This is a genomic window from Trichococcus sp. ES5 (genome assembly GCF_900067165.1).
GTDB lineage: Bacteria > Bacillota > Bacilli > Lactobacillales > Aerococcaceae > Trichococcus > Trichococcus flocculiformis.
In genome coordinates this window covers 1-57671 of the sequence record NZ_FJND01000005.1, presented here as the reverse complement: position 1 = coordinate 57671, position 57671 = coordinate 1, and the positions used below count along the sequence as shown (strand labels likewise).

The 57671-nt window shown below is 47.7% G+C and carries 51 protein-coding genes (1 of these 51 running past the window's edge); 40 read left to right on the top strand and 11 right to left on the bottom strand.

Going from position 1 to position 57671, the window contains the following annotated elements; translation table 11 throughout:
• From TES5_RS06000 to TES5_RS05980, 5 genes are all read left to right on the top strand, one after another.
• On the top strand, window positions 1–57 hold the final stretch of the coding sequence (locus TES5_RS06000) for an HAD-IA family hydrolase (RefSeq protein ID WP_068560944.1). Its footprint begins 594 nt before the window's first position; only the last 57 of its 651 coding nucleotides appear in the window; its start codon lies off the left edge, out of view; it ends in the stop codon at window positions 55–57.
• Window positions 58–76: 19 nt separating this feature from the next.
• Entirely contained in the window at window positions 77–1123 is a 1047-nt protein-coding gene (locus tag TES5_RS05995) for an NAD(P)H-dependent glycerol-3-phosphate dehydrogenase (RefSeq protein WP_068560942.1), read from the top strand.
• The gene (gene galU / locus TES5_RS05990; protein WP_068560940.1) at window positions 1120–2013 is read left to right on the top strand and encodes a UTP--glucose-1-phosphate uridylyltransferase GalU; all 894 of its coding nucleotides are present in this window, start codon (window positions 1120–1122) and stop codon (window positions 2011–2013) included. Before TES5_RS05995 ends, galU begins: the two co-directional genes overlap by 4 nt.
• Window positions 2014–2230: 217 nt before the next feature.
• Entirely contained in the window at window positions 2231–3202 is a 972-nt protein-coding gene (trxB, locus tag TES5_RS05985) for a thioredoxin-disulfide reductase (RefSeq protein ID WP_068560938.1), read from the top strand.
• A 168-nt stretch (window positions 3203–3370) separates the two neighbouring features.
• Window positions 3371–5098: a phospho-sugar mutase gene (locus TES5_RS05980; protein ID WP_068560937.1), complete on the top strand. Its 1728-nt coding sequence runs from the start codon at window positions 3371–3373 to the stop codon at window positions 5096–5098.
• 65 nt (window positions 5099–5163) lie between these two features.
• On the opposite strand, the gene TES5_RS05975 is transcribed toward TES5_RS05980, so the two are convergent.
• The 6 genes from TES5_RS05975 to TES5_RS05950 all read right to left on the bottom strand — a co-directional run bounded on the left by TES5_RS05975 (window position 5164) and on the right by TES5_RS05950 (window position 11705).
• The gene (locus tag TES5_RS05975; protein ID WP_068560934.1) at window positions 5164–5784 is read right to left on the bottom strand and encodes an NAD(P)H-dependent oxidoreductase; all 621 of its coding nucleotides are present in this window, start codon (window positions 5782–5784) and stop codon (window positions 5164–5166) included.
• A gap of 389 nt (window positions 5785–6173) precedes the next feature.
• Window positions 6174–8051, bottom strand: a complete 1878-nt coding sequence (gene asnB, locus TES5_RS05970; RefSeq protein ID WP_068560932.1) for an asparagine synthase (glutamine-hydrolyzing) — start codon at window positions 8049–8051, stop codon at window positions 6174–6176.
• 202 nt (window positions 8052–8253) lie between these two features.
• A complete protein-coding gene (locus tag TES5_RS05965; protein WP_304440619.1) occupies window positions 8254–8931 on the bottom strand; it encodes an ABC transporter permease in 678 nt (225 codons plus the stop codon).
• Window positions 8928–9878, bottom strand: coding sequence for an osmoprotectant ABC transporter substrate-binding protein (locus tag TES5_RS05960; protein ID WP_198143302.1), 951 nt, complete (start codon window positions 9876–9878; stop codon window positions 8928–8930). The genes TES5_RS05965 and TES5_RS05960 overlap by 4 nt, the downstream gene beginning before the upstream one ends.
• 2 nt (window positions 9879–9880) lie before the next feature.
• Window positions 9881–10519 (bottom strand): ABC transporter permease, encoded by a 639-nt coding sequence (locus tag TES5_RS05955; RefSeq protein ID WP_068560924.1) that lies wholly within the window; start codon window positions 10517–10519, stop codon window positions 9881–9883.
• Between the two features lie 4 nt (window positions 10520–10523).
• Window positions 10524–11705 carry a betaine/proline/choline family ABC transporter ATP-binding protein gene (locus TES5_RS05950; protein WP_068560922.1) on the bottom strand — a complete coding sequence of 394 codons (1182 nt, stop codon included), beginning with the start codon at window positions 11703–11705 and terminating at the stop codon, window positions 10524–10526.
• A gap of 390 nt (window positions 11706–12095) precedes the next feature.
• On the opposite strand from TES5_RS05950, the gene glpK reads away from it, so the two are divergent.
• From glpK to TES5_RS05915, 7 genes are all read left to right on the top strand, one after another.
• Entirely contained in the window at window positions 12096–13607 is a 1512-nt protein-coding gene (gene glpK / locus TES5_RS05945; protein ID WP_068560920.1) for a glycerol kinase GlpK, read from the top strand.
• 305 nt (window positions 13608–13912) lie between these two features.
• The gene (gene rapZ / locus TES5_RS05940) at window positions 13913–14803 is read left to right on the top strand and encodes an RNase adapter RapZ (RefSeq protein WP_068560919.1); all 891 of its coding nucleotides are present in this window, start codon (window positions 13913–13915) and stop codon (window positions 14801–14803) included.
• A complete protein-coding gene (gene yvcK / locus TES5_RS05935) occupies window positions 14800–15798 on the top strand; it encodes a gluconeogenesis factor YvcK family protein (RefSeq protein WP_068560917.1) in 999 nt (332 codons plus the stop codon). Before rapZ ends, yvcK begins: the two co-directional genes overlap by 4 nt.
• Window positions 15799–15840: 42 nt before the next feature.
• The gene (gene whiA / locus TES5_RS05930; RefSeq protein WP_068560915.1) at window positions 15841–16782 is read left to right on the top strand and encodes a DNA-binding protein WhiA; all 942 of its coding nucleotides are present in this window, start codon (window positions 15841–15843) and stop codon (window positions 16780–16782) included.
• Between the two features lie 120 nt (window positions 16783–16902).
• Complete coding sequence (locus TES5_RS05925) at window positions 16903–17238, top strand: single-stranded DNA-binding protein (protein WP_068560913.1); 336 nt, start codon at window positions 16903–16905, stop codon at window positions 17236–17238.
• Window positions 17239–17747: 509 nt separating this feature from the next.
• A complete protein-coding gene (locus TES5_RS05920) occupies window positions 17748–18461 on the top strand; it encodes a response regulator transcription factor (RefSeq protein ID WP_068561053.1) in 714 nt (237 codons plus the stop codon).
• Window positions 18458–19879, top strand: coding sequence for a sensor histidine kinase (locus TES5_RS05915; RefSeq protein ID WP_068560911.1), 1422 nt, complete (start codon window positions 18458–18460; stop codon window positions 19877–19879). The genes TES5_RS05920 and TES5_RS05915 overlap by 4 nt, the downstream gene beginning before the upstream one ends.
• Before the next feature lie 43 nt (window positions 19880–19922).
• Here the strand turns inward: TES5_RS05915 and TES5_RS05910 are convergent, their stop codons facing one another.
• Window positions 19923–22100 carry an LTA synthase family protein gene (locus TES5_RS05910; protein ID WP_068560909.1) on the bottom strand — a complete coding sequence of 726 codons (2178 nt, stop codon included), beginning with the start codon at window positions 22098–22100 and terminating at the stop codon, window positions 19923–19925.
• A 262-nt stretch (window positions 22101–22362) separates the two neighbouring features.
• On the opposite strand from TES5_RS05910, the gene TES5_RS05905 reads away from it, so the two are divergent.
• Both TES5_RS05905 and TES5_RS05900 read left to right on the top strand, forming a co-directional pair.
• Window positions 22363–22986, top strand: coding sequence for a VanZ family protein (locus TES5_RS05905; RefSeq protein ID WP_068560907.1), 624 nt, complete (start codon window positions 22363–22365; stop codon window positions 22984–22986).
• Between the two features lie 22 nt (window positions 22987–23008).
• On the top strand, window positions 23009–24193 hold the full coding sequence (locus tag TES5_RS05900) for a class I SAM-dependent rRNA methyltransferase (protein WP_068560906.1): 1185 nt from the start codon (window positions 23009–23011) through the stop codon (window positions 24191–24193).
• 410 nt (window positions 24194–24603) lie between these two features.
• On the opposite strand, the gene TES5_RS05895 is transcribed toward TES5_RS05900, so the two are convergent.
• Entirely contained in the window at window positions 24604–25869 is a 1266-nt protein-coding gene (locus TES5_RS05895) for a BaiN/RdsA family NAD(P)/FAD-dependent oxidoreductase (RefSeq protein WP_068560904.1), read from the bottom strand.
• A gap of 346 nt (window positions 25870–26215) precedes the next feature.
• Between TES5_RS05895 and TES5_RS05885 the strand changes: the two genes are divergently transcribed.
• The 3 genes from TES5_RS05885 to TES5_RS05875 all read left to right on the top strand — a co-directional run bounded on the left by TES5_RS05885 (window position 26216) and on the right by TES5_RS05875 (window position 31500).
• Entirely contained in the window at window positions 26216–26743 is a 528-nt protein-coding gene (locus tag TES5_RS05885) for a nitroreductase family protein (RefSeq protein WP_068560900.1), read from the top strand.
• Between the two features lie 224 nt (window positions 26744–26967).
• Window positions 26968–27669 carry an ABC transporter ATP-binding protein gene (locus TES5_RS05880; RefSeq protein ID WP_068560898.1) on the top strand — a complete coding sequence of 234 codons (702 nt, stop codon included), beginning with the start codon at window positions 26968–26970 and terminating at the stop codon, window positions 27667–27669.
• Window positions 27670–27684: 15 nt separating this feature from the next.
• Window positions 27685–31500, top strand: coding sequence for an FtsX-like permease family protein (locus TES5_RS05875; protein ID WP_068560897.1), 3816 nt, complete (start codon window positions 27685–27687; stop codon window positions 31498–31500).
• Between the two features lie 76 nt (window positions 31501–31576).
• Here TES5_RS05875 and TES5_RS05870 read toward each other — a convergent pair whose 3' ends face one another.
• Window positions 31577–32086: an FUSC family protein gene (locus tag TES5_RS05870; protein WP_068560894.1), complete on the bottom strand. Its 510-nt coding sequence runs from the start codon at window positions 32084–32086 to the stop codon at window positions 31577–31579.
• A 139-nt stretch (window positions 32087–32225) separates the two neighbouring features.
• Between TES5_RS05870 and TES5_RS15140 the strand changes: the two genes are divergently transcribed.
• The 20 genes from TES5_RS15140 (at window position 32226) to TES5_RS05775 (ending at window position 54173) form a co-directional block, all read left to right on the top strand.
• A complete protein-coding gene (locus tag TES5_RS15140) occupies window positions 32226–32372 on the top strand; it encodes a hypothetical protein (RefSeq protein WP_157080387.1) in 147 nt (48 codons plus the stop codon).
• Between the two features lie 114 nt (window positions 32373–32486).
• Entirely contained in the window at window positions 32487–33635 is a 1149-nt protein-coding gene (locus tag TES5_RS05865) for an ABC transporter substrate-binding protein (RefSeq protein WP_068560892.1), read from the top strand.
• Window positions 33636–33857: 222 nt separating this feature from the next.
• Window positions 33858–34736 (top strand): branched-chain amino acid ABC transporter permease, encoded by an 879-nt coding sequence (locus TES5_RS05860; RefSeq protein ID WP_068560890.1) that lies wholly within the window; start codon window positions 33858–33860, stop codon window positions 34734–34736.
• Window positions 34737–34745: 9 nt separating this feature from the next.
• Window positions 34746–35732, top strand: a complete 987-nt coding sequence (locus TES5_RS05855) for a branched-chain amino acid ABC transporter permease (protein ID WP_068561052.1) — start codon at window positions 34746–34748, stop codon at window positions 35730–35732.
• Complete coding sequence (locus TES5_RS05850; RefSeq protein ID WP_068560889.1) at window positions 35732–36505, top strand: ABC transporter ATP-binding protein; 774 nt, start codon at window positions 35732–35734, stop codon at window positions 36503–36505. The genes TES5_RS05855 and TES5_RS05850 overlap by 1 nt, the downstream gene beginning before the upstream one ends.
• Window positions 36506–36542: 37 nt before the next feature.
• Window positions 36543–37211, top strand: coding sequence for an ABC transporter ATP-binding protein (locus TES5_RS05845; RefSeq protein WP_068561051.1), 669 nt, complete (start codon window positions 36543–36545; stop codon window positions 37209–37211).
• Between the two features lie 3 nt (window positions 37212–37214).
• Entirely contained in the window at window positions 37215–37868 is a 654-nt protein-coding gene (locus tag TES5_RS05840; protein WP_068560887.1) for a CBS and ACT domain-containing protein, read from the top strand.
• A 699-nt stretch (window positions 37869–38567) separates the two neighbouring features.
• Complete coding sequence (locus TES5_RS05835; RefSeq protein ID WP_068560885.1) at window positions 38568–39104, top strand: hypothetical protein; 537 nt, start codon at window positions 38568–38570, stop codon at window positions 39102–39104.
• A 144-nt stretch (window positions 39105–39248) separates the two neighbouring features.
• Window positions 39249–40100 carry a M15 family metallopeptidase gene (locus TES5_RS05830; protein ID WP_083546439.1) on the top strand — a complete coding sequence of 284 codons (852 nt, stop codon included), beginning with the start codon at window positions 39249–39251 and terminating at the stop codon, window positions 40098–40100.
• Between the two features lie 36 nt (window positions 40101–40136).
• The gene (locus TES5_RS05825; protein ID WP_068560883.1) at window positions 40137–40757 is read left to right on the top strand and encodes a glycoside hydrolase family 73 protein; all 621 of its coding nucleotides are present in this window, start codon (window positions 40137–40139) and stop codon (window positions 40755–40757) included.
• Between the two features lie 216 nt (window positions 40758–40973).
• Window positions 40974–42104 (top strand): 5-(carboxyamino)imidazole ribonucleotide synthase, encoded by a 1131-nt coding sequence (gene purK / locus TES5_RS05820; RefSeq protein WP_068560881.1) that lies wholly within the window; start codon window positions 40974–40976, stop codon window positions 42102–42104.
• A gap of 43 nt (window positions 42105–42147) precedes the next feature.
• Window positions 42148–42804 carry a GntR family transcriptional regulator gene (locus TES5_RS05815; RefSeq protein WP_068560879.1) on the top strand — a complete coding sequence of 219 codons (657 nt, stop codon included), beginning with the start codon at window positions 42148–42150 and terminating at the stop codon, window positions 42802–42804.
• Between the two features lie 281 nt (window positions 42805–43085).
• Window positions 43086–45368 (top strand): DNA helicase PcrA, encoded by a 2283-nt coding sequence (gene pcrA, locus TES5_RS05810; protein ID WP_068560877.1) that lies wholly within the window; start codon window positions 43086–43088, stop codon window positions 45366–45368.
• An 18-nt stretch (window positions 45369–45386) separates the two neighbouring features.
• Window positions 45387–47417, top strand: a complete 2031-nt coding sequence (gene ligA, locus TES5_RS05805) for an NAD-dependent DNA ligase LigA (protein ID WP_068560874.1) — start codon at window positions 45387–45389, stop codon at window positions 47415–47417.
• A complete protein-coding gene (locus TES5_RS05800) occupies window positions 47410–48543 on the top strand; it encodes a CamS family sex pheromone protein (RefSeq protein WP_083546438.1) in 1134 nt (377 codons plus the stop codon). The genes ligA and TES5_RS05800 overlap by 8 nt, the downstream gene beginning before the upstream one ends.
• A gap of 128 nt (window positions 48544–48671) precedes the next feature.
• On the top strand, window positions 48672–48977 hold the full coding sequence (gene gatC / locus TES5_RS05795) for an Asp-tRNA(Asn)/Glu-tRNA(Gln) amidotransferase subunit GatC (protein ID WP_068560872.1): 306 nt from the start codon (window positions 48672–48674) through the stop codon (window positions 48975–48977).
• Window positions 48974–50428, top strand: coding sequence for an Asp-tRNA(Asn)/Glu-tRNA(Gln) amidotransferase subunit GatA (gene gatA, locus TES5_RS05790; RefSeq protein ID WP_068560871.1), 1455 nt, complete (start codon window positions 48974–48976; stop codon window positions 50426–50428). Before gatC ends, gatA begins: the two co-directional genes overlap by 4 nt.
• 12 nt (window positions 50429–50440) lie before the next feature.
• Window positions 50441–51871 (top strand): Asp-tRNA(Asn)/Glu-tRNA(Gln) amidotransferase subunit GatB, encoded by a 1431-nt coding sequence (gene gatB, locus TES5_RS05785; protein ID WP_068560868.1) that lies wholly within the window; start codon window positions 50441–50443, stop codon window positions 51869–51871.
• A gap of 755 nt (window positions 51872–52626) precedes the next feature.
• Entirely contained in the window at window positions 52627–53658 is a 1032-nt protein-coding gene (locus tag TES5_RS05780; RefSeq protein ID WP_068560866.1) for a diacylglycerol kinase, read from the top strand.
• A 110-nt stretch (window positions 53659–53768) separates the two neighbouring features.
• A complete protein-coding gene (locus TES5_RS05775; protein ID WP_068560864.1) occupies window positions 53769–54173 on the top strand; it encodes a thioredoxin family protein in 405 nt (134 codons plus the stop codon).
• Window positions 54174–54410: 237 nt separating this feature from the next.
• Here the strand turns inward: TES5_RS05775 and TES5_RS05770 are convergent, their stop codons facing one another.
• Window positions 54411–54809, bottom strand: coding sequence for a VOC family protein (locus TES5_RS05770; protein ID WP_068560863.1), 399 nt, complete (start codon window positions 54807–54809; stop codon window positions 54411–54413).
• A gap of 219 nt (window positions 54810–55028) precedes the next feature.
• Here TES5_RS05770 and rlmD point away from each other — a divergent pair, with 219 nt between their 5' ends.
• From rlmD to TES5_RS05755, 3 genes are all read left to right on the top strand, one after another.
• Window positions 55029–56414: a 23S rRNA (uracil(1939)-C(5))-methyltransferase RlmD gene (rlmD, locus tag TES5_RS05765; RefSeq protein WP_068560860.1), complete on the top strand. Its 1386-nt coding sequence runs from the start codon at window positions 55029–55031 to the stop codon at window positions 56412–56414.
• A gap of 341 nt (window positions 56415–56755) precedes the next feature.
• A complete protein-coding gene (locus tag TES5_RS05760) occupies window positions 56756–56968 on the top strand; it encodes a prevent-host-death protein (RefSeq protein WP_068560858.1) in 213 nt (70 codons plus the stop codon).
• Complete coding sequence (locus TES5_RS05755; RefSeq protein ID WP_068560856.1) at window positions 56958–57272, top strand: type I restriction-modification system subunit M N-terminal domain-containing protein; 315 nt, start codon at window positions 56958–56960, stop codon at window positions 57270–57272. Before TES5_RS05760 ends, TES5_RS05755 begins: the two co-directional genes overlap by 11 nt.
• A gap of 160 nt (window positions 57273–57432) precedes the next feature.
• On the opposite strand, the gene TES5_RS05750 is transcribed toward TES5_RS05755, so the two are convergent.
• A partial coding sequence (locus tag TES5_RS05750; RefSeq protein WP_198143297.1) for a transposase occupies window positions 57433–57671 on the bottom strand: 239 nt, incomplete at its 5' end.

Here is a 57671-nt window from a genome sequence, read left to right as displayed (position 1 = left end):
ATAGTCAAAAACCCACATGAGTTGGAAGAATACATTCTTTCCGGCGTGAGAGTTTAATGGAGGGGAAGAGATCAAAATGAGACAAAAAGTTGCTGTACTAGGGGCTGGTTCTTGGGGAACAGCCTTATCGATGGTATTGGATGAAAATGGACATGAAGTCCGTCTTTGGGGGAATGACCCACAACAAATCAAAGAAATCAATGAGCAGCATACGAATGAGCATTACTTACCCGGTGCAAAGCTGAGTGAATCGATTGTAGCGTACATCGATCTGAAAGCTGCTATAGGTGACGCGGATGCGCTTTTGTTCGTTCTGCCGACAAAAGCAATCCGTGTAGTTGCTAAAGAAGTCGCATCATTATTGGACGGCCAAACAAGGCCGCACCTGATACATGCCAGCAAAGGATTGGAACAGGATACCCATAAACGGATTTCCGTCATCATCCAAGAAGAGATTCCGACAGAGAAATACGATAGCTTGGTTGTCCTTTCCGGACCGAGCCATGCGGAAGAAGTCGCAAAAAAAGACATCACAACGATCACTGCTGCATCCCAGGACGAAGAGGGTGCAGCTTATGTGCAAAAACTGTTCATGAATCCTTATTTCAGGGTCTACCGGAACACGGATGTCATCGGAGTTGAATTGGGTGCTGCTTTGAAGAACATCATTGCAGTAGGTGCGGGAGCGCTGCATGGATTGGGTTACGGCGATAATGCGAAGGCGGCTTTGATGACACGCGGATTGGCGGAAATCAGTCGTCTGGGGATTGCTTTCGGTGCAGATCCTATGACATTCTTCGGTTTGAGTGGCGTGGGCGACCTGATCGTGACCGGCACAAGCCGCCATTCGCGGAACTGGCGAGCAGGGGATCTGATCGGAAAAGGCCAGGATCTGGATGAGGTGCTGAACAATATGGGGATGGTTGTTGAAGGTGTAGCAACAACAAAGGCCGCTTATGAGTTGGCACAGGAAAAAGGCATCGAAATGCCGATTACAGAAGCAATCTATAAAGTGTTGTACGAGAAAGTCGATGTCAAAAAAGCAATCGAGGAATTGATGCTGCGCGAAGGCAAAGCAGAGCAATCTTCTCAAAATGTGGAAAAGGGGAGCCAATCAATATGAAGAAAGTCAGAAAAGCAGTGATTCCTGCTGCGGGATTCGGAACGCGTTTTTTACCGGCAACGAAAGCGATGGCAAAAGAAATGTTGCCGATCGTCGATAAGCCGACCATTCAATTCATCGTCGAAGAAGCAATCGCATCAGGGATCGAAGATATCCTGATCGTAACCGGAAAAAGCAAACGTCCAATTGAAGACCATTTTGATTCAAATATTGAATTGGAAGCGAATCTGCGCGAAAAAGGCAAAAATGAATTGTTGGAATTGGTTCAGGAAACGACCGGGTTGCGTATCCATTTCGTCCGTCAGTCTTATCCATTGGGGTTGGGTCATGCGGTTCTGCAGGCGAAAGCTTTTGTCGGAGATGAACCATTTGTCGTCATGCTGGGTGATGATCTCATGGAAGATGAAGTACCGTTGACCAAGCAGTTGATGGATGCTTATGGGCGCACGCATGCTTCCAATATCGCCGTGATGGAAGTGCCTCATGAAGAAACATCCAAATACGGCATCATCGATCCGGATCAGGAACTGGAACCAGGCCTGTTCAACGTCCGCAGATTCGTCGAAAAACCGAAGCCGGAAGACGCGCCGAGCAATTTGGCGATCATCGGCCGTTACTTGCTGACTCCCGAAATTTTTGAAATTCTGGAAAATCAAAATCCCGGTGCCGGCGGGGAAATCCAATTGACCGACGCTATCGATACGTTGAACCAAACGCAACGCGTCTTCGCAAAACGCTTTGACGGCAAGCGCTTTGACGTTGGAGACAAATTCGGTTTCCTGACGACAAGCATTTCCTATGGCCTCACCCATCCGGAAATAAAAGATAAATTGAAAAATTATCTGGTGGAGCTTGGTGAAAAACTGGCTGCCGAGGATGAAGGCAAATAGCCGTTTTGGTAATCTGAATCCAGCCGAATGTTGAGTGATAAACAACAGAAGCCGAGCCATCAATCGTTCTGCGATCAATGGCTCGGCTTCTTCTCGCTGACTTTGGAGCCCTGAGCAGAATTGTGGCACAAACAATCAAGTCAGAGTAAACTGTATTAGAACCAGATTCCGGCATCTGACCGGAACAGACTTGACACAAGAAGGAGATACAAAAAATATGGAACAGACTGAAACAATTTATGACGTCATCGTCATCGGAGCCGGGCCAGGCGGAATGACCGCAGCACTTTACGCATCCCGATCAAATTTGAAGACGTTATTGCTTGAGCGTGGCATTCCCGGTGGGGAGATGAACAATACAGCTGAAGTTGAGAATTACCCTGGTTTCAATTCGATTTTAGGCCCTGAGTTGGCTGAACGGATGTACGAAAGCACCATGCAATTCGGGGCGGAGCATGTTTATGGCGATGTAAAACGAATTGTTGTCGACGGCGATTACCGTATCGTTGAAGCAGGCAAAAAAACCTATAAGACACGTGCCGTCATCATTGCGACCGGGTCCTACCACCGAAAATTGGGTGTTCCCGGGGAGGAGCAGTACAACGGCCGCGGCGTTTCTTATTGTGCCGTCTGTGATGGAGCTTTCTTTAAAGGCAAAAAACTGGCAGTGGTCGGCGGCGGAGATTCTGCCGTGGAGGAAGGAACCTATTTGACGCAATTCGCGGATGTCAACATCGTGCACAGGCGGGATGAGTTGCGGGCTCAAAAAGTCATCCAGGATCGTGCCTTCAAAAATGAGAAAGTTTCCTTCACTTGGAATGCCATGGTGGAAGAAATCAAGGGCGACGGACAAAAGGTTACTGGCGTGGTGATCCGCAATAAAAATACCAATGAAATCACGGAAGAAGCTGTTGACGGTGTCTTCATCTATGTTGGTATCCTGCCGCAATCGGATGCTTTCCTTGATTTGGGGATCACGGATGAAGAAGGTTGGATCATCACGAATGAACACATGGAAACGGCGATACCGGGCATCTTTGCCATCGGGGATGTGCGCCAAAAACTTCTGCGTCAAATTACGACTGCTGTCGGTGATGGCGGAGAAGCCGGAAACCGCGCATTTGCTTACATAGAAGACCTGCATGACCGCTTGGCAGTCGCCGAAGCGGCTGCTGAGACGGTGGATTAAAAATATTGTCCACACAACAGTGATTTTATTGTCCAGTTCATTAGTAGCCCGAAAGTTCACGTTCTGAATTCAGAGCGTGAACTTTTTTTTTAGATTCAATCTTTTCGCTCAATTGGCATGCAAGTAATGTTATAATATGGTTAAACTAATATGGGAAGGATGATGAAAATGTCTTATCAAGAAACCATCGAGCAATGGAATGATTTTGCCTTATTAGAACCTACATTAAAAGAAGAATTAAAATCTTTGGAGGGAAATGAAGAAGCACTGAAAGATGCTTTTTTTGCTCCGCTGGAATTCGGAACTGCCGGAATGCGCGGCATCCTGGGAGTCGGCATCAATCGGATGAACATCTACACAGTCCGCCAAGCGACCGAAGGATTGGCTCGTTTGATGGAGGCAAAAGGTGAAGAAGCGAAAAAACGCGGCGTCGCGATTGCTTACGATTCCAGACACCAATCTCCGGAGTTTGCGATGGAGGCAGCGAAAACATTGGGTGCACACGGCATTCCGGCTTTCGTTTTTGAAAGCTTACGTCCTACACCTGAACTATCCTTTGCGGTAAGACATATGAATGCGCTAACGGGGATCATGATCACTGCAAGCCACAATCCGGCTGATTACAACGGCTACAAAGTATATGGAGACGACGGCGGCCAGATGCCACCTGCCGATGCGGACGCTTTGACTGATTATGTGAGAGCAATCGAAAATCCACTGACCATCCAAGTGGGCGATGAAGCAGAGCTGAAAGCAGCTGGTTTGATCAAAATGCTTGGGGAAGAGGTCGATGCAACTTACCTTGACCTTGTCAAAACGGTGACTGTTGATCCTACCCTTGTCCATGAAATGAGCAAAGAAATGAAATTGGTCTTCACGCCGCTGCATGGAACCGGGCAGATGTTGGGTGAACGTGCTTTGAAGAATGCCGGGTTTGAAGGCATTTATCTCGTGCCGGAACAGGCAATTGCCGATCCGAATTTCTCAACCGTGAAATCACCGAATCCGGAAGAAGCTGGCGCATTTGAGTATGCCATCAAACTTGGAACGGAATTGGATGCGGATATTTTGGTTGCGACCGATCCGGATGCTGACCGCTTGGGCGCGGCCGTCCGCAAAGCAAAAGGCGAGTACGTTGTTCTGACAGGTAACCAGATTGCTTCATTGATGCTGGATTATTTGTTGCGCGCGAAAAAAGCGGCTGGTACATTGCCAGCCAACGGCACAGCCCTGAAATCGATCGTATCGAGCGAGTTGCCGACAGCAATCGCCAAATCTTATGGAGCGGACATGGTGGATGTACTGACCGGTTTCAAATTCATCGCAGAAAAAATCAAGCAATACGAAGAAGATCACAGTAAAGAATTCTTGTTCGGCTTCGAGGAAAGCTACGGCTATCTTGCAAAACCTTTCGTTCGCGATAAAGACGCCATCCAGGCCCTCGTGTTGATTGCCGAAGTAGCTGCGTACTACAAGAAAAAAGGTCAAACGCTGTACGATGGCTTGGTCGAAATTTTCGAAACACATGGCTATTATAAAGAACAGACGATTTCCGTTACGATGTCCGGCATCACCGGAGCAGAAAAAATCAAAGCGCTGATGGCCCAATTCCGTACGGAAGCACCAGCGGATTTCGCAGGCATCGCCGTATCGATCACGGAAGACTTCGGCAACTCTACAAAGACATTCTCTGACGGCTCCACTGAAAGCATCGATATGCCGAGCTCGAATGTGCTGAAATATTTCCTGGAGGACGGCAGCTGGATCGCCATCCGCCCAAGCGGAACAGAACCAAAAATCAAATTCTATATCGGTGCCAAAGCGGAAAGCCAAGCCGCAGTCGATGAAAAAGTCGCTGCTTTTGAAACAAGCATCCGTACTTTGACCGCTGAATAATCCGAAATAAACTAAAAAAAGGAAGTCCGAAGATTACGGACTTCCTTTTTGCTGTGGATTGTTCATCAGAATGTTTTGGCCAGTTGTTTGGCTTTTTCGATCGCATCCGCAACGATTTCATCGGCACGATCCGGATATGTGTCCATACCTTCAACGAATAGTTGTGAAATCTCCTCGACCCCCAGAAAATGGAAAATGCTCTTGATGTACTGGCTGGCAGGATCGCTTCCGTCGAAAATGCCGCCATTCGCTTGGATATGCAACAATTTCTTGTCCGGGACCATTCCGACTGCTCCGGATTCCGTGTAACGGAATGTCTGACCCGCAACTGTGATAGTGTCGATCCATGTCTTCAGGCGACTGGGAACATGCATGTTCCATAATGGATTGGCGATGATGATCTTATCCATGGAAACAAAATCATCGGTATAGTGATTGAACAGCGTCACTTTTTCTTGCTGACGGGAAGTCAACTGATCAAAAAGCACGCCTTTCGATAATTCCTTCCAGGCTGTCAAAAGATCCCGATCGATCTCAGGGATGGCGACTTCATAAAGATTCATGTCTTTGATGCGATCATAAGGATTCAAAGCTTTGTATTCCTCCAGAAAAGCATCCAAAACTTTCATGGAGCGGGATACACTGCTGTCGAACGGATGCGCGCGCACAACTAAAACTCTGGCCATAGAAAAACCTTCTTTCCAATTTTTATACCTTAATGATACCATTTGCACGCAAAGATAAGAAAGCATAACCCATCACCGACAGGATGATTCGCTGACCAAAAACGGAAGGGGATTTCCCGGATGAATTGAAGCAGCAATCAGTGGTCTGTTCTCCTCTGGCGAACGGAGGCTTCGCCGGAGTTCGGCCCACAGACAGTATGCGTACTCCGGTTAGGGGTGGTTCGCGGGAGTTCAGGCTGATTGTCGGTGGCGTTCTCCGGCTAAAGACCGCTCACCGGAGCTAGGCAGCATTTCGGACGCGCTCCTCCGGTCAGCTGGCCGCGCAGAAACAGGCGCACAAAAACAGGAGTCTCCGCGCTAGGAGGCTCCTGTTTCTGATTTATGTAATCTTAAGCTACGAAAGCTTCCGAAGACAGAGGTGTTTCATCAATGAAGAAACGTTTGTACCAGACGAGGAAGATATAGGCTGTCCAGATTTGGCGGCCATAATCCAATTTTTTCGTATAGTTGTCGTCGAGAATCTGTACAAGCTTATCGGTGTCGAAAAATTCTGCTGCATAGTCGGAAGCGAAAGCTTTTCTGACTTCGTTGTAGAATTCTTCTTCGCGCAGCCAGTGACGGATCGGAGTCGGGAAGCCCAACTTCGGACGTTTCGCCCATTCTTCAGGCAGGACATCGGCAGCGGCTCTACGGAGCACGTATTTTGTATCGATTTCGTTGACACGATAATCGGATGGGATGCGTTTCGCCAATTCCATGACTTCTTTATCCAGGAAAGGTACGCGCAGCTCCAACGAGTGGGCCATGCTCATCTTGTCGGCTTTCAACAGGATATCCCCAGGCATCCAAAGGTTCAGATCGAGATACTGCATCTTCGTCACATCATCCTGACCTTTGACTTCGTCGTAGATCGGTTTGGTTATCGAACGGATATCCGGACCGTTTTTGTAGGCCGGCTTCAGGATATCCACAGCTTCTTCTTCGTCCCAGACGATGGCCTGGCCGATGAAGCGTTCTTCCACTTTTTGACCGCCTTTGACCAGGAAGGTCGTCAGCGTATTTTTCGGCAATTTATGTGCCAATTTGCCGATGCCTTTTCTTAGGCTGTAAGGTACTTTTTCATAGGTCTCCATTTTCTTGGATGGCTCATACCAAGAGTAGCCGCCGAAAATTTCATCAGCGCCTTCACCCGAAAGTACGACCGTCACATCTTTCTTCGCCAATTCAGCCAAGAAATACAACGGAACGGAAGACGGATTCGATTGCGGTTCATCCATATGGTATTGGATGGTAGGCAGGGCATGAAAAGCTTCCTCAGGCGAGATGTACTTGCGGACATTCTCGATGCCGAGGATGTCGGAAAGATCAGCAGCTTGGTTGGTTTCGTTGAACATTTTTTCATATTCCGAGAAGCCGACCGAAAAAGATTTTTCCGGTTTCATCAAGGCTGTGACCAAGCTGGAATCGACACCGCCGGAAAGGAAGGCGCCTGTCTTCACATCACTGATTTTGTGGGCGCGGACGGAATCGGCCATTGTTGCTTTGACTTCTTCCACATAGCTTTCCAAAGTGCCGTTTTCGGCATGGAATTTTTTGTCCCAATATTCGACCGTATGGATATCGTTGCCTTTCAGCACCATATAATGCGCCGGTTTCAATTTGTGGACGCCTTTGAAGAAGGTTTCGCCCATCGAAGAATATTGCAGCGTCAAGTAAGGACGCAAAGCATCCTTGTTCACTTCTTTGATGAAAGCAGGGTGAGCCAAAAATGATTTGATTTCAGAACCGAAAAGCAAGCTGCCGTCGGTTGTGTTTGTCGTGTAGTACAACGGTTTGATGCCGAAGCCGTCACGGGCGATGAACATCGTGTCGTTCACTTTGTCCCAAATCGCGAATGCGAACATGCCGCGCAGTTGTTTCACGAAGTCATAACCGTATTCTTTATAGCCGTAAATCAAAACTTCACTGTCCGTTTTGGAATGGAAGATGTGCCCTTTTTGCTTCAGATCTTCGCGCAACTCCTGGAAGTTGAAGATTTCGCCATTGAACACCAATACCAAATTTCCGTCGGCACTGTACATCGGTTGTTTTCCGTTATCGGAAAGATCGATGATGCTCAAGCGGCGGAAGCCTAACGTTACCTTGTCATCAGAATACATGCCGCCACTGTCTGGCCCGCGGTGGACGATTCTGTTCATCATACCTTCAATTACAGCCTGATGGTTCCATGCTGTCGATCCATGGATATATCCAACAAAACCACACATTTATACCACTCCTTAAGTATCTCTTGCTAGATCAGAATGTCTGTCCGTCTAGAGTCCAATCTATTCTATCACAAATGGAAAATCATTAAAAGAAATTATCCAATCGGGAATCTATACGGAATGTCCAAAAATCAAAGGACAAGATGGTCCACTTTTCATGGAACAGTCTTGTCCTTCGATTTCACTGCTTATTTTTTTGCGCTCAACGGTTACGTTTTACTTTGCTGGAGGGATCCAGACGTTTTTCCATCAGACCCAACAACCAGTCGGCCAGAACGGCCATCAAAGCGGTCGGAATAGCACCGGCGAGGATGATGGCTGTCCCGTTCGTCGCATTGACGCCGCGGGAAATGATATCCCCTAATCCGCCGGCACCGATGAAGGTACCGATGGCAGTGATACCGATCGCAACAACCAAAGCATTACGCAATCCGGCCATGATCACGGAAAGGGATAACGGTAATTCGACCAGATAGGTCAATTGCATCCGCGTCATGCCCATGCCTTTGCCCGTATCCAACAAGGCGGCATCGACATTCCGGACACCCGTGTAGGTGTTTTTGATGATCGGCAGCAACGAATACAGGAAGACGGTCGCAATGACGGTGTCTGATCCGAGTCCGAGTCCGAGCATCAAAATGGACAACAGCGCCAATGAAGGGATTGTCTGGATGACATTGGCGGCGCCGATGATCCAATCCGCCAATTTCTTGTGGCGCGCAATCCAAAAACCAAGGGGGATCGCCACAATCGCCGCGAACAGCACACCGTAAATGGAAATCAGAAAATGACGGGTGAATTGTTCGAATACATAGCCGGCGTTCTCTCTATAATAGTAGAGCAATTGCTGAAGTGTGTTCATTTCACTTAAGTTCATCATTTTCGCTCCTTTAGGGGTGTGACTTCTTTATCTTCGAAATAGTTGTTCTCTTCCAAGAAAGTTTGCGCGACTGTTTGGGCTTCCACCAAATCGTTGTCGACTTCATAGTTCATTGCCTGCATCAGCTCATCCGTCAGCGTATCCTCAAGTTTCAGAAGGATGGCCTCCAGTTCGGGGTAAGCCTCAAGAATCTCTTTAGTGGCAACCGGACTGGCGTCGTATGGCGGGAACAGTTGCAGATCGTCTTCGAGAACGACCAGGTCGTAGCTTGCGATCCGGCCGTCAGTGGAGTAGCCTAAAACGATATCCATTTCGTCCGCCTGCAGGGCATCATAAACAAGACCGACTTGCATGGGATAGACACGCTGGAAGTCAAAACCATATGTTTCTTTGAAGGCTTCATACCCGTCGCCTTCCCGCTCCATCCAGGAGTTGTCCACTCCAGCCCGCAGATTGGGTGCCAATGCCGCGAGGTCGCTGACAGTCTTCAGATTGTTTTCTTCGGCAAATTCACGTGTTACCAAGAAGGCATATGTGTTGGCAAACCCGTAGGAAGGGAACCAAACCTGATTGAATTTATCATCGAAGCCCTTCACAACAGATTCGAAAGCCAATGTGGGATCGGTGATAGGATCCATGGCCAACTCACCGGTCAGAGAAGTCCCTGTATAGCGAGCGGCCGAAACATTTGCATCGCCGCCGATCATAGCTTGGTGATTCAAAGTCGATGAACCGAGGTTGTTGACCATATCCACGGAAGCATCCGGCAGATAGTGTTCGACCATCCCTCTGACCATATAACTCAATATTTGCATTTCTGTCGTTGTCCCACCGGTGATGACGATGCCGTCATTGTTTACGGAGGCACCCAGACCAGGCAGAGAGCAAGCCGCCAATAACAGTGCTGTCAGCGGGAAAAGCAACCATTTTTTCATATATTTCTTCATCATCAGTTTCCTCCTTTTGCAGATGTTGTCTGTGGAGAAACGAATCGTTCAAGCTTACCGAGGAGGAAGTCAACCAATAAAGCCAACAAGGTTACCGGCAGGGTTCCCCAAATGATCATTTCTTGATCGTATACATTCAATCCGTTGAAAATGTAATCCCCTAAACCACCGGCTCCGATATACGAAGCAAGAGTCGCCCAAGCGATGACGTACACTCCCGCCAACCGGATCCCGGACATGATGACCGGGGCAGCAAGCGGCAATTTCACCTGCAGAATAATCTGATTATCGGTCATACCCATCCCTTTTGCGGAGTCAACGATTGTGCTGTTCACATTTGAGATGCCGATGAACGTATTTCTCAGAATCGGCAAGAGTGAATAGATGAACAAGGCTACAATCGCGGGAAGCTTTCCGATTCCGAACAAGGGAATCATCAAGGCAAGCAAAGCCAGAGAAGGGACAGTTTGTAGAATCGAAACAAAACTGATGATAAAACCGGAATAGCGTTTGAAACGTGTCAAGGCGATGCCTAAAGGAACAGCAATCAGAACGCCAAGCACCAGCGCCATCGCTGAGATGTAGAAATGTTCTCCTGTTTTAAAGAGCAACTCGGAACCATTCGCTTTCAAAAAGTCCATATCATCACCCCTCAACCGTTTCGATGTCCGCGGTTGTCTCGATTACTTCTTCCGCCGGCATTTCGGGCTCTATGTCTCCCCAAATTGTGTCATAGACCATATCCACTATGGATGTGCGGGTAATCAAGCCGATAAGCTGATTATTTTCATTGACCACAGGAATATTTTTGTAACCCAATTTCAAGATCCGTTGTAAAGCATCCCGGACGAGTGTGCCTTCACGAACAAAGGAAACCTCACTCATGACCTCGCCGACAGTGACTGGACGGCGTCGGTTGGTATCGATCGCTTCGACACTCAACATGCCCAACAAGATATCATCCGCATCGGTCACGAACAAACTGTCGACACGACGGGTGCGCATCAATTTGATGGCTTCAGACAGGTTTTGATCTGACGCAACCGAAACTGGGCCGCGGATCATGATCTGCTCAACAGTGCGGAAATTCGTGCGCGCTTGGCTCAGACGTTCTTCGCCTATAAAGTTTTCGACGAATGCGTTCGCCGGATCCATCAGGATATTGTCGGGCGTGTCGAATTGAACGACTTTTCCGTCCTGCATGATGACGATCCGGTCTGCCAGTTTCAAAGCTTCATCCATATCATGTGTGACGAAGATAACCGTTTTTCCCAATTCGCGTTGCAGTTCTTTGAGGGTTTCCTGCAGGGAATCGCGGGTGATCGGATCCAAAGCTCCAAAAGGTTCATCCATCAAAATGATGTCCTGGTCAGCTGCCAAAGCCCGGATAACACCGATACGCTGTTGTTGCCCGCCAGACAGTTCGGATGGATAGCGTTCGAGAAAATCCAAAGGAAGACCGACTTTTTGAATCAGCTCTTCTGCAATCTTTCTTTGTTTTTCGACAGGCCATTTCAATAGTTTTGGGACCATAACGATGTTATCGAAGATAGTCATGTGGGGCATCAGGCCGATCTGCTGGATGACGTAGCCGATTTGGCGTCTCAGTTCCACCGCGTTCATGTCCTTACTGTTTTTTCCGTTGATCAAAATTTCACCGGAGGTTGGTTCGATCATGCGGTTGATCATCCGCATGGAGGTTGTCTTGCCACTGCCGCTGGTTCCGATGAATACAATGAACTCTCCATCCTTGAATGTCAGGTTCAGAGAATCCACAGCAACTTTCCCGCCTGGGAATCGTTTAGTCAGATTTTTAAATTCTATCATGGTTTCACCTCTTAATATTTTTAATTTCACAAATGTCTTACTCTACCTTAACGTGCAACAAAGCCTTTTTGCAAATGATAAGGTTGATATCTTGTGAAAAAAACGCATTTTCGGAAGCGTTACCATTGTTGCGATGACGGTATATTTTCGACAAATTTTTATATTTTAAAATTCACACATTCTGAATACCCCTAAATTGACAAATCAGGAAGTAAATATAGAGTTATAGATAAACCGGAATCATGCTGGGAAAGAATAAAAATAATTGGGAATCATAAAAAAGAATGCTAGGATAATAGCAAGAGCAAATGCGCAGAGATGTGACTAAATGAGAACGTTTTTCTCATTTGCGTACAACAACAAATTTTAAGGCAGGAAAGAGGATTTCAAGTGGAAAAAAAATACATCATGTCTATAGATCAGGGAACAACCAGCACGCGTGCAATCATCTGGGATAAGAAAGGCACAATCATCTCTTCTACGCAAAGAGAATTGATGCAATATTATCCTGAACCGGGTTGGGTGGAACACGACGCGAATGAAATTTGGATCAGTGTCCAGTCGGTCATAGCGGATGCCTTGATCAGAGGGGATATTCGTCCGGAGGAGATTGCGGCAATCGGTGTAACGAATCAGCGCGAGACGACGGTTGTGTGGGACCGCGTTACCGGAATGCCGATCCATCATGCGATCGTTTGGCAATCCCGCCAGACTTCGGAAATCGCCGATAAACTGAAGCAGGAAGGCCATAACGATTTCATCCACTCGAAAACGGGTCTGATCATTGACTCTTATTTTTCAGCCACAAAAATAAAATGGTTACTGGACCATATTCCGAATGCTCGAGAGCGGGCCGAAAAAGGAGAATTGCTCTTCGGCACCATCGATACCTGGATTGTCTGGAAACTGACCGGGAAAAAAGTGCACGTGACGGATGTTTCCAATGCCAGCCGGACGATGCTGTTCAATATTTATGATCTGAAATGGGATGAGGAAATCCTGGATTTACTGGATATTCCGAGAGCGCTATTGCCTGAAGTCCGCTCTTCATCAGAAGTATACGGCTATACGGAGGAAAACGATTTTTACGGATCGCGTATCCCGATTGGCGGAATAGCCGGAGATCAGCAAGCTGCTCTCTTTGGGCAGACCGGTTTTGAACAGGGGATGGTGAAAAATACTTACGGTACCGGGGCGTTTATCGTCATGAACACTGGCCTTACACCGGTGAAATCGGAAAACGGCTTGCTTACGACGATCGCTTATGGGTTGAACGGCGAAATAAACTATGCTCTTGAAGGCAGCATTTTTGTGGCCGGTTCTGCTTTGCAATGGCTACGCGATGAGGCTGAGCTGATCCGATCAGCGGCAGAATCGGAAGAGTACGCCGAACTGCTTGAATCGAACGATAATGTCTACATGGTTCCTGCTTTTGTCGGATTAGGTGCCCCTTACTGGGACCAAGATGTGCGCGGCGCTTTCTTCGGATTGACCAGAGGGACTTCAAAGGCGCATCTGATCCGTGCGACACTCGAATCGCTGGCTTATCAGACGAAGGATGTTGTGGACACGATGCAGAAGGATTCCGGACTTGTCATCACGAATATGCGTGTTGATGGAGGGGCAGCGCACAACAACTTTCTGATGCAATTCCAAAGCGATCTGCTGAATACAACCTTGACCAGATCCAAAGTATTGGAGACAACGGCACTGGGAGCTGCATACCTTGCTGGTTTGGCAGTAGGATTCTGGAAGGACACCGATGACATTATCCAAAATTGGCAGCCTGACTGCGAGTTCCACCCACAAATGGCGACTGAAAAACGCGAAGACCTCTATGCTGGCTGGCAAAACGCAGTAGCCGCCGCCCGCCACTTCAAACACAAACCCAAGAGAGTTTAAAGGAAGCACTGTGGGCGCAAACGCCCAAGTGTATCATGTCTTTAAGCGATTAAAAATCGCAAGAGCCATGACAAATCCCGGGTAGAAATCGAGCACTAAGAGGACTAACACTAAGCGGAATTCCCTGCAAATCAGAGCGCGTTTAAGAGCGTTCTGATCTCCGTTTAGAGGAGCAAATTAAGAAGCTTTTCTGCTCTAATGCCAAATCCAAAACTTAAGAAACACTAAAATACTCATAAATGAACAAGTGATACGCCCGGTATGTTATAATGGATATATCTATTTTTTTGACTGGAGGAATTATCATGGCAGACACTCTCGAATTGGTAGTCATAACGGGGATGAGCGGCGCCGGAAAAACGGTCGCCCTGCAGACATTTGAAGATTTAGGCTATTTCTGTATAGACAATATGCCCCCAAGTTTGTTACCGAAATTTTGGGAACTTGTAAAAGAATCGGGTAAAATAAGCAGAATCTGCTTAGTGATCGATCTGCGCTCCCGGGCATTCTTTGATGAAATCATGTCTGCTGTGGACAGCTTGGACAACACTACTTTCATAACGACTAAGGTCATCTTCCTCGATTCGAAAGATGATGTGCTTGTTTCCCGATACAAAGAAACAAGAAGAAGTCATCCCCTGACCCAATCAGGCGGAACCGTACTGGAAGGAATCCGTAAAGAGAGAGAATTGCTTGAGGACATCCGCAATCGCTCACAGTTGGTCATCGATACAAGTGAGACAACACCCCGTCAATTGAGGGAACGCCTTCTCGACACTTTCAAAGTGGATGATAATGACGTTTTCCATATAGAAGTCGTATCTTTTGGTTTCAAGTATGGTTTGCCGATTGATGCCGATATCGTAATGGATGTGCGCTTTTTGCCCAACCCGCATTACGTAGATGAATTACGTCCACTGACGGGGCTTGATAAGCCAGTCTATGATTATGTCATGAAGCAACCGGAGACGGAAATATTTTACAAGAAATTTCTCGATTTATTGGAATACATCATTCCTGGTTATAAGAAAGAAGGCAAGACAAGTGTGAATATCGCCATTGGTTGTACAGGCGGGCAACACCGCTCGGTTGCTTTAGCAGAAAGGACCAGCCTTCAATTAGAAAGCGCGGGGTATCAAGTGAATACAACCCACCGCGATCGCAATAAACGCAAAGAGACGGTGAATCGGTCATGAGTCAAAATCCGAGCAGAACGAAGAAAATCGTCGTAATCGGCGGCGGAACGGGCCTGCCGGTCATTCTGGAAGAACTGAAGAATCACAATACAGACATCACGGCTATTGTCACAGTCGCGGATGACGGCGGCAGCAGCGGCATCATCCGCGACCATGTCAACATTGTGCCTCCCGGGGATATCCGCAACTGTATGATCGCGCTTTCCGATATGCCAAAACTGGAAAAGGATATTTTCCAGTACCGTTTCCATTCGAAGGATTCCTTCTTTTCCGGGCACGCCATCGGCAACCTCATCATCGTGGCCCTGACTGAAATGAAAGGGAGCATTTTCGATGCCATTCGGTTGCTGTCCGTTATGATGGGCGTTAAAGGCAAAATCTATGCCGCAGCTGACGAGCCGCTCTCACTCTATGCAGAGTTCAAGGACGGTACGGTCATCAAGGGCGAGTCGAAAATCGCAAAAGGCCGTAAAAAGATCGAGCGCGTGTATGTCAAACCTTTGGATGAAACAAGGGAGGCTGTCGCTTCCCGTCACGTCATCAACAGTATCCTGGAGGCGGATATGGTCGTTATCGGACCGGGAAGTCTGTACACGAGCATTTTGCCTAACCTGATGATCCATGACCTCGGCCAAGCGGTCATCGATACCAAAGCCGAGAAAGTCTACATCTGTAACATCATGACGCAATTGGGCGAAACAGAGGGCTTCACTGATGCTGAGCATATCAAGGTATTGCATGATCATCTGAAAGCGAAATTCATTGACACCGTCCTGGTGAACACGGAAAAAGTTCCGGATGAATACCTGAATCAGCAAGCTGACGAAGAATATTTGCTGCAGGTCCGCCATGATTTCAAAGGATTGCGCGAAGAAAACTGCCGGGTTATTTCTGCCGATTTCCTGGATATGAAGAACGGCGGCGTATACCACGACGGCAAAAAAGTCGTTTCGGAACTGATCAATCTCATTTCCAATATCAAAACTATCTGTTGACCTTTTTTCTGATTGAAAGAAGCTGTCGGAAAGGAGGCGTATATGTCTTTTGCATCTGAAGTAAAAAAAGAATTGACGACATTGGAAGTGCACCGCGAGCATGCGAAAGCCGAGTTGACCGCATTGATCCGGATGAGCGGTTCGGTCAGCATCTATAATCAGGCTTTCGTCCTGAATGTCCAGACGGAAAATGCGGCAATCGCAAGACGGATGTATGTACTCTTGAAGGACCACTATTCATTCGAAAGCGAATTGCTGGTCCGCCGGAAAATGAAACTGAAGAAAAACAATGTCTATATTGTGCGCCTGAAACAAGGCGTCCGGGAACTGCTGAGTGATCTGAATATTTTCGATGGACTGTCGTTCAAGACGCAAGTTTCCGAAGATATCATGAACAATAACCAGAAGGAGCGCTCCTACCTACGCGGAGCTTTTATGGCCGGGGGATCGGTGAACAGCCCGGAAACGAGCCGTTACCATCTGGAAATCTATTCCAATTATGAGGACCATAATCAGGACATCTGCGACATGATGAATCACTTCGACCTGAATGCGCGGACGATCGAGCGGCGCAACGGTTTCATCACGTATCTGAAGGAAGCCGAGAAGATTGCTGATTTTCTGGCATTGATCGGTGCCCATAACGCGATGATGAAATTCGAGGACGTCCGGATTATCCGCGATATGCGTAATTCTGTCAATCGTTTGGTGAATTGCGAGAACGCCAATATGAACAAAACAATCGATGCGGCAGCAAAGCAAGTAGCCAACATCGAATTCATCGAAGCAACAGTAGGTCTGGAGAAATTACCGGATAAGCTGAAGGAAATCGCAGTCATCCGTTTGGAGAATCCCGACATCAGCCTCAAAGAGCTGGGCGAAATGATCCCGAGTGGAGTCATATCAAAGTCCGGCATCAATCACCGTTTACGAAAAATCAATGATTTTGCAGATTCGTTGCGAATGAGAAAAACCATCCGGTGATACAAAAAATAAACTTGGAGACAAAAAAAGTCTTTGGGTTTATTTTTTTTTTATTAAAAGGACGCCTCTTTTTTTGCGGATATTACAAACAGTAAGTCAAGCTGAAGGAGGAATGGAAGGATGAATCAAGTATCATTGATCGGGCGGCTGGTGCGGCCTATCCAAGTGCAACAAGTGAATGGGGAAAGGCAAGTCTGCAACAACACACTGGCGGTGCAGCGTCTCAGGAAAGCGGATGAGGGTCAACCGCAAGCGGACTTTATACCTGTCGTGTTTTGGGGAGCAACCGCCAATCTGGTCGAACAGTATTGTGCTAAGGGCAATCAGATCGGTGTCAACGGCCATTTGGTTTCGCGTTCCTATGTCAACAAGCAAGAGCAGCACGTCTACGTCATCGAATTGGTCGTAGAAGAATTGTATTTTGTTGAAGCGAAAAGAGAACAGGAAGCAGTCTGATGCTCCCGCCCAAAAGCCCCGGATTCTGGGGCTTTTTTTGGCATATAGGAATTTATAAATTTTTTCAACTCAGAAGTGCATCACCGTAGGTGTTTCACAAGATTGCAACATGTTTCATGCATCTAAAATGATGTCCAGCTTCACGGGTTAGCCCTTCGGAAAAAAGAATAAGGAACCTCTTGTCTCTGCGAGCCAAGACATACTGTTCGACTAATCTGCTGACGCAGAAAGTCTCTCAGCAATTGCGCTCTTCGATGCTCAGTTGCATGGGACTCTTAGGGATTCATCCCTTAGAGCCCCAGTACAAGTTGACCGTAGGGAACGTTGCGTGGACAGATTTCCTAAATTTCTTTCAGGGCTGAACGAACCCGTTCAGCTTTTCTTAATTGGAACCGGCGATTTCTCAATTATTTCACAGAAACTTCAAACGTATGTAGTATCGTAGACTGGAAATGATGCCGCTTATGGGAAAAAAAGATATAATGGAGGAAATGAAAAGGGGAATCGCTATGGAAATTTTGATGATAGAAGACAATGAAGCCGTCTGCGAAATGATGGCGATGTTTTTTGAGAATGAGGGCTGGCAAGCTGTATTCAAGCATGATGGAAAAGAAGGTCTGGAGACGTTCGCGGCAGCAGACAGAAAATGGGACATGATTATCCTCGATCTGAACCTGCCGAGCATGGATGGGATGCAGGTCTGTCGCGAAGTAAGGAAAATTTCCCAGTTCGTACCGATCATCATGCTGACAGCGCGCGATTCTGAAAGTGATCAGGTTATCGGCCTGGAAATCGGGGCGGATGAATATGTTACGAAGCCGTTCAGTCCGTTGACGTTGATAGCCCGCATCAAAGCGATGCACCGTCGCGCTAAGGTCGATCACGCGCAAGTGCGGGCCACTGATGATTTCGACGTGCTCACCGATCATGTCAAAATCAGCACGATCACGCGCGAAGCCTACCTTGACGGGAAAAAGATCGAAAGCTTGACGCCGAAAGAATTTGAACTGTTCGCGCTTTTGGCCGAACACCCGAAACAAGTATTTTCGAGAGAGCACCTTTTGACCCGGATTTGGGAAGACCCTTACTACGGGGATGAGCGCACAATCGATGCCCATATCAAGAAATTACGGCAAAAAATAGAAGCGGTCGGACCGCAAGTGATCCAGACGGTTTGGGGAGTCGGCTACAAATTCGATGATAGTGGAGTAGAGGATAAATGAAGTATGTCTATCAACAAATCCTGGCCTTTTTTGCTCTGATTCTGATAACCGTGAGTACGACAGGCATCCTGATCATCCAATACGTCACCAGTAATATCTACGACGAAAAAGAGGCACAGCTTTACGGCTATGCCGAATCGATCATCGATCAGAACATGACGATCCAACAATTGGAAAATGGATCTACCTTGGTTTCCAACCAGGATGTCTCGTTCGCCATCTTCGATGCCGAAGACCGCATGGTTTATCCGCAAGCAACGGATCTGTATACGAGCGGAATCAGCGCGGAGGATTTTGAGAGGCTATCGGAAGGCGACCGGATTTCTTTGACTGAACGGGATCGTGGCTTCCTGAACGAAAAGAAGCGCTTCTTGACGGTCTATCTTCCTCTGTTCAATGCAACTACGAATGAATTCACAGGCTTCATAGCAGTCGGTTCGCCGGTAAAAGGCATCGAGGACGAAATCAATGAGATTGAACACAACCTGCTTGTGGCTGTGCTGACTTCCGGGGGCATCGCGATTGTATTGAGTCTCGGCATCGCCAACTATCTGACAAGGCGCATTAAACGCATGCGCAGGGCCACCCATGAGATCGCTTCAGGCAATTTCGATATCTCGCTGGAGAATCATCACAAAGATGAGTTTGATGAGCTGTCGGAGGATTTCAACCAAATGGCAAGGTCTTTGAAAGCCTCCAATGAGGAAGTCGAACGCCAAGAGAATTTGCGGCGCCAGTTTATGATGGATGTTGCCCATGAAATGCGTACGCCGCTCACGACAATCAACGGCATTCTCGAGGGAATTCAGCATCATATGATCCCCGAAGGCAGTCGGGACCGGAGTATGCAACTGATGCAGAAAGAAACCAAACGGCTGATTCGTTTGGTTAATGAGAATCTTGATTATGAAAAGATCCGCTCCAACCAGATTATTTTAGTGAAACAGGAATTTTCGGCTAAAGAAGCATTGGAGAATGTTGCGGAGCAGATGCGGACAAAAGCGCAGGCGAAGGACGATCTGATCATCGTTCAGGTGGATGCAGCGGACCGGATTTACGCGGACTATGATCGCTTTATCCAGATCATGGTGAACCTCACCCAGAACGCTATCCAGTTCACGAAAAACGGAACCATCACCCTGTCGTCTTTCCCGGATGGCGATCAGCAAATCATTCAGGTCAAAGACACGGGCATCGGCATCGAGAAGAAGGATATCACGAGCATCTGGGAAAGGTTCTACAAAGTGGATGTTTCCAGAAAGAACACGAAATTTGGCGAATCAGGAATCGGTTTGGCGGTGGTCCAATCATTAGTGATGAACCATAAGGGAACCATTGATGTGGAGAGCAATCCGGGCGAGGGAACAATTTTCACGATTACATTACCGACGAAAGCAGCAATCGAAAAAAATAGTTAAAAAAATAGCTGCCGGAATTTTTAAATTCCGGCAGCTATTTTGGTTATTCAACTGTTTCTGTCTGTCCTTCTGCTGGGACTTCCTCAGCAGCGGGTTGTTCTTGCGTTGCATTTTCTTCAGCAACGGCTTGGTTAGCTGGGAACTCAGGAGCATCCGTCTGATAAAGCGGCACGGTTGAAACGCCGTTGTTCGTATAGTACAAGGAAGTGTTCAGGTCACCCAATTCCGCGATGTCCTCTTCCAATCTTGAAGGGGAATCCACATAGCCGTGCAGGCTTTTATCAACCGGAACGAATCCATCCGGTGTGTAGAAGCGCAACAAATCACCGTTGATGATCTGATCGGAGATGGCCAGCTGCAGTTCAGCTTGCGCCCGGATCTGAGCAACTTTTTCGACTACTTCTTCTGTCTGATAAGCAAGCGTACCTGTTTGGGTATGATAAACGGAATTTCCTAAGATGGTATATTCGTTCGTCACGATGCTGCCATTACGGAAAACAACGATTCCCTCATTTTGCGCTGACATCAGATCCTGTCCAAGTTGGACATAGGCTGAAGTGTCGACACCCAGAAGATGCATCACGGTAGGCAAGATATCGATCTGGCCACCATAAACATCACTGATTTGTCCGGTACCGGAACCAGGATTATGGATGATGAAAGGAACACGCTGCATCATGGCATCGTCATAGGCACCCCACAAATCCGGATTGGCTCCGATGAGCGGCGCCAACGTTTCGTTGCGGGAACTGGAAATACCGAAGTGGTCGCCGTACAATACGAAAAGCGTATTATCATAAAGGCCTGCGTCCTTCATATATTGGAAAAATTCAGCCAAGGCTTCATCGGCATAATGAGCAGTATTGAAATAACCATCAATCGTTTCGTCACCGGTATCCAGAGTGAAGGTGTTATTCATCTCGTCTTCAGGGAACGGGAAGTGATTCGAAACGGTTATGAACTTTGCATAGAAAGGCTGCGGTAATTGCTCGAGGTATTGCGCCGATTCTTGGAAGAACAATTTATCTTTCAAACCGTACTCGACTGAGTTCTCATCCGTCAGTGTGTAACTGCTGCCGGCATCAAAGAAATAATCATAGTCGAAAGATTTATAAACATTATCGCGATCCCAGAAAGAACCGACATTCCCGTGGAAAACAGCTGATGTGTAGCCAAAGGTTTCGCCCAAGATGGCCGGTGCTGATTGGAAGGTGTTGTCCGCACCGATTTGTGTAAAGGCCGAACCTTGCGGCAATCCGAACAGTGAATTGTCCAGCATCAGTTCGGCATCACTTGTTTTTCCTTGGCCCGTCTGATGGAAAATGTTGCTGTAACTGTAAGAATCACTGCTGTGATACAAGCTGTTCAGGAATGGCGTCACTTCAGCCGTCATGCCTGTTTCATCAGTCAATGACAGATCGATCAGGAACTGCTGCATACTTTCCAGATGGATGTAGACGACGTTTTTGCCTTCCGCTTGCCCAAAGTTTACTTCGTTGGGTTCGGCATAATGCGTACCTAAGTAATCAAGAACGGCAGCCATATCTGAGCTGTCCGCACTTGCGCGTACTTGGTTGGCTTGGGCTGTCTTGATGCCATCATAGAGGGTGAAGACATTGATACCCAAGTATTTGACGATGTAGTTGCGATCAAAAGTTCTTGTCAGCAATTGCGGTCGGCTTATTTCAGCAAGGCCTAAGTTAGCGGCGAAGAGAGCGATCGAGGCGGCAACTGTCGCAAACGCCCATCTTTTCTTGAAGATACGTTCGTCGCGATTTTTGCTAACGAATTTCTTATAGACATAGATGAGGACAAAAGCATCGATCCAATAGAACAGATCCAGCGGCTGCATCATGGCGATGACTCCGGAACCTAAGTTTTTGGTTGCGTTGGCTGAACCGAAGATGGTTTTGATTGTCAGGAAGTCCGTAAATTCGCGGTAGTAGATGATGTTGGCGAACAACAGGATCGAATTCAGTACATACAGAGCAATCAAGCTTCTGTAGCCTTTTTTAGGGTTCTTAACAAAAAGCGAAATCCCGAGAATCAATAAAGTCGTGGCAATTGGGTTGATAAAAAGAATCAGCTGCTGAAACCAACCGTCTACGCCTAAAGAGAACGCTGTGTGATAAGCGAAATAGGTCTTCAGCCAGAAAAGGACGACGGCGAAAAGGAAAAATCCGAATCGCGTCTGCAACTGTTCAGTTAATTTTTGTTTCAAAAAAGAGACCTCCTATGATATCGTGTGGAACACATGTAAATTTCCTGTGAATTTTTGTGGTTTATGTGTGTTGTTTGTGAATTTTATGTAAAATGAGCTAGTGTCATTATATTCTGAATGCTTTTGATAGTCAATCGAAGCCCCGTAAAGTTTTTCCTAAGTTTTTCTCAAGAATAGTTGCTTTTTTAAGGATTTTTCGAGAAAATGGGACTTTCAAAGTATCTGTTTAAAGGAACAAAACTGACAAAGGTGAGCGTAGATTATGATATTTTTACAAGGGCTGTATGAGTGGGTGGCTGCTTCGCTGGAGTCATCCGTTAATCATTTTCCGCTCATACAATTAGTTTTCAACAGCGTGGACAAGACCATACTGTACTATTTGATTTTTCTGGTTCTAAGAGCCGCCTACCTGCTGCGCAGACACCGCAAGACGGGCAAGAAAATCCCCTTATATAAGGAAGGGTTGCTGCATGCTTTGTTTATCTACATCGCATTGTTGCTTCAACTGACGGTTTTCCGCAATGAGGTGACCTTCTGGACCGTCGAGTATCACAAAATCGATTGGTCAGCGATCCATTGGCTGCCGTTGGTGGATACGGTCAAACTCTTTTATGGGGATTCCGGATTTTCGGCATGGTACAATTCATGGGGGAACGTTGTCTGGTTTATGCCGCTGGGCTACATGGGGCCTTATCTGTTCAGAAAAAAATGCAGTTTCTCCAAAGTGACAGCGATGGGTTTTCTTTTTTCCAGCATGATTGAGTTCCTCCAGCTCATCTTTCAGACGGGCGTCACGCATATCGATGATGTCTTCTTTAATACGTTGGGTGCCGCAATCGGCTACAGCATATGGGTATCATCAAAAAAAGCAGTGCAGAACGGATAATCGACTATAAAGGAAGTAAATTATGAAAAAAATTACGATTACACAAATAAGCGAGAAAAAAATTAAGGCAGGCAATCCCTTGCTCCAAATGGAAGATTTCCCAAACGAGCTCAGCTTCGATGAAGGGGAACTGGTCGAGCTGGTCGATTCCCGCCAAAAATTCGTCGCAAAAGCCTATTTGGCTAAACAGAACAAAGGCGTCGGTTGGGTATTTTCCTTGGATAACGCGGATAGTTTCAATGAAGCATTCTTCAAAAAACAGTTTGAAAAAGCGAAACGTAAGCGCACGGACTTGCAATCGGACCCGGAAACGACTACCTATCGGCTTTTCAATGCGGAGGGGGACGGTATCCCTGGTGTTACCATCGATCATTACGACGGGTTTGCGGTGGTATCTTGGTACAGCGAAGGTATCTTCCTCTACCAGACCGCCATTATCGCTGCCTTCCAAGCGGTCTTCCCGGAAACGAAGGGCATCTATGAAAAATTCCGTTACCAACGGAAGGATGGCCTGATCAGCCGCTACGTCAGGGGTGATGCAGCCCCGACGCCCCTGATCGTGAAGGAGAACGGCATCAACTATGCGACGTATCTGGACGATGGGCTGATGACGGGCATTTTTCTGGATCAGCGCGAGGTACGCGGCGCTCTGACGGAGCGTTATGCGGCAGGCAAACGGGTCTTGAACACGTTCAGCTACACCGGCGCGTTCTCCGTGGCAGCAGCCATGGGCGGGGCGATCGAAACGACGAGTGTCGATGTTGCGAACCGTTCGTTGGAACGGACAAAGGAACAATTCGCCGTCAATAACCTGGATAGCGAGCAACAGAAAATCTATGTCATGGATGTCTTCGATTTCATCCGCTACGCGATCCGAAAGGAATTGCAGTATGACGTGACCATCATCGATCCGCCAAGCTTTGCCCGCACCAAAAAGCGCACGTTCTCGGTAACGAAAGATTATACGCAATTGTTGGAGGAGTTGATCCAGATCACCGCACCGGATGGTACGCTGATTGTGTCTTCCAATGCCGCCAACTACAAGGAAAAGAACTTCAAACAGGATATCGCCCAAGCCTTCAAGAACAGCCATTGCGATTACCGCATCCTGGAAACTTTCCATCTGCCGAACGATTTTGCTGTTCCGGCAGGCAGCAAAACAAGCGATTACCTGAAAGTCTTCATCATTAAGAAACTGGCGAGATAAGAAAAGCTGAACGGGTTCGCTCAGCCCCGAAAGAAATTTAGGAAATCTGACCTCGCAACGTTCCCTACGATCACCTTATACTGGGACTCTAAGGGATGAATCCCTAAGAGTCCCATGCAAATGAGCATCGAAGAGCGCAATTGCTGAGAGACTTCCTGCGTCAGCAGGTTAGTCGAATAGTATCCTTGGCTCGTTAGAGACAAGGGGTTCCTTTATCCCTTTCCGAGGGGCTAACCCGTGAAGCTAGCCAACGCTTTGGATTGCATGGAAAATTTTGCAGTTCTTTGAAGCACCAACGGTGACGCACTTTTGAGTACAGAGAAATTTATATTTTTCCTACAATATAGAAAAAAGAGAACGGCGCTGCCTCATCAGGAGGTTGGCCCGTTCTCTTTGCGTATGGGATAGTTTTATGTGTGAAGACCCGCAGCAGCATGTTGTCCGGCAGTGTGCCCTGTAACAAAGGCGCCGGTTATGTTATACCCGCCTGTGTAGCCGTTGTAGTCGATCAGTTCGCCGCAGAAATAAAGACCTTTTGTCAGTTTGCTTTCCATCGACTTTGGATTGATTTCCTTCGTTGAGACGCCCCCGCCGGTGACGAAAGCTTTATCCAATGGATGCGTGCCGTTCACTTCAAATGAGAAATTTTTGCAGAAGTCGGCGAAAGCTTTGGTTTCTTTCGGAGTCAATTCCTTTAATGACTTCTGCGGATCGATGGCCGCCTGCGTGCAACCGAACAACAGGTAGCGTTCTGGCATCAGGTCTTTCAGGCCATTTTTGACGCTTTTTTCAGCATGAGCCTTGATCAGCTTCTGCAATTGTTGTTCGACGGCGCCCAAAGAGAGTTCCGGAAGAACATCCAAGGACATCGTGACCGTCTCGGTTTTATCGCGCTTCATTGTCTGGTGGACAAACATCGAACAACGCAAAGCGGCGGGACCAGACACGCCGAAGTGGGTGAAGATCATGTCCATCTGGTGGGAAACGACTGTTTTGCCTTTTTTATTTTTGATGCTGAGGGCAACGTTGCGCAAGGAAAGTCCCTTCAGTTCGCTTGAACGGATGAAGTCCGCATCTGATGTGATTGGTGCTTCAGTCGGGTACAATTCCGTGATGGTATGTCCAGCCGCCTTGGCGAACTTATAACCATCGCCTTTGGATCCTGTGCGCGGCAGGGCTTTTCCTCCAGTTGCCAGGATAATCCGATCGGCCGGGAGAATCTCGCCATCTTCCAGAAGGACACCGGTCACCTGTTCATTTTCGATCAGGATACGCTCGACTTTTATGTTGGTCCGGATCTGGACCTGCAGCCGCTTCAGTTCCTCGATGAAAGCTTCGAGAATAGTTCTGGCTTTATCCGTGACAGGGAACATCCGACCGTGATCCTCTTCCTTCAGGGCGACGCCGCGTTCGATGAAAAAGGTCATGATGTCATACTGACTGAATTGGGTAAAGCTGCTGTGCAGGAATTTTCCGTTTCCGGGAATATGCCGGATGATTTCTTCTTCGGGACGGTTGTTGGTGACGTTGCAGCGGCCCCCGCCTGTCAAGAGTAATTTTTTTCCGAGACTGGGGTTTTGTTCGAGGAGCGTCACTTCCGCTCCCGCTTCGGCAGCCGTGCAAGCTGCCATCAGACCGCTCGAGCCGCCACCGACAATAATGATGCGTGTTTTCATGTTATGTATTTTCTCCGTTCTTTTGCTGCACTTACTTTATCACAGATATGTCCAACTGAAAATGGCTTTTTTTCCAGGATGGTCACGAAAAAAGATGCTTTCCTTCATTAAATATTCAAAGATTGCGACTATACTGTATCCATACCCAAAGATAATCCTTTTTTCTTCTTCTGCTTCCGCAGAAGACTCCTCCCTCATGGACGGAAACGGGTCTTTGATCGCTGAACAGCTAAGCATCGATCAAGCAGCAGGATATTTTCCTGCAGTCCGGGATTTCCGTTCTATTTTTGTGCCCGAAAGAGTATAATAGGCATAGACTTATTTTTGAAGAAGTGAGGGTATTGAAATGGATTTTATGAAAGTAATGCATACGAGACAAACAACGCGCAGCTTCCAGAAGTTTGCACTTTCCCAAGGGCAAGTGGAACTGATGTTGCAAGCCGGGCAAAATGCACCGATCAGCCGCGGTCGCTTTGAAGATTACCATATCACGGTCATTAAGAATCCGGAAATATTGACAGCGATTACATCTGCAGCAAAGGAAGTGCCGGGCAGTACGGACAAGGATCCCTTGTACGGAGCACCGGCCTTTTTCGTTGTTTCCGCTAAGGAACCGGCCAAACCTGGTAGTATCGCAAGCGCGGCAGCAATCGTCGAAAATATGCATCTACAAGCAACCGCGGAACTTTTAGGTAGCTGCTTCCTGATGGGAATCGTGGCGAACGGCACGTTGGACGCTGAAGGGATCCGTGAAAAAATGCAGATTCCCGAAGGTTTTACGCCTGTCGCCGGAATGGTGGCGGGCTATCCGCACGGCTATCTGCATGATCGGCCACGCACATTGGAAAAGATCGCCGTCAACATCGTCGAATAGCACAGTTTGGGCAATGAAAAACGACTTCAGGAGAAACGTTCAAGTTTCCCGGGTCGTTTTTTTTGCATACCCGTTTGATGAGTCTTATTCGGGTGCGAAGTTGCTGATTGCATATCCGCGCTCTTTTGTATACCATAGTAGTATTACGATAGTAAGGGTCTTCGGGAATACTTTTTTCGGGACGTTCCAAAATAAAAATCAATCAAGAAATGAAGGGATACATAATGGCGTACATTTCCTTAAAAAATGTCAGCAAATTCTATCAAATGGGCGAAACACGGATCACAGCCAACGACAAGATCAGCTTCGACATCAACGAGGGGGAGTTTGTGGTGATATTGGGGCCCAGTGGAGCCGGTAAATCCACCGTTCTGAACATTCTGGGTGGAATGGATGATGCCGATGAAGGCCACATCAGCATCGACGGGGTGGATATCTCCCAATTCACGTCAAAAGCCTTGACGACCTACAGACGGAGGGATGTCGGTTTTGTTTTCCAATTCTATAATCTGGTGCCGAACCTGACCGCCAAGGAGAATGTGGAGCTTGCCTCACAAATATCCCCGCATGCGCGCGATGCTGCTGAAGTCATGCGGGAAGTAGGTTTGGGTGAGCGTATGGACAATTTTCCGGCGCAGCTCTCAGGAGGCGAACAGCAGCGTGTCGCCATCGCCCGTGCCTTGGCGAAACAGCCCAAGCTGCTGCTTTGTGATGAGCCGACAGGAGCACTGGATTACGAAACGGGCAAACAAGTACTGAAGCTACTGCAAGATACCTGCCTGGATACGGGAACAACCGTCATCGTCATCACCCACAACCAAGCTATCGCAGCCATGGCGAACCGCATCATCGAAATCAACAATGCTAAAGTAAGGGCCATCCATGAAAATCCAAACCCTAAACCAGTATCAGAAATCGAATGGTAGGAGGGGGAGAAGACGATGAAGAAGAAGGCGCTATGGAAAGACATCTGGATAGAGATTGGCAAAAGTAAGGCACGTTTCCTCGCTTTGTTGGCCATCATCACGTTGGGAGTGGCTTTCTTTGCCGGCATCAAAGCGGCAGGGCCGGATATGCTGGACACCGCCAACCAATATTATGAAGACAATAACCTGTATGACCTGAAAGTTTTGTCTACCTACGGATTGGAAGAAGCGGACATCGCCATTTTGGATGAAACGGCCGATCTGTCTGTCCATCCGATGCGGACAGTGGACATCGAAATGGAAGGCAGTGACTTTCTCGTAAAAGTATTCCCGCTGCAAAGCGGTGCGGATCCGGTCAACGCATATGCGCTAGTAGACGGCAGACTGCCGGAAACAAGCGGTGAAGTCGCCTTGGATGCGAAACAGAATCTGAGCAGTACTTATCAGATCGGCGATACCATCACTTTCCGCCATGAGTCCGACGAAGACCTTAGTGATGAAGAAAAAGAAAACCGCATCTCCTTGAAGGAACAAGAATACACGGTCGTCGGCTTCGTTGATTCGCCGATGTACATCGAAACGATAATGCGTGGTTCCACCAATGTCGGGAAGGGCAGCCTGGATGCTTTCGTTGTCGTACCCGAATCGGATATTCTCGGCAGCATCTATACGGAAGCTTATCTGACGATGGCTCCGACTGTGGCGGAAACAGGATACACGGACGCCTATGATGAACAGGTGGACAGTTTGGCCGATGAAGTGGAGCTTGCTTTGAACGGGAGACCGTTGGAGCGCATCAATGAAATCCGTGCGGAGGGTCAACGGAAGATCAGAGATGCGGAAGATGAACTGCAGGAGGGCAAAGACAAACTTGCGGAAGCCGAGCAGGAACTGCAGGATGCCCGCCAACAATTGGATGACGGCACAGCACTCTATGAGGAGAATCGCCAGTTGTTTCTGGACGAAATCGCCCAAGCCGAGAGCACTTTGACTGCAAGCCAAGCTGAAATCGATGCGGGCATGGCGGAGTACCGAGCAGGCCTGGCGACCTATCTGGAAAATAAAGCGCTCTACGATGAAGCAAAGGCTGCTTGGGAAGAGCAGAAAGACTCCCTACAAGAGCAAACCGGTTCGGAGGCTTCATTGGACGAATTATTGGCGAGTCTTCCTGATATGCCTGAAGGCCGCGAAATCGCTGAACTGGCGCAAATGCTGCTCGACGGGCAGGCTGAAGTTGAAGCGACCCAAACTGCGCTGGAAGTGAAAGCGGAAGAGTTGCAGGAACGGGCAGCCGCCTTAGCGTCAAAAGGTGAGCAGCTCTTGGCGGAGCAGACGAGTCTGGAGGCGGATGCAGCAGCCTACCAAAAAGAGCTGACCATTTTCACTGCTGACATGACAGCTTTCCAAACGGAAAAAGCAATCAAGCAAGCGGAATTCTCCGCACGACAAGCCGCTATCGATACTGAAAGGGCAGCTTTGGCGGGTTTGGATCCGGAGACAGATCTGAGTGTGGCAGAACGCTTAGCTGCTCTGGATGAAGAGCAGGCAGCTTTGGATGCGGAACGGGCCGCGCTGGCGCAAGCCGAAACGGAATTGACTGTCCGCCAAAGTGAGCTGGAGCAAGAGGGTGCCTCCTTGTCCAGCCGCCAAGAAGCCTTGACCGCCGCAGCCGCTGCTTTCCAGGCAGAACGAGCCAGTGAAGAGGCCGCCCTCCTGGAGGAACAGCGCCTTCTTGAGTCGGCCGGCAACGAATTAGCCGCCAGAGGGGAAGCGTTGCTGGATCAACAGCAACTGCTGGAAGAAAAGATTGCGGCATTCATGGCAGATGCCGAAGCCCAAATCGCAGCTGCTGACGCTCAATTTGCTGAACAAGGGATTGCGTTGGAGAATGGTCGATTGGAATTGGCATCGGCCTTCTCGCAACTGGAGGATGGCCAGATACAGATCAATAATGGTTGGTCAGAGTTGGAAAGTCAACGCGTGAGCGGTGAACAGGCCCTCGGGGAAGCTTGGCAGGAAATCCAGCAGGGCGAAGCGGCTTATCAGGAAGGTTTGGTCACTTTTACAGCCGAACGCGTCGATGCAGAAATCGAAATAGCCGACGGGGAACGTCAGGTCGCAGAAGCGAAGCAAGCCTTGGCCGATCTGATTGAGCCGGTCTACTACGTGACGGATCGGTCCGGGAACCCTGGTTACCAGGAATACCGCGACAATGCGGACCGCATCTCGGCCATCGCAGAGATTTTCCCGGTGTTTTTCTTCCTGATTGCGGCTTTGGTGAGTTTCACAACGATGGCCCGGATGGTGGATGAGCAGCGCCAGCAGATGGGGACGCTGAAAGGCCTCGGTTACAGTGATTTCGATATCGCCAAAAAATATCTGATCTATGCAGCGATCGCCTGCATCGTAGGGACCTCACTCGGTTTGGTGGCCGGATACAATATTTTCCCTGCGGTCATCTTTGATGCCTATGGATCCATGTACAGTCTGCCTTCCGTAAAGATTACCTACTACTTGTCCTATGCACTGATTTCCATTGCTATCGCGCTGCTGTGCACCATCGGACCGGCTGCGTGGGCGGCACATGCCTCGTTGCGGGAAAACCCGGCTATGATGATGCGTCCGAAAGCGCCGAAGAATGGCAAACGTGTGCTTTTGGAACGCGTGACGTTCATTTGGGACCGTCTCAGCTTCAACTCGAAGATTACGGTACGTAATTTGATGCGCTACAAAGCGCGCAACATGATGACGATCTTGGGCGTTGCCGGCTGTACCGCCTTGATATTGACCGGATACGGTATCAAAAATTCCATCTCCGGATTGGCGGATACCCAGTTCAACGATGTGATGCGCTATAACGCAATCACGGCGATGCGTCCGGAAGCGAGCGCAGAAGAAATCGCCTCCTATGATGAACTGGTCGCTGCAACTCCTGAAATAACGGATCATCTCAAGGTAGTGCAAGAAAGCTACAAACTGGATAAAAAAGGGGTAAACCTGCAGAACGTCACGGTCTTTGCGCCGCTGGAAAGCGAAAATCTCCCGGATTTTGTCAGCTTACGCGATCGTATAACCCAAGAACCGATCGCGTTGACGGATGAGGGAGCCGTCATTTCGGAAAAATTAGCGAACCTGGCAGACGTCGGACCGGGCGACAGCATCGAAATCCGCAATGATGAAATGCAGACCTATCAGATTTCGATCCAGGCTGTCACCGAGAACTACGTCAACCATTACATTTACTTGACGCCATCCCTTTATGAAGAGATTTTTATCCAAGCTGCGGAACCGACAACCGATCTTTTGCTGTTTGACGAACCGGAAAGTTGGGAACGGAGCTTCGGATCTGAAGTGATGGGAGAACAGGCGGTGGCGCTGGTGACATTCATTAATTCCGTCGATCGTAGCTTCGCTGAAACCTTAGGGAGCCTGGATGTCGTCACATTGGTATTGATTGTGTCGGCAGCCTCATTGGCTTTCGTTGTGCTGTACAGCCTGACGAACATCAATGTTTCGGAGCGGATCAGAGAACTGTCGACAATTAAAGTTTTGGGGTTCTATGATGTGGAAGTGAGCATGTACATCTACAGAGAGTCATTGGTCTTAACTTTGTTGGGTATTTTGTTCGGTTTTGTCCTCGGAAAAATTTTGAGTACAGTCGTTCTTAAAATGGTGGAAATTGACTTCATGATGTTCCCACCGACCATTATGCCGATCAGCTACCTGTATGCAGGTTTACTTTCGTTGTTGTTCTCAAGTGTTGTCATGTTGATTATGCACCGCAAACTGAAACAAGTGGACATGATCGAAGCACTCAAGTCAGTTGAATAAAAGTAAGAATAGAAAAACGCGCAAGAGCCATCAAATAGGCCGCTTGCGCGTTTTTCTTCTTTAGAGACATCAACAATTATCGATTATCGGCTGGTGTTTGAGGTGAACCAGGCAATAGGTAGTTGACTCCGATGGCGATGGAAGTGCCGATGACGGTATCCAGTACCCTTTGGATGGCATAGGTGATTTTCTCTGCATCGTCTATGTTGTAGAAAACGACAAGAAAAGTCGCGGTGGCTCCGACGATAGCTGTGGACATGTCCAGGACGTTGCAGACTGTGATCAGGATGATGATGGCGATGATCGTACCGAAGAAATCCACAGAAAAATCCAGTCCGAGGAAATCTTTGACTGCGATCAAGGTTACCCCCAAGACACCGGCGACAGTATTACCTCCGACACGGCGGATGCCATGATGCAGTGATTGGGAGCAATCTTCACGCAAAGCAAAGACTGCCGCCAAGCCGGCCAACATAGGCGAACCTCGGTCCAATAATTTGAACAGCAGCACACAAAAGCCGACAGCAACGCCGGATTTGGTCGTACGCATGCCTACGCGGAATTTCTCCTTATCCAAATGAATCATAGTAAGTACGATACTTCCTCTCGAAATGAAATAATATCTCAATCATAAGCATTTTTTGATTTTTATCAAGGCATTTTCACATTATTGTGCAAATAATACACTTGCATTTACTTCATTGTTCAGAGTAGCTTTTCGAAAAATGAGAAAAAAAGGCTATTTTTGGATGAGAAATGTCCTTTTTTGGACAAGTCATTTTATTGGAATTGTTGCAACGGCGGCTTTTTCAGGTAGGGTGAAAAAAGAACATTCGCTTTTTGCCAAAAAAGTCCAAATTTGGGTTGCTTAAATTGTCAGAATATTCTATACTAATGACATTAAATTTTAAGGAGAAGGATGAGGGCCTTTTCTTTGAAATTGCAACGAATTATGAATATATAGTGAGATGGGGAGGATTATTTAGATGAAAAAGAAATTTTTGATGGGTCTAGCATCTGTATTCGTACTTGCAGCATGCGGCAATGGCGCAACGACAGAAGAGAGCGATACAATCAAATTGGGTGGTAACTTCGAATTATCAGGCGGTGCGAGTGCATACGGCACGCTGATGGACGAAGGAATCAAAATGGCGGTTGCAGAACAGAACGCTGCAGATGGCTTATTGGGTAAAGAGATTGAGTACGTATCTTACGATAATAAATCTGAGCCTTCAGAATCCACATCGGTTGCGACTCGTTTAGCTACCGAAGATAATGTTGTCGCAATCTTAGGACCTGCTACAACGGGTGCAGCGAATGCACAATCTCCAGCAGTCACAAGAGCAAAAGTGCCAGCAATCCTTCCGGCTGCTACAGGCGATGGCGTAACGATGGATGGCGATTCCGTTCTGGAATACGTATTCCGCGTATGTTTCCAGGATTCTTTCCAAGGTAAAGCTTTGGCAGAATTCGCTCAAACAGACCTGCAAGCTACAAAAGCTGTCATCTTAGTGGATAATTCGACTGACTACGCGATCGGCTTGGCTGATGCGTTCAAAGAAACATTCACTGGAGACATCGTAGCGGAAGAAAACTTCACAGCCGGCGATACAGACTTCAAAGCAATACTGACGAATATCGCAAATCTGGACTATGATGTCATCTTCCTGCCTGGATACTATGAAGAGGGCGGATTGATCATCAAACAAGCCCGCGAAATGGGAATTGTACAACCTATTTTAGGACCGGATGGTTTCGCTAACTCAACTTTGGTTGAATTGGCAGGTGCCGATAACATGGATAATGTATTCTATGCTAGTCACTTCACTCCAAACAGTGAAGAGCCTAAAGTACAGGAATTCTTGGCTGCTTTTGAAGCAGAGTACGGCAAGCCTGCAGATTCATTCGCAGCTTTGGCTTACGATGCTGCGCAATTGGTATTCGATGCAATTGCGAATGCTGACAGCACAGATCCTCAAGCAATCACAGATGCTTTAGCGGCAACTGAAGATTTCGAAGGCGTAACGGGTACCTTCTCATTTGATGAGAACCACAACCCCATCAAATCCGCTTTCGTAATCGAATTGCAAGATGGTGTAGAAGTCGGCAATTCTATTGTGGAACCAGCTAAATAAAAACACTGGTGCGCGAGATTGTGGCATTGAAACCTGAATAGACCGTTTGATTCCAAAGTAACACAATGAGGTGCTGGCAGAATTTGCTTAGCACCTTTCTTTATGTTTTACCTCATCGTAAAGTAATCCCTCATCGTGCGTGAATAATAGTAAACTATATCCGAACAATGCAGTATAATAAATAAAAGACTTCTGTCCAGCAGAAGAAAAGAGAGGTGTAAAATGGAAAATTTAGTTCAACAGCTGATAAACGGTATATCGTTGGGAAGTATCTACGCCCTGATTGCGCTAGGGTACACCATGGTATACGGTGTCATCAAATTGATTAACTTTGCCCACGGGGACATTTACATGGTGGGTGCGTACCTTGGATATGCTTTGATTCAAAACGTCGGCCTCGGCCTTTTCCCATCCATTCTGATTTCAATGCTTTTTTGTGCCATTTTAGGGGTGGTCATCGAGAAAATCGCCTACAAACCATTGCGGGGCGCAACAAGGGTAGCGACGCTGATTACAGCCATCGGGGTTTCTTATTTATTGCAAAATGTCATGATCTATATAATGGGGCCTGAAGTGAAGGCCTTCCCGACAGCCTTGATAGTCCGCAATTGGACATTCGGCGGGGTGACCATCAACTCGCAACAGATCCTGATTTTCCTGACGACAGTCATCTTGATGATCGCTTTGCAGGTCATCGTAAAGTACACAAAGATGGGGAAAGCCATGCGGGCGGTCAGTACCGATCCTGAAGCGGCACAATTGATGGGGATCAACGTGGATAACGTGATTTCCTTTACGTTCGTTCTGGGTTCCTCCTTAGCCGGAGCGGCAGGGGTATTGGTCGGTATCTACTATAATTCGATTTCGCCATTGATGGGAGTGACGCCGGGGCTGAAAGCCTTCGTTGCCGCAGTATTCGGCGGTATCGGCATCATCCCCGGCGCCATGGTCGGCGGCTACGTTATCGGCATCATCGAGACGCTGGTCAGTGCTTATGGCGGATCGATGTTCAAAGATGCGGTCGTGTACTTGATCCTGATCATCATCCTGATCGTAAAACCTTCCGGAATCTTCGGAAAAAATACAAAAGAGAAAGTGTAGGTGATAATGATGAAACAATTGAACAAAACAAATCTAGGTTGGCTCATTCTTATCGCTTTGATGGCTGCCGTCCTGTTCATCGGCGTCAGCACAAACATCATTTCTCCCTTCTACCAAATTACTTTAGTGACCATCATGATCAACATCATCCTGGCGATCGGGCTGAATCTGGTCATCGGCTTTTCCGGTCAGTTCTCTCTGGGACATGCCGGGTTTATGGCAATCGGCGCCTACAGTGGAGCTATTATTGGAGACATGATGGAAGGCTTGGCCGGTTTCTTTGTCGGTTTGCTGGTGGGCATGATCATCTCCATCATCGTGGCCTTGATCGTCGGAATCCCAACCCTCCGTCTGAAAGGCGACTACTTAGCGATTGCGACTTTAGGAGTTGCGGAAATCATCCGCATCCTGATTCTGAACATGGGCGATCTTACGAACGGCGCACGCGGAATCAGTGGCATCTCTTTCCCGTTTGAATCAAATATGAGTTTTATTATGGTCCTGTTCCTTATTGTGATCGTAACGAGCATCATCACCATCAACTACATCCACAGCAGTCCGGGGCGTGCGACCATTGCCATCCGTGAAGATGAGATTGCGGCTGAATCGATGGGTGTCAACGCAACGACTTACAAAGTCATCGCCTTTATGATCGGTGCGGCAACTGCCAGTATCGCAGGTTCTTTGTACGGCACATACTTCAGCGTAATCACGCCTGGCGATTTCACTTTCCAGAAATCTATCGATGTGCTGATCATTGTCGTGTTCGGCGGTATCGGCAGCGTAACAGGCACGATCGTTGCGGCGGTTGTGTTGGGTGTCCTGAATACGTATCTGCAATCGTTCGGAGAGCTGCGGATGATCTTCTACTCGCTTGCCATCATCGCCATCATGGTATTCCGTCCAGGCGGATTGTTGGGCAACCGCGAATTTACGATGTCAAGTTTGATGAAGCATTTCGCGAAAAAAGATACTGCTAAGAAGGAGGTCCAATAATGAGCCTATTAGAAGTAAAAGAATTGACCAAAAACTTCGGCGGTTTGGCCGCTGTATCCAATGTCGATTTTGCGATCGAAGAAAATGAATTGGTCGGTCTGATTGGCCCCAATGGCGCTGGTAAAACGACCTTCTTCAATCTGCTGACAGGCGTATACGTTCCGACAGAAGGAACGATCGAATTGGAGATCGACAACAAAAAAGTGTTGTTGAACGGAAAAGCGCCTTACAAAATTACGGACCTTGGCTTAGCGCGTACATTCCAGAATATCCGTCTCTTCAAGGAACTGACGGTTATCGATAATGTATTGATCGCGATGCACAGCACGATGGGCGAGAGTACGTTCCACAGCTTGCTGCGCACGCCGACCTACTACCGCAAGGAAGCCGAAATGCGTGAAAAAGCTTTGGAATTGTTGGCCATTTTCGAACTGGAAAAGAAATATGATGTTCTGGCGAAAAATCTTCCTTACGGCGAGCAACGTCGATTGGAAATCGTCCGCGCCTTGGCGACGGATCCAAAAATCCTCTTTTTGGATGAGCCGGCAGCCGGTATGAATCCACAAGAGACTGCCGAATTGACCGCGCTGATCCGCAAAATACAGAAAGATTTCAAAATCACTGTCGTTCTGATCGAGCATGATATGTCCTTGGTCATGAATGTGTGCGAAAGAATCTATGTGTTGGAATACGGCCGTCTGCTTGCCAAAGGAACGCCGGAAGAAATTCAAAAAAATCCAGCCGTAATCAAGGCTTATCTAGGAGGCGACTAACGTGCTGAAAGTAAAAAATCTATCTGTACATTATGGCATGATCCAAGCCATCAAAGATATCAGCTTTGAAGTGAATGAAGGCGAAATCGTTACGTTGATCGGAGCCAACGGAGCAGGGAAGTCAACCATTTTGCGGACGATTTCCGGGCTGGTAAAGCCATCTTCAGGCGAAATCGAGTATTTGGGCAAACCGATCCATACTGTGGCTACCCGAAAAATCGTCGAGCAAGGGATTGCCCAAGTTCCGGAAGGCCGCCATGTTTTCAAAGGCTTGACGGTTCAGGAAAACCTTGATCTGGGAAGTTTCACCCGCAAAGACAAACAGAACCTTGCTGGTGATCTGGAAGCGGTATTCGAACGTTTCCCGATTCTGCGCGAAAGAAAAAATCAGGATGCAGCCACTTTGTCCGGCGGGGAACAACAGATGTTGGCAATGGGCCGCGCTTTGATGACGAAGCCGAAGCTTTTGCTTTTGGATGAGCCTTCAATGGGATTGGCGCCTATTTTCATCAAGGAAATCTTCCACATCATCCAGGACATCCAGAAACAAGGCACAACGATCCTTTTGATCGAGCAAAATGCCAACGTTGCTTTGAAGATTGCAAATCGCGGGTATGTATTGGAAACGGGAAATATCGTATTGACCGGAACCGGGGAAGAATTATTAGCAAGTGACGAAGTTCAGAAAGCTTACTTAGGAGGCTAAAAAATGGATGTACAAAGCTATATGTCAACGGATTTAGTAACGATTCAACCTTCAACAAAAATCATCGAAGCTTTGGATTTGATGAAAGAGCACAAGATCCACCGTCTGCCGGTCGTTCAAGGCGAGACTATCGTAGGATTGATCACGGAAGGCATCATCGAACGCAACACCCCTTCCAGCATGACCAGCCTGGATATGCATGAAGTCAACTACCTGCTGAACAAAACGACAGTGTCCGACATCATGGAAAAACGCGTCGTGACCATCAACAAAGAAGCCCTTTTGGAAGAAGCGGCCGTAACGATGCGTGAAAATGGCATCAGTGTTCTGCCGGTAGTTGAGCCAGGCAACCGTCTGATCGGCATCATCACCGAAAAGGATATCTTCTCTGCCTTCATCGATGTGCTGGGCTATTATACTCCCGGTGTCCGCGTTGTCGTCAATATCCATGAAGACAAAAAAGGGGTGCTCGAAGACCTGACGGATATCTTCTCAGACGAGAACATCAACATCCAACAGATCGCGACGTACCGCAAAATGGGCTTTGTCCAAGTCGTTCTCCAATTGGAAAGCAAAGACGTCGAAGGCGTCCGCGCCAGACTCGAAGAACACGGCTACGAAATCGGATCCATCATCTACAAACCAGAAAGAGTGTAGGATGTGATGAATCCCGCTCTAGAAATCGAGCACTAAGAAGAAATCCACCTCGTGACCCGGTCTTGGTTGAGAGGTGGATTTCAGCTTAGGCGGAGATTTCTGGGATTCAGAACTCAACTAATAGGATGTGATGATTCGCGTTTAGATACCCGTACGTTGGAGCAAACGACTACCGTTCACCTCTTTTGTGGACGATAGTCGTTTGCGAAACGTTAGTGGTATCTGCGAATCAGAACTCGACTAATAGGATGTGATGATTCGCGTTTAGATACCCGTACGTTGGAGCAAACGACTACCGTTCACCTCTTTTGTGGACGATAGTCGTTTGCGAAACGTTAGTGGTATCTGCGAATCAGAACTCGACTAACGGGATGTGATGAATCCCGCTCTGGAAATCAAAATTTCACAATCATAGCACCAAGGGCCTATCTCATTGCGAGATAGGCCCGTTTTTTGTCTTTATCAGGTAACTCTCTTTGCGGCTAATCACGAGCGGTGAGTGCAACAATCTTCTGCTCCGTTGAGCGGAGTCTTCAGCGGAACTGAACCCGTATGCCCCCGCGCTCCTCCGGTAAGCAGACCCGCACTAACGAAGAGGGGACACACTTTGAGACAGCGGTGTCTTTTTTTCAAGCAAATCATTTCTTTTATCACGTAATAAGTGTATAATCAAAGTATGAAAGATTGGAGGTTACATAAATGAATAATGCACTAATAACAATTGTCTTGTATACGATAAAAGAGCAATATGTCAGTGAAAAAGCTTTTTATGCCAATCAACTAGGGATCTCGCCGCAAAGCTGGGATCGCTGGAAAAAAGGAGAGCATGGTTTAAAACCCGAGAACATGCAGATCATTTCCAAATTGTTTACCGATTACGAATGGATGCTTGTCCAGAAAGTTTGCCGCAATGCCGAAATTCTTCCTGAGGTGGCAGAGAACCCTGTAAGAGAATATCAATTCCTGAAGTATCAAGTCGCCAAAAAGTGGATAGCGACGGATTTGGCCGACTTCAAATGGTACACCACCGATGAAACCGTCCATGATTCAGAAATCCATAAACCGGCAATCACGACACTCCGACTCGAGTGCAACTATGATTTCTGGAGCTACAAAGATATCATCGATCTACGCTTGCCCAGCATCATCCGTCATCAGATCGATTCGAAAAAGATCAATCTGCTTGAATGGTTCAATGAAAATACACCGGATACCATCCCAAAAATTACAGAATAAGTTAAATATAAACCAGAGAGCCGAGATGAAACTATCTTGGCTTTTCGTATGGATTCTAACCCGGGCTTACTTTTGGGTGTGGATTGGCGGCGAGTTGTGCTAAAATAGGCATAGCAAAAAATATAGACCAGAAGAGGTAAAAAGATGGAACCGAAAAAAAAATACTCCCATACGCCTGAGCGGTACGCACAAAGACGGCGTTTCCTAGCGGGACTCTTGCTGGCGATGCTCTTTTTCACAGGATGCACAACTGATGACGATGAACCGTCAAACAGTCAGCAGTACTCGAAAATAAGCGCCGATTCCGAAGAATCACAAGACTCTTCCTCAGCCATAGTTGCTGAATCGGAGTCCAAAGTGATCGTGACACCAGCAGCTTCCTCAGCCGATTGGAATCTGGTATTGGTGAACCGAGAAAATCAGCTTGCTGAAGAAATTGTGATGGAGCTGTATCTGACCGAGAGCGGTTATCAGATCGACAGCAGGATACAAGAGCCTTATCTGCAACTGATGGAAGCCGGGAAAGCTGCGGGTATGGATTTCACGATGATTTCAGGTTATCGCTCCATCGAGCAACAGCAAATAAACTATGACGTCAATTATCAGAATTATCTAGCTTCGGGCTTGTCGGAAGAAGAAGCACGCACGAAAACAGAGGAATATATCGCCTTGCCGAATGCCAGTGAACATATAACCGGGCTTGCAGTAGACATCACGTCGACCGCCTTAGCCAATCAAGAAGGCAATTCAGGATTATTTCCGGATCTGGAGAATTATCCTGAGGGACTGTGGCTGAAAGAAAATGCACCCAAATTTGGTTTTGTGTTGCGTTATCCAAAGGAAAAAGAAGCCATAACCGGCATCCATTTTGAACCTTGGCATTTTCGGTATGTAGGTATCGAAAACGCCATGTACATGACCGAAAACAATCTGACATTGGAAGAGTATATCGCCATCCTGAAGAATAATGAAGCGCTCGGGAACAGCGAACAATAACAGGTAAAGCACATAACCAAACAGACGGAGGAATATATGGCAAGAAAGAGAAAGCGGGCTCGAAAACTACCGCAATCAGCGTCCGTTAAGACCGTCAAAATTTTATTTTTCTTGTTGATCAGTTTTATGGCCAGTCTGTCACTGATTGGCGATTTTGCCCCGAGTGTGCCGGAAATCACGGAGTATGGCAATAATCGGGGAACAGACTTCATCAGTACTATCGCCCCTGCCGCACAGCAGATGCAAGCGAATTACGGTGTCCACGCCAGCATCAGCATCGCTCAAGCAATCCTCGAATCGGACTGGGGGGAAAGCGAATTGTCTGCAGTCTACAATAATCTTTACGGTATGAAGGGCGATAACCCGGGAAATACGGTGCTCCTGTCTACCAGTGAGTACTACAACGGCGAATGGATCACCATCCAAGCGAAATTCAGGGTCTACGACAGTTGGGCAGAATCGATACAGGACCATGCGCTGCTTTTCGTCAACGGTACCACTTGGGATCCAGATCAATACGCTCCTGTTCTGCAGGCAGCCACTTACCAGGAAGCGGCCCAGGCTCTCCAGGATTGCGGTTATGCGACTGATCCGGATTATGCCGAAAAATTGATAGCGGTCATCGAACAGCATGCGCTTTATGAATATGATATTTGAAGATGAAAACAGAAACGCGCGGACAGGCTGGACTCTTCTGAGAAGGGAAGCCTATGTCTGTGCGTTTTTCGGGCTCCTGCATACTGAAGTCCTCAGAAAATTCGACAAGCAGACAGTTTTTGGATGGCGACATTCGTCGAATATAGTGATAAAATGGTTTGGTAAAGACTTTTTTAGCGAATTTTAATGAAAAATCCAAGAGAGTAGTGTGATCACATGCCGAATCAAATTTTACCCGGGAAAACAATCGGTATTATTGGCGGAGGACACGTCGCCCGTATGATTGCTTTGGAAGCCAAAAAATTGGGCTACCAAATAGGCATCTTGGACGCCGATCCTGCCTGTCCGGCTGGGCAAATAGCGGATTGGCAGATAACCAAGAAATATACGGACTTCGATGCGCTGACGGATTTTGCGGCAAAATCGGACGTCCTTACCTTTGAATCTGAAGCCGTGGATACGATGTTGTTGACGCAAATCAATCCGTACATCGCCATACCGCAGGATCCGGACAGCCTTTCGATCACCCAAGACCGGTTGATCGAAAAAGCGTTTCTGGAATCCTTGAACATCAACGTGACGCCTTACGCGACGATAACCGCCATCGAAGATATGGAAGAAGCGGTCAAGAGCATCGGCTTTCCGTGTGTGCTGAAGCCGCTCCGAATTGAAATGGCCACACCGGTACAGCATCTTTTGTACAGTGAGGAGGACTTTGAAAGGGCGGCAGCCTTGCTGAAAAAAGGGACGTGCATTTTGGAGGCATGGATCCCATTCGAGATGGAACTGGCCATCACGGTCGCACAGGACGCGAACAATGTGTTCACGTCATTCCCTGTCACGGAAACAATCTACCGGGAGCAAAAACTGGTGAAGACCATCACGCCTGCACGCGTAGGCGGAAATATTCAGAAAGAGCTGGAGCATATCGGCAAGCTGGCTGCGAAGGCCATGAATCTGACCGGAATTTTGACGATCGAGACATTCATGACTTCATCAGGAACGCTGTATGTGAACCGTTTGGTCGTCCGCCCGCACCATTCGTGCAATTATTCGCTGGATGGCTGCAGCATCTCTCAATATGAAGTCCTGGTCCGCTGCATCTGCGGCCTGCCCATTCCGGAAATCCAGCTGTACGATACTAGCGTGACGTTCAATATCATGGAAGAAAAACTTGATGAAGCGCTGATTCTCTTGCTGACCAAACCGGATTGGCATTTCCATTTTTATGGAAAAAAAGAACACCGCGCGAAACGGAAAATGGGACACGTCACCTTATTGGGTGACAGCCCGGATACCCTCATCAACGAACTGGAAGAAAACGGCTTGTTAGAATCTGCAGAGTAACGGGAACGGTGTCCGCGCTTTGATATGAAGGAAGGGTATAGCGATGGAGGATAGACTATTCAATAAAGCATATGACTATATTAAAGACAAAATCGACAGCAACAGCTGGCCGCCGGGAACCAAAATAACTGAACAACTCATATCTGAAGCCTTGTTCATGAGCCGGACTCCGATCCGTACCGCACTGCTGTTGTTGGAGGAAGAAGGCCTGGTGAAATCGATTCCCTACAAAGGCTATATCGTGGCTGAGAAGAAAATTTCAAACGAGGGTTTGCTGGAACGCCTGGAACTGATTGCTGGCCTGATCATGAACTACCTGCAGTATCTGAAAGAAAACGACATCGCTTTGGATTATCAGCTTTTTGAAACAATCCTCGAAAAACAAACGGAGTACCTCGACTATCGGGATGCGACCGGCTACTTCAAGAATGAGTACAGGATTTTTGAAACGTTCATCGCTCCTAGCGAAAATCAGTTCCTGAAGAAAGTGATCATGACGACGGCCCGTGACATCCATAGCACTTATTCCGACAACACTGATCTGATGGATGAAGAACGTTACCAAAGCGAAGCGCAGTTACTCGAGTTATACAAGGAAATAGCTGTTTGTATGCGCGACAAGGATTACGAGAAGATGGGGGAATACCTCCTCTTCTTCTTCGAAACCTTGAAGGACTCCAATGATAGCTTGGCGCAGTAGACTGACTAAAAAGAAAGTCCTGCCGCTGAATCAACTAAACGATTCAGCGGCAGGACCTTTTTGTTGGACGGCATAATAGGGAAAATGAACCTGAACCGCATCAAGGGGAACAAGGGGTAAAAACTATTTAAAATATCCGGGGATTCATTGATAGCCACGCTCTAAAATGATAGACTAAACCATGATGCAAATCAGAAGCGATGAGGCTGCACCATGGCCTTGAACCTAACAAAAATGAACGTACCCATATACTCTCCGAAACAAAGGCAACAAAAGAAAGGATGGCAAATGTGCAACAAAAACACGACCTCATCAAAGGAATGAATCCAAGGCAAGCAGAAGCCGTTTTGGCGACAGAAGGCCCATTATTGATCATGGCGGGGGCAGGCAGCGGCAAAACACGTGTGCTGACCCACCGCATGGCTTATTTACTGGAAGAAAAATCGGTAAACCCTTGGAACATCTTAGCCATCACCTTTACGAACAAAGCGGCAAAAGAAATGAAAGAGCGGGTTATCCGCTTGGTCGGAACGGTCGGGAACGACATGTGGGTATCCACTTTCCACTCCATGTGCGTACGGATCCTCAGAAGAGAGAGCGAACAGCTCGGCTATGCGCGCTCCTTCACGATCTGCGACCAGAGCGAAACCGAAACATTGATGAAACGCATCATCCGCGAAAAGAATCTGGATGCCAAAAAATTCGATCATCGTATGATTTTGGGACGGATCAGCCAAGCGAAAAACGAACTGCAGACACCGAAGGAATTCGGCGATCTGGCCGGCGGATACATCGATAATATCGTCTACGAATGCTACAAAGATTACCAAAAAGCGCTCGAAAACAGCCAATCAATGGATTTTGACGACCTGATCATGCTGACGGTCAAACTGTTCCAGGAATATCCAGAAACGTTGTCCTACTACCAAAATAAATTCCATTACATCCATGTGGACGAATACCAGGATACCAACTACGCCCAATACCAATTGGTGCAGCTGTTGGCCAACAAATTCAAAAACATCTGCGTCGTCGGCGATGCGGACCAAAGCATCTACGGTTGGCGCGGTGCTGACATGGAGAACATCCTCAACTTCGAAAAGGATTATCCGGATGCAAATGTGGTCTTGCTGGAGCAGAACTATCGCTCCACCAAAAAAATCTTGCGTGCAGCCAATGATGTGATCCAAAACAACGTCAATCGGAAAGAAAAAGAGTTGTGGACTGATAATCCGGACGGCGAGAATATCGTTTACTACCGGGGCCAATCCGAACATGACGAAGCGCGCTACGTCATCTCGAAGATGCAACAGGAAGTCCGCGAAAACAAACGCCAGTACGGCGATTTCGCAGTGCTCTACCGGACGAACGCCCAGTCGCGTGTCATCGAGGAGAATCTCCTGAAGTCGAATATCCCTTACAAGATGGTTGGCGGACGCAAGTTCTACGACCGCAAAGAGATCAAAGACATCTTGGCTTATCTGCGCTTGATCGTGAATCCGTCCGATGATTTGAGCTTCGGCCGGATTGTGAATGTGCCGAAACGCGGCATCGGTGACGCGAGTGTCGAAAAGCTGCGTGAATTCGCCAATATGCATGACCTGACCTTATTGCAGGCTGCCCATGATGTGGCAATGTCCAGCGTATCCGGAAAAGCTGCGAAGGAATTGAAGAAATTCGCGACTATTATGGATAATCTGCATAAAATGCAGGAATTCCTGCCGATCACAGAATTGGTCCAGGAGTTGCTTTCCCAGACGACTTATCTGGAAGCCCTCGAAATGGAGAAGACGCTGGAGTCGGAAGCCCGGATCGAAAACATCAACGAATTCCTGTCGGTAACCCAGGAGTTCGATAAAATGAATCCAGAAGACTTTGATCTGACCTCCTTCCTGACCGATTTGGCGCTGGTTTCCGATTTGGATCAGATCGAGGAAGAACCGCAGAGCGAAGTGACGCTGATGACGATGCACGCAGCCAAAGGATTGGAATTCCCGATCGTCTTCATCATCGGGATGGAAGACGGCATTTTCCCATCGTCCCGCTCCTTCATGGATGAGGACCAGATGGAGGAAGAACGGCGCCTGGCCTATGTCGGCATCACACGGGCGGAGCAAAGACTGTTCCTGACGAATGCCTATTCCCGCATGCTTTATGGACGTACGATGTCCAATCCGGCATCGCGCTTCCTTGATGAATTGGACGGTTCCGTTCTGGACCGCGAGGACAGTTCCGGATCCACGACAAACACGTTTGCTTCAAAACCGGCAAGTTCGGGCGGCCGCTGGAAAACAGCAAGCGATACCCGTCAGGAGAAAGCCTTCAGTCAGCCGTTTTCGGCCGGATCGCGTGAAAAAACGACGCAGTCCGTCAAGCAGACCGGAACAAGTGGTGCGGCCAGCCTAGGTTGGGCTGTGGGCGACAAAGCCAGCCACAAAAAATGGGGCACAGGCATTGTCGTTCAGACAAGCGGGGAAGGCGATGGATTGACGTTGGATATTGCCTTCAAGAACATCGGCATCAAGCGCTTGTTGGCATCTTTTGCACCGATCGAAAAAGAATAATTTAGGAGGGGATCATTCATGGCGAAAGAAAGTCTGACCGAAGCCCAAGAGCGCATCGAGACGTTGAAGACGCTCCTCAACCGCTATAGTTACGAGTATTATGTACTGGACAAACCCAGTATTTCAGATAAAGAATACGACCAGCAGTATCAAGAACTGGAAAAATTGGAAAAAGCCCATCCTGAGCTGATCACCACGGACTCACCAACGCAACGCATCGGCGGGACCATCCTGCCCGGCTTCACCAAAGTCCAGCATGATTCACCGATGCTGAGCTTAGGGAATGCTTTCAATCAGGAGGACTTGCTGCAATTCCATCAACGCATCAGCAAATTGACCGATCAGCCTTTGCAGTACATGTGCGAGCTGAAAATCGACGGCTTAGCCGTATCTTTGAAATACGAAAACGGCCTGTTTGTCCAAGGCGCGACGCGAGGTGACGGAAATATCGGCGAAGACATCACGCAGAACTTGCGGACGGTCAAAGCCATTCCGTTGCGTCTGAATGAACCGCTGACTTTCGAAGTCCGCGGCGAATGCTACATGCCGAAAGCGTCCTTCGTCCAATTGAATGCGGATCGTGATGAGAAAGGCCTGGAGATTTTTGCGAATCCGCGCAATGCCGCTGCCGGCAGTCTGCGCCAACTGGACGCGAGTATTGCGGCCAGCCGCAACCTGAATATCTATCTGTACAACGCAACCAATTTCGAACAATTGGCTGTGGAGACACAGGACGCATTGTTGAACCGATTGGCGCAGGTCGGTTTGCGGACCAATCCGGAACGCCGACTCTTTGATTCGATCGAAGAAGTCTGGGCATTCACGGAAGAAATCGCAGCAAAAAGGAAAGATTTGCCTTACGAAATCGACGGCATCGTCATCAAAGTCAATGCTTTTTCTGCCCAAGAGGAAATCGGTTATACGGTTAAAGCGCCGCGGTGGGCGATCGCCTACAAATTCAAAGCAGAAGAAGCCGAAACGATCGTGCGCGACATCGAGTGGACAGTCGGCCGTACCGGTGTCGTGACACCGACTGCCGTAATGGATCCGGTATTCTTGGCCGGTTCCACCGTGCAACGCGCCAGCCTGCATAACGTCGATCTCGTCCGCGAGAAGGATGTGCGCATCGGCGACACGGTCGTGATCCACAAGGCCGGCGACATCATTCCGGAAATCCAGCATGTCCTTATCGACCGCAGAGGTCCGGAAAGTGAAGCTTATGTCATTCCCGAAACGTGCCCGGCCTGCGCAAGCCAGTTGGTGCATTTGGAGGACGAAGTAGCTCTGCGCTGCATCAATCCGAAGTGCCCTGCCCAGATCAAAGAGGGCCTGTCTCACTTCGTTTCGCGCAATGCCATGAACATCAGCGGTCTGGGCGTTCGCGTCGTCAGCCAGATGTTCGAAAAAGGGCTCGTCAAGGATGTAGCCGACCTGTATAAACTGACGGAAGAAGACCTTTACCAATTGGATAAAATCAAAGAAAAGTCCGCCAACAATATTGTGACGGCCATCGATCAGAGCCGCGGGAACTCTTTTGAACGCCTGCTGTTCGGCTTGGGTATCCGTCATGTCGGAGCCAAAGCGGCAGCCAGCCTGGCAGCGGAATTCGAAACCATCGATCGGCTGATGCAGGCGACAAAAGAAGAAATCATGGCCGTCGAAGGCATGGGTGATATCATCGCGGATAGTGTTGTGGCCTATTTCCAACTGCCTGAAGTGAAGGACCTGATTGAAGAATTCCGAGCGAACGGCGTGAATCTGACCTATCTCGGCAAGAAAAAGGCTGAGGTGGCTGCTATCGATTCCATCTGGAACGGCAAAACGGTTGTATTGACGGGCAAACTGAAGCACTATAACCGAACCGAAGCGACGGAAATGATCGAGGCTCTCGGTGGAAAAGTGACCGGCAGTGTCTCCAAAAAGACCGACTGGATCGTGGCCGGAGAAGAAGCAGGAAGCAAATTGGCAAAAGCCCAAAGTCTGGGCATCCCCGTCTGGACAGAAGAAGACATGGTGAAAAACTTGGAAAGAAGTGACAGCAGTGAATAAAGCGAAAAGCGTCATCCTTATGACTGTCTCCGGAGCAGCGATGTTCCTGTTGGCCAGTTGCGGACAGCTATCAGAGACGCAAACGACGGAGAACACAACCAATACCGGACCCGAAAAAGTGACTGTCCAAACGACTCAAAATCAGTTATCGACCGATTATTATCCGGCCTTGATCGTGGACGGCAAATACCAATTCAGCCAGAATCGCGGTGTCAGCCTCTCGCTGAACTCGACAGCCAACATCAAAGACTTTGAGGCGGATCTGTTGGATGTAGCGAAAAATGTTTTCCCGACTGACCAATACTTTTTTCAAGAAGGCCAAGTCATCGATTATGATACGACGAGGTTATGGCTAGGGCGCTACAGCGACTCCAATCCGGACGGGTTGAATCCGACCGATAACGGCAGCACCGATGCGGCAACCAGAGAGCCGATCTATCTGGAGCAGATTTTGGAACAGGATTATATGATCCAGAATGAAAATGGCTTTGAGTTGGCCGGAATGGCCATCGGATTGGCGATGAATTCGGTCGACTATTACAAAGTGAATGATGTGCCGATGGAACAAGCTATTTCCCGCGATAAACTGGAAGAACAGGCAAAAGCTTATGCAAATACAATCATTACCCGTTTGCGCCAGACAGAGGGATTGGAAAGCATTCCGATCGTCATCGGCATATATGAGCAATCAGCACAGGACAGCCCGGTCGGCGGCTCTTATCTGTTCGAAGGCGTCTCCACTGAAGGGTCTGCGATCGGTGAATGGATCACCCGCAATGAAAGCAAAGTGGTTTTCCCGTTGCAAAGCGGAACGCAGACGGAAGAGTCTTCCAACTTTGACAACTTCAAGAATGAAGTACAGGATTTCTTCCCGAACCTGAACGGGATCGTCGGTGAAGGCAAGTACGTCGATGGACAACTGATGTCGCTCGAAATCGACATCACGACTCAGTTCTATGGGGAAACGGAAATCATCGCCTTCACCCAACACGTAACCGATGCAGCAGGACGGTTCCTGCCCCAAAACATTCCCGTTGAGATCACGATTGAATCGATCAACGGCATCGAATCGTTCCTGACAAGAGAAAACGACAGCCAGGGCTTCAGTTACCATATCTTCGATTAGGTAACGGTTTCCTTAATAAAGGGCTGGAAACGTGAGAAAACTCCCACAAACCGATGATTTTTATGCTAAAATGAACAGGTATGTAAAAAAACGAAACCTACACAAAACGACAGAAAGAAGGGTATTACATGGCAATCACTGAAGAGCAAGTGCGTCACGTAGCAAAACTGGCCAAGCTGGAATTCGCTCCTCACGAAATTAAACATTTTACAGAACAATTGGGCGACATCATCGACATGGTGGAACAATTGGAAGCAGTCGATACAACCGATGTACCCGTTACTTCCCATGGCTATGCATTGAAGAATGTCATGCGTGAAGATGTAGCGGAACCAGGAATGGATCGCGACCTCTTATTCAAAAACGTCAAGACAGCCGAAGACGGCATGATCCAAGTGCCCGCAATTTTAGATAACGAGGTGGAAGGCGCATGAGTATTTTCAATGAAACGCTAACGAGCCTGCATGAAGGTTTAGTCAACAAAGAATTTTCTTCCGTGGAACTGACACAAGCAGCCTTTAAACGCATCGCTGAAACAGACGGAAAAGTGGAAGCATTCTTGGCTTTGAACGAAGAAGGCGCCTTGAAACAAGCGCAAGCGGCTGACGAAAAAGGCTACGCAGACGGCAATGTCCTGAACGGTATTCCTTTAGGGATCAAAGACAACATCGTCACAGAAGGCGTGACAACGACAGCGGCGAGCCGCATGTTGGGCGACTTCATGCCGATCTACGACGCAACCGTCGTCACAAAATTGAAGGAAGCCGGCGCAGTCAACGTCGGAAAACTGAACATGGACGAATTTGCCATGGGCGGAAGTACGGAAAACTCCTACTACAAAAAAACCAAAAATGCTTGGAATCTGACGAAAGTGCCCGGCGGTTCATCCGGTGGTTCTGCTGCTGCGGTTGCCAGCGGTGAAGTTGTCGCTTCCTTAGGTTCTGATACAGGTGGAAGTATTCGCCAACCTGCTGCTTTCAATGGTATCGTCGGCATGAAACCGACATATGGCCGCGTATCCCGTTACGGCTTGATCGCTTTTGCGTCCAGCCTTGACCAAATCGGTCCGATGACGCGCAACGTAACCGACAACGCCTTGTTGTTGGAAGCAATCAGCGGCTATGATAAGAGAGACTCCACGAGCTTAAATATGGAAGTGCCGAAATTCAGCGCGAACCTGAACGGAAAAGTTGCGGGCATGAAAATCGCTTTGCCGAAAGAATATTTCCAAGATGGCGTATCCGCTGAAATCCAAGAGACTGTCAGAAAAGCAGCTGCTCAATTCGAAGAAATGGGCGCTACCGTAGAAGAAGTCAGCATGCCAACTTTGGCTTATGGAATCCCGGCTTACTACATCATCGCTTCATCAGAAGCTTCATCCAACCTGCAACGTTTTGACGGAGTGCGTTACGGCTACCGTGCAGAAAATGTGAATTCGTTGGAAGAATTGTACATCAAGAGCCGTTCCGAAGGCTTCGGGATGGAAGTGAAACGCCGCATCATGTTGGGATCCTTCTCATTGAGTGCCGGTTTCTATGATGCTTACTTCAAAAAGGCTGGTCAGGTCCGCACGCTGATCAAACGCGATTTTGCGAACATCTTCGCAGGCTACGATCTGATTCTGGGACCTACCACTACAACGACTGCTTTCGGAATCGGCGAAAAGAATGACGATCCATTGGCTATGTACATGGACGACTTGTTGACCGTAACGATCAACTTGGCGGGCGTTCCGGCCATTTCCGTTCCTGGCGGCTTCTCGGCTGACGGCATGCCGATCGGTATCCAATTGATCGGTAACTACTTTGAAGAAGCAAAAATCTATCAAGCCGCGTTTGCATTGGAACAAGCGAACGATTATCTTGACCAACACCCAAACCTGTAGGAGGAAAACATCATGAATTATGAAACAGTCATCGGACTGGAAGTCCATGTGGAATTGAAAACTGAATCAAAAATGTTCTCCCCATCTCCAGCACACTTTGGGGCAGAACCGAACACAAACACAAACGTCATCGACTGGGGTTACCCGGGCGTCTTGCCTGTCATCAACAAGGGCGCAGTCGAATTCTGCATGAAGGCCGCTTTGGCTTTGAACTGTGAAATCTCTACTGAAACGCACTTCGACCGCAAAAACTACTTCTATCCGGACAATCCGAAAGCGTATCAAATTTCGCAATTGGATAATCCGATCGGCCATGACGGCTGGGTTGAAATCGAAGTGGAAGGTGTTAAGAAAAAGATCCGCATCGAGCGCGTCCATCTTGAAGAAGATGCCGGCAAAAATATGCACGGATCGGACGGCTATTCTTATGTCGACTTGAACCGCCAAGGAACGCCATTGATCGAAATCGTATCGGAAGCGGATATGCGCTCTCCTGAAGAAGCGTATGCTTATCTGGATGCCGTACGCCAAATCATCATGTACACAGACGTATCCGACGTGAAGATGGAAGAAGGCTCCATGCGTTGCGATGCCAACATCTCCATCCGCCCATTCGGCCAAGAAAAATTCGGAACGAAGACAGAATTGAAGAACTTGAATTCCTTCAACTTCGTCCGCAGAGGCTTGGCTCATGAAGAAAAACGCCAAGCGCAAGTATTGAATGCTGGCGGGGTCATTCAACAAGAAACACGCCGTTTCGATGAAACAAATGGCGAAACGATCCTGATGCGCGTCAAAGAAGGCGAAAGTGATTACCGTTACTTCCCGGAACCGGACCTGCCAGGCTTAACCATTTCCCAAGAATGGATAGACCGCGTAAAAGCAAGTATTCCGGAAATGCCAGCAAAACGCCGCGCAAGATACATTTCGGAATACGAGCTGCCTGAGTACGATGCAATGGTATTGACCCTTTCGAAAGAAATGTCTGACTTCTTCGAAGGCGCTATCGCTGCCGGTGCCGATGCCAAATTGGCTTCCAACTGGTTGATGGGCGAAGTTTCCGCTTATCTGAACAGCGAAAAAGTGGAACTGGCTGACACAAAACTGACGCCAGCTAACCTTGCCGGCATGATCACATTGATCGAAGACGGCACCATCAGCACGAAGATCGCCAAGAAAGTCTTCCGCCTGTTGGCAACAAAAGGCGGCGACGCCAAATCCGTCGTTGAAGCAGAAGGCCTGATCCAAATGAGCGATCCAGCCCAATTGTTGCCGATCATCAACGCCGTTTTGGACAACAGCCAACAATCCGTTGACGACTTCAAAGCCGGAAAAGACCGCGCCAAAGGCTTCCTCGTAGGCCAAATCATGAAACAAACCAAAGGCCAAGCCAACCCAGGCATGGTCAACCAACTACTAGCGCAGGAATTAGAAAAAAGATAGGATACGATGAATTGCGGGTAGGGGGCGAGTACTAACGAGATTTAGGAACAACCAGCCCGGGTTTGGCTGGATGGGCCTAAATCTCGTTAGACGGAACCCCCTGCAATTCAGAGTTCGACTAATAGGATGTGGATGCACTGTGACCGTACCGGTCAAGTGTATCATGTCTCTAAGCGATTGAAATCGCAAGAGCCATGACAATTCGCGGGTAGAGTTCGAGCACTAAGAGGACAAACACAAAGCGGACGTTTTTTGTCCGCGTGTGGTTGTCAACTTAGGCGGAGAACTCTGCGAATCAGAACTCAACTAAGATAGAGCGAGATGCAAAGCGTTTGCGTTACACACATTCCAGCCAACTTCCTTCCGGAGGTTGGCTTTTTTTCACTCACAATCAAAATGAAGCTCGCCGGGAAATAGGCAAGAAATATGCTTCGAATTCCCGGCGAGGCAGCGTTCACCGGGAAATCAGGATACAAAATGCCCGCAATTCCCGATGAGACCAGCGTCACCGGGAATACGATCCTTTGTATCTGCTTAATCTTCTACGAAAAGTTACCGATTCTGCGAAAAACACAATATAAGCTTTTTTCTGAATAAATAAATTCTCAAAAAAATCACAACAAATCTATCTTTTTCTAGTTCAGCAATTAGTATTCTTATGATTTTGGTGATATAATCAGTAATTGAATGGTTTGACAAAGGAAAGATGAGTTGTGACCTATATAACAGATGAGCCCAGAAAGATGAGGAAACGAATGAGAGCAAGAGTAATTTACAATCCTACTTCCGGAAGAGAAATGCTGAAAAAAAGCATGATTGATATCCTTCAAATATTGGAAGAAGCAGGCTATGAGGCCAGTGCTTATGCCACGACACCAGAACCCCTTTCTGCTACAAAAGAAGCAGAGCGTGCCGCTTTGGCCGGTTTCGATCTGATTGTTGCGGCAGGTGGTGACGGTACCGTGAACGAAGTTATCAATGGCATCGCCGGATTGGGCAACAGACCAACAGTCGGCATCATACCTGCGGGGACCACAAATGACTATGCCCGTGCTTTGAAGATTCCGCGCTCAAATATGTTGGATGCAGCCCGCATCATCGCGGCGGGTAATGCCATACCGATGGATATTGGTCAATCGAATGATACTTATTTCATTAACATCGCAGCAGGCGGCTATCTGACAGATTTGACCTACGACGTCCCGGCCAAACTGAAAACCATTTTCGGCTACCTTGCCTATTTGGTGAAGGGTGCCGAAAAAATCCCGCAACTCAAACCGATGCATATGCGCATAGAATACGAGGGCGGGGTATATGACGGTATGGCTTCGATGTTCTTTGTAGCTTTGACAAACTCCGTGGGCGGCTTTGAGACGATCGATCCGAACATCGTTTTGGGTGACGGCAAGTTCACTCTGTTTATCGTAAAGACTGCTAATATTTTTGAAATCCTGCAACTGTTGGCCCAGGTACTGAACAATGGCAGACATCTCGAAAATTCGAATGTCCTCTACACACATACTAGCTTTGTGAGAGCGGAATCCATGGATGGTTCACGCTTGATGATCAACTTGGATGGTGAGTATGGCGGGGATGCACCGACTCTGTTCACAAACCACCAGCAACACATCAAAATCATCGGAAACACTTCCGATTACGCTGATCCGATTGAAGAAGCTGATGGAGATATTCTTGAAGGTGCCGGGACCGGCTTCATGAAGGAAGTTGAAACCTTGCACCCGGATGAAGTGAACGACAAACGCTTGCCTTACGACGGTAAAAACTAAAAATTGAAAACAGAAAGAATGCCCGGCCTCTCGGTCTTATGATGAGAGGTCAGGGGCATTTTTTGTTATACTGGAAAAAAGAAACGTTTATGCTAAAGGGGACTTGCCGTATGCCGAAAAAACAGAAGAAATTATCGTTCCTATTATTCTTGAGTGGACTGCTGCTTGTAGCCTGCGGGAAAGAGGGGGATTCCCAGATTGTAGCGATCAACAATGAAACGGAATACGAAGAAGTGGTCGCGCAGGATGTGGCCTACGTCTACTTCGGATTCGATGACTGCCCTTACTGTAAGGAATTCCGTCCGATCCTGGAAGAGGAATTGGCGGAAACAGAGCAGACCGCCTATTACTACAATACGAAAAAACGCGCCAAGGACGTCAACTATGACGAGGTGCTGGATACATACGGCATCGCGTTCGTCCCCATCCTGATCAAGCTGGAGGACGGAAAAGCGGTCGGTTCTGTCAATCTGGACACCGTAGCCGACTTGCCAATGTTATTGGCGGAAGAATAGCAGACGAGGATTTCTGGCTGAGCTTGTCCGATAACCTTAAAGAATCGGACAACCAACCAGCAAGAATGCCCGAGAATGTCCGATAACTGCAAAGAATCGGACAACTAACCAGCAAGAATGCCTGAGAATGTCTGATAACCGTAAAGAATCGGACAACCGGCAAGCAGGACTACCCGAGAATGTCCGATAACCATAAAGAATGGGCTGCCCCCAAAAAACTGGAGCAGCCCATTCGCATTATTTCCACACTAATTGCCAAGTAACACCGAATTGGTCGGTAACCCAAGCTACCGCGCGCAATTCGCCGACTGCTTCAGGTCCCATCATCACAACGCCATCTGCGGATAAGGAATCAAAGTAGTTATCGAAGCTGGCTTCATCTTCGCAGTCCACGTAGAGGGAAACGGCCCAAGTCATATCCGGCAAAAAATCCTCCTCCATATCCATCGCCATGAAATCCTGTCCGTTCAGCACAAACTGCTCATTGATTACGCGGCCGCCTTCCCCATGTTCGTCCTCATCGATCTTGGTGAGGGAGGTCACGCTGGAATTTGGAAAAATGGAAACATAAAAGTGCATCGCTGCTTCTGCAGTTCCCGGCAACGTCAAAAAGGGAACAATCCGTTGTCCGCTCATTTTGTCATCCTCGCTTTCTTCCTGTACCCATCAGCAACTGGTCTGTATACTTCCATTATACTAAATAAGGTTGGAACTTCCTATCGATAAGATGCGCCGCATCAGGCGATATTATGAGAATGTACTTATTTTTTCCAAACAAATGGGCTTGCTGTATCGAGACCACTTCTTTTTTGGTATAATGAATCAGAATGAAAAATTATGAACTGAGGAGCACATATGAAAAAACAATATACGGTAGCACCGGTAATAAAAAATGAGAAGATGACTGTAACATTTGAGGACTTAACGTCAGAAGGTATGGGTGTCGCAAAAGTTGAGGGTTATCCATTATTTGTAGCGGATGGACTACCGGGTGAACGTGCCACCATCAAAGTGACAAAAGTCGGCAAATCGTTTGGATTCGCCCGCATTGAGGAAAGATTGAGCAGTTCTCCTGACCGTATCCCGACACGCGATGTTAAAGGAACACGCGTTGGTACGATGCCATTGCAGAACTTGCGTTACTCTGCCCAATTGGCATTCAAAAAGAACAACGTCGAACAAGTGATGAAACGCATTGCCAAATTGCCTGAAGTCGAAGTCAAACCGACAATCGGCATGGAAAATCCTTGGGGTTACCGCAACAAAGCACAGATCCCGGTACGTCAAAAAGACGGCAAATTGGTTACCGGATTCTTCCGCACCAACACACATGAATTGATCCCGATGGAAAACTTCCAGATCCAGGATCCAAAAATCGATGAAGCCATCGTAAAAGTCCGTGACATTCTGCAAGAATTCAACGTGAAAGCATACGACGAGAAAAAACATACCGGAAATATCCGTCACATCATGATTCGCCGCGGTTATTACACAGGTGAAATGATGGTTGTCTTGGTGACGCGTACGGCGAAATTGTTCCCGCAAAGCAAAATCATTCCGGCTATTTTGGAAGCTTTACCGGAAGTGGTCAGCATCGTCCAAAACGTGAACCCGAAGCAAAACAATGTCATCCTAGGTGACGAAACGATCGTATTGCACGGTGAAGACGTTTATCACGACAAACTGATGGGCCATACATTTGCCATCTCTTCCCGCTCATTCTATCAAGTGAACCCGATCCAAACGGAAAAACTTTATAAATTGGCGATCGAAGCTGCGCAATTGACAGGCGAAGAAACCGTCATCGATGCCTATTGCGGAATCGGAACGATCTCCCTGTCATTGGCTGAAAAAGCGAAACACGTTTATGCGATGGAAGTTGTTCCGGATGCCGTGAAAATGGCCGAAATGAATGCTGAAGCAAATAACATCGACAACATTACCTTCGAAGTCGGCGCTGCCGAAGAAGTGATGCCGAAATGGGCTGCTGAAGGCGTCAAAGCCGATGTCCTGGTTGTCGATCCTCCACGCAAAGGCTTGGAACCGGCTTTCATCGAAGCTGCTTTGGAAATCGCTCCTGAGCGTATCGTCTACGTCAGCTGCAACCCAGCTACTATGGCACGCGACCTACAGTTATTCCACGAAGGCGGCTACAGCGTAGGCAGCATCCAACCGGTGGATCTGTTCCCGCAAACACTGCATGTTGAGACGGTGGTGTTGATGTCAAGGGTTGAGAAATAGAAGGGCAGAAAGTGCCTGAAAATAAAGGGTTTCCGAGCATTGAACTATTCTCGCGGCTGTGCTGCCGGAGGTTACAATGCAAGGAAACCCTTATTTTTATTGTTCGTGGTAACATATCAACGGCCCTGAAAGGAATAGGGTTGAGTTGACAGCTTAGATAACGCTTATTTTTATAGGGGTTGAGGAGATAGGATAGATGTGGGATTTGAGTAAGAATATTAACATCATATTTTTTATAAGTAATTACTATTACAGTTGCTAATAAATAATAGATTTATATTGTAACTGTAATTACTTTATGTTACGATTTAAGTGCATTATTGCGAAAGGAGGCACGACCTATGCCGGAAAAAATGCAAAAAGCAAAAGTGCCTATGGAGCATCACAACATGGCCGACTTTCTCAGAGGGCAATCTTCAAAGATACTCTCCTCTTTGTCAAAAGAAGATAAAACAGCGTTTATATTGAAAAATGGAAAACCTATAGCGGTTGTCATGTCTAACGAACGCTATGAGCGACTGCTAAAAGCAGGAATTGATATTAATGAATATTGATGAGGAGGAAGGTATTATGACATCCAGAAAAATGACACGAGTCATGTTTGATGACGAAAGTATAAATGTAAGCAAAGAGGTTGAGCTAGTCTTCTCGATTGCCAACACTCTTAGGGGGCCCTACAAATCTGACAAATATAAAGATGTAATTATTCCGATGATTATTATCCGCCGTTTGGAGTGTGCTCTTTCGCCAACCAAAGATGCGGTCGTAAAGAAATTTGAGAAGAACCCAAACACGCCAATTAAGATATTACAAAGGATATCAACATTGAATCAATTACGCTGTTCGCTTTTTTTGTAGAATTGAAAGAGAAAAAACAAAGCCGATGGCTTTTTCAGTCGCAAATATGCAGAATATGGGCCTCTTAATACCGATCAGTATGTGTGGGCATAAGCAGGATTCTGTTTTTTTCATACGAAGGCATGACAAAGAAACGTACGGATATTCTATTTTTTAGAGGTTACGCTACCCAAGCATTCAAATGACCCAACTCATTTTTTTGGATATTCCGTTTAGCGAATGCCAACATGACCAGAAAAGCCATGGTTACGAAAAGGTTCATTTTCTTTTCACCCCGTATAGTATGTTGCTCAAACAAGAAATCACGATCAAGACGCCCATTCACCCGTTCAATCGCAGTCCGCTTCTTGTACAGCCGCTTGAATTTGTGGCTATTACGCGCTACTTTATTGAAAACAC

What these genes read in the sequence shown, in the direction of transcription:
- TES5_RS05995 (WP_068560942.1), top strand. Translation starts at nt 77, where the DNA reads ATGAGACAAAAAGTTGCTGTACTAGGGGCTGGTTCTTGGGGAACAGCC.
- galU (WP_068560940.1), top strand. Translation starts at nt 1,120, where the DNA reads ATGAAGAAAGTCAGAAAAGCAGTGATTCCTGCTGCGGGATTCGGAACG.
- trxB (WP_068560938.1), top strand. Translation starts at nt 2,231, where the DNA reads ATGGAACAGACTGAAACAATTTATGACGTCATCGTCATCGGAGCCGGG.
- TES5_RS05980 (WP_068560937.1), top strand. Translation starts at nt 3,371, where the DNA reads ATGTCTTATCAAGAAACCATCGAGCAATGGAATGATTTTGCCTTATTA.
- TES5_RS05975 (WP_068560934.1), bottom strand. Translation starts at nt 5,784, where the DNA reads ATGGCCAGAGTTTTAGTTGTGCGCGCGCATCCGTTCGACAGCAGTGTA.
- asnB (WP_068560932.1), bottom strand. Translation starts at nt 8,051, where the DNA reads ATGTGTGGTTTTGTTGGATATATCCATGGATCGACAGCATGGAACCAT.
- TES5_RS05965 (WP_304440619.1), bottom strand. Translation starts at nt 8,931, where the DNA reads ATGATGAACTTAAGTGAAATGAACACACTTCAGCAATTGCTCTACTAT.
- TES5_RS05960 (WP_198143302.1), bottom strand. Translation starts at nt 9,878, where the DNA reads ATGAAGAAATATATGAAAAAATGGTTGCTTTTCCCGCTGACAGCACTG.
- TES5_RS05955 (WP_068560924.1), bottom strand. Translation starts at nt 10,519, where the DNA reads ATGGACTTTTTGAAAGCGAATGGTTCCGAGTTGCTCTTTAAAACAGGA.
- TES5_RS05950 (WP_068560922.1), bottom strand. Translation starts at nt 11,705, where the DNA reads ATGATAGAATTTAAAAATCTGACTAAACGATTCCCAGGCGGGAAAGTT.
- rapZ (WP_068560919.1), top strand. Translation starts at nt 13,913, where the DNA reads ATGGCAGACACTCTCGAATTGGTAGTCATAACGGGGATGAGCGGCGCC.
- yvcK (WP_068560917.1), top strand. Translation starts at nt 14,800, where the DNA reads ATGAGTCAAAATCCGAGCAGAACGAAGAAAATCGTCGTAATCGGCGGC.
- whiA (WP_068560915.1), top strand. Translation starts at nt 15,841, where the DNA reads ATGTCTTTTGCATCTGAAGTAAAAAAAGAATTGACGACATTGGAAGTG.
- TES5_RS05925 (WP_068560913.1), top strand. Translation starts at nt 16,903, where the DNA reads ATGAATCAAGTATCATTGATCGGGCGGCTGGTGCGGCCTATCCAAGTG.
- TES5_RS05920 (WP_068561053.1), top strand. Translation starts at nt 17,748, where the DNA reads ATGGAAATTTTGATGATAGAAGACAATGAAGCCGTCTGCGAAATGATG.
- TES5_RS05915 (WP_068560911.1), top strand. Translation starts at nt 18,458, where the DNA reads ATGAAGTATGTCTATCAACAAATCCTGGCCTTTTTTGCTCTGATTCTG.
- TES5_RS05905 (WP_068560907.1), top strand. Translation starts at nt 22,363, where the DNA reads ATGATATTTTTACAAGGGCTGTATGAGTGGGTGGCTGCTTCGCTGGAG.
- TES5_RS05900 (WP_068560906.1), top strand. Translation starts at nt 23,009, where the DNA reads ATGAAAAAAATTACGATTACACAAATAAGCGAGAAAAAAATTAAGGCA.
- TES5_RS05895 (WP_068560904.1), bottom strand. Translation starts at nt 25,869, where the DNA reads ATGAAAACACGCATCATTATTGTCGGTGGCGGCTCGAGCGGTCTGATG.
- TES5_RS05885 (WP_068560900.1), top strand. Translation starts at nt 26,216, where the DNA reads ATGGATTTTATGAAAGTAATGCATACGAGACAAACAACGCGCAGCTTC.
- TES5_RS05880 (WP_068560898.1), top strand. Translation starts at nt 26,968, where the DNA reads ATGGCGTACATTTCCTTAAAAAATGTCAGCAAATTCTATCAAATGGGC.
- TES5_RS05875 (WP_068560897.1), top strand. Translation starts at nt 27,685, where the DNA reads ATGAAGAAGAAGGCGCTATGGAAAGACATCTGGATAGAGATTGGCAAA.
- TES5_RS05870 (WP_068560894.1), bottom strand. Translation starts at nt 32,086, where the DNA reads ATGATTCATTTGGATAAGGAGAAATTCCGCGTAGGCATGCGTACGACC.
- TES5_RS15140 (WP_157080387.1), top strand. Translation starts at nt 32,226, where the DNA reads ATGAGAAAAAAAGGCTATTTTTGGATGAGAAATGTCCTTTTTTGGACA.
- TES5_RS05865 (WP_068560892.1), top strand. Translation starts at nt 32,487, where the DNA reads ATGAAAAAGAAATTTTTGATGGGTCTAGCATCTGTATTCGTACTTGCA.
- TES5_RS05860 (WP_068560890.1), top strand. Translation starts at nt 33,858, where the DNA reads ATGGAAAATTTAGTTCAACAGCTGATAAACGGTATATCGTTGGGAAGT.
- TES5_RS05855 (WP_068561052.1), top strand. Translation starts at nt 34,746, where the DNA reads ATGAAACAATTGAACAAAACAAATCTAGGTTGGCTCATTCTTATCGCT.
- TES5_RS05850 (WP_068560889.1), top strand. Translation starts at nt 35,732, where the DNA reads ATGAGCCTATTAGAAGTAAAAGAATTGACCAAAAACTTCGGCGGTTTG.
- TES5_RS05845 (WP_068561051.1), top strand. Translation starts at nt 36,543, where the DNA reads ATGATCCAAGCCATCAAAGATATCAGCTTTGAAGTGAATGAAGGCGAA.
- TES5_RS05840 (WP_068560887.1), top strand. Translation starts at nt 37,215, where the DNA reads ATGGATGTACAAAGCTATATGTCAACGGATTTAGTAACGATTCAACCT.
- TES5_RS05835 (WP_068560885.1), top strand. Translation starts at nt 38,568, where the DNA reads ATGAATAATGCACTAATAACAATTGTCTTGTATACGATAAAAGAGCAA.
- TES5_RS05830 (WP_083546439.1), top strand. Translation starts at nt 39,249, where the DNA reads ATGGAACCGAAAAAAAAATACTCCCATACGCCTGAGCGGTACGCACAA.
- TES5_RS05825 (WP_068560883.1), top strand. Translation starts at nt 40,137, where the DNA reads ATGGCAAGAAAGAGAAAGCGGGCTCGAAAACTACCGCAATCAGCGTCC.
- purK (WP_068560881.1), top strand. Translation starts at nt 40,974, where the DNA reads ATGCCGAATCAAATTTTACCCGGGAAAACAATCGGTATTATTGGCGGA.
- TES5_RS05815 (WP_068560879.1), top strand. Translation starts at nt 42,148, where the DNA reads ATGGAGGATAGACTATTCAATAAAGCATATGACTATATTAAAGACAAA.
- pcrA (WP_068560877.1), top strand. Translation starts at nt 43,086, where the DNA reads ATGGCAAATGTGCAACAAAAACACGACCTCATCAAAGGAATGAATCCA.
- ligA (WP_068560874.1), top strand. Translation starts at nt 45,387, where the DNA reads ATGGCGAAAGAAAGTCTGACCGAAGCCCAAGAGCGCATCGAGACGTTG.
- gatC (WP_068560872.1), top strand. Translation starts at nt 48,672, where the DNA reads ATGGCAATCACTGAAGAGCAAGTGCGTCACGTAGCAAAACTGGCCAAG.
- gatA (WP_068560871.1), top strand. Translation starts at nt 48,974, where the DNA reads ATGAGTATTTTCAATGAAACGCTAACGAGCCTGCATGAAGGTTTAGTC.
- gatB (WP_068560868.1), top strand. Translation starts at nt 50,441, where the DNA reads ATGAATTATGAAACAGTCATCGGACTGGAAGTCCATGTGGAATTGAAA.
- TES5_RS05780 (WP_068560866.1), top strand. Translation starts at nt 52,627, where the DNA reads ATGAGAGCAAGAGTAATTTACAATCCTACTTCCGGAAGAGAAATGCTG.
- TES5_RS05775 (WP_068560864.1), top strand. Translation starts at nt 53,769, where the DNA reads ATGCCGAAAAAACAGAAGAAATTATCGTTCCTATTATTCTTGAGTGGA.
- TES5_RS05770 (WP_068560863.1), bottom strand. Translation starts at nt 54,809, where the DNA reads ATGAGCGGACAACGGATTGTTCCCTTTTTGACGTTGCCGGGAACTGCA.
- rlmD (WP_068560860.1), top strand. Translation starts at nt 55,029, where the DNA reads ATGAAAAAACAATATACGGTAGCACCGGTAATAAAAAATGAGAAGATG.
- TES5_RS05760 (WP_068560858.1), top strand. Translation starts at nt 56,756, where the DNA reads ATGCCGGAAAAAATGCAAAAAGCAAAAGTGCCTATGGAGCATCACAAC.
- TES5_RS05755 (WP_068560856.1), top strand. Translation starts at nt 56,958, where the DNA reads ATGAATATTGATGAGGAGGAAGGTATTATGACATCCAGAAAAATGACA.